Origin of the sequence: Legionella antarctica, assembly GCF_011764505.1 — a bacterium.
GTDB lineage: Bacteria > Pseudomonadota > Gammaproteobacteria > Legionellales > Legionellaceae > Legionella > Legionella antarctica.
Genome location: NZ_AP022839.1, coordinates 1,737,724 through 1,795,394 on the forward strand (window position 1 = coordinate 1,737,724; position 57,671 = coordinate 1,795,394).

Below are 57,671 nucleotides of genomic sequence, written 5' to 3' on the forward strand. Positions count from 1 at the left end.
ACACTAAAAGATGAAATAAAGCGGTTGGCGAGAGAGGAGGGGATTTTAGCTGATCCTATTTATTCAGCAAAATTATTTCATGAAGCAAGAAGACTCATAGAAATAGAAAAATTAAAGGGCAATGTCTTGATTATTCATTCTGGAGGGACTTTAACCATGCCCAGTTTCGAGTTTTGAACGTTCATCTTTGACGCTGCGCTTTGTTTGCTCAACCCATCCTCAAATCTGACCTTCAAGGTATCATCTATTCTCGGGGAATCAGTTTTATGAGAAAGATATTTGATATAAATCAATAAATTCAATTAATTAATCTTTTCCCCCTTGAATTTCTGGAAAATACCCTAATATGTTTCTTATAAATTTAAAAATGTTTAACAGGAGATTGGGTAATGGTTAATAAGCAACAAACTATGGGGTTTCAAACTGAAGTTAAGCAAATGCTTCATTTAGTAGTACATTCGCTTTACAGCAACAAAGAAATTTTTCTCAGAGAGTTAATCTCTAATGCTTCTGATGCTTTAGATAAATTACGTTTTTTAGCTTTATCAAAAGGAGAACTTTTCGAAAATGATTCAGATTTAAAAATTACTATTCAATCGAATGAGAAGCTGAAAACAATAACGATTAATGATAATGGCATCGGGATGAGTTGGGATGAAGCAGTAGAGAATTTAGGAACTATTGCTAAATCCGGAACTAAAGAATTTATGAGCCAATTAACAGGTGAAAGTGCAAAAGACTCCCAGCTTATTGGTCAGTTTGGAGTCGGGTTTTATTCTGCGTTTATTGTCGCTGATAAAGTAACAGTAAAAAGCCGTCGCGCTGGTTTAAAAGCGGAGGAAGGTATCGTCTGGGAGTCATCGGGTGATGGTGAGTTTACTATTGGTTCTGAAAAAAAGGCAACTCGTGGTACAGAAATTACTTTACATCTAAAGGCTGAGGATGATGAGTTTCTGAGTGATTGGCGAATTCGCAGCATTATTAGTAAATATTCAGATCATATATGCTGGCCAATAGTCATGAAAAAAACAGGAGAAGATGATAAAAAATCAGATGAGTTTGAAACAGTAAATAAAGCCACCGCTTTATGGACAATGCAAAAATCTGATATTAGCGATGAAGAGTATAAGTTACTCTATAAGCATATTTCTCACGATTATATGGATCCACTTACCTGGTCTCATAATCATGTCGAAGGAAAACATGAATATATTACTCTGCTCTACATCCCTTCTCATGCTCCCTATGATATGTGGCAGCAAGAAGTAAAGCACGGTTTAAAACTTTATGTGAAACGAGTATTTATAATGGATGATGCTACTCAATTCTTACCCAGATATTTACGCTTTGTAAAAGGGGTTGTAGATGCCAGTGATTTGCCATTAAACGTATCACGTGAAATTTTACAAGATAATAAACAAGTTGAAAGCATAAGATCTGCTTGTACCAAACGTATCTTGTCCATGCTTGAAAAAATGAGTACCAGTGATAAAGAAAATTATCAAAAGTTTTGGGATGAGTTTGGTTTGGTGTTAAAAGAAGGTCCAGTTGAAGATTTAACTAACAAAGAGACCATTGCTAAATTACTTCGTTTTGCTACGACTGTAAGTGGTTCAGAAAAGCAGGAAGTCACTTTGGATGAGTATGTGAGTCGCATGAAAGAAGGGCAGGATAAGATTTTTTATATTACTGCTTCCAGCTATAACGCGGCCAAGCATAGTCCTCATTTAGAAATCTTTAAGAAAAAAGGCATAGAAGTATTATTACTTAGCGATAAGATAGACGAATGGTTAGTAGGTTACATGAATGAATTTTCTGGTAAAAAATTACAATCCATTTCGAAAGGTAAGGTTGAGTTAGATGATGACTCTACTGACCAAATCAAAGAGCAAGAAAAGACTTTAGAGCCTTTAATCAAGCATATCAAAACTGTACTCGACGAGCGAGTTAAAGAGGTATTGGTCACAAGTCGTCTTACTGATTCTCCTGCCTGTATTATTGCAGATGAGCAAGATATGGGATTGGAAATGCAGAGAATTCTCCAGGCAGCAGGGCAACAAGTTCCAATAAGTAAACCTATATTTGAAATAAATCCTGATCATGCACTGATTAAACGCTTACATGATATTCAGGATGATACTCAGTTTGAGTTATGGGTTACTATGTTATTCGAACAGGCAGTTTTAGCCGAAGGTGGCCAGTTAGATAATCCAGCTGATTTCGTTAATCGAGTGAACAAACTATTGGTATCTTCTTAATTAGCTTTTTCTTGTGGTCGTTATATAATCGTGACCCGTATTAGCTCAGCCTAATACGGGTTTCAGGCACTAATATAAATATTACGTTTTTTGGTTAAAAATCAGCATGAATCCTCGTAACTCCCTCAATATACTTCATACTTCGAGTAAAATTTAAGCAATAAAATGTATCCTGTCAGAATCGCCGGGTAAGTGTCTGCCACTGAGTCCGGATTAATCCGAGCCGCGCGCGTCAGCAAGCGGAATTCTTTAAAAATATTCAAAATACCTATTGACACGGTTTTTCTGTAAAACTGATGTTTTTCCATATCAAACGTAAGTCATGCAATATGCATGCCCTAAGATCCCCAAGATCACAATGTAGCCCCTTTCACTAATAAAACATCTCCCTCCTGAGGTCAGATTTTTTCTTAGCCCTTAGTGGCGTTAAAACTCGAAAAATGCGTTCAAAAAAAGTCATGTTATGATTGCCGTATCAGCATTAGTAACGCAGTGGTAGATGATGAAACGCCAAGAAATCAAACAAGTTTTAGATGAGTTAACAAAAGATATCGATAGTCTTGCCGACAAAAAGGCCGTGACTATCATTAAGGTATTGGTTAATTTGGTCGAAATGCTTGCCGAAGAAAATGCTTTGCTCAGAGAGGAAAACCAAGTATTACGTGATGAGATAAACCGCCTTAAGGGTGAACAGGGCAAACCTAATATTCGCGGTCAATCCAAAGGTAGCAATGGCGATAATACAGGCAATTCCAATCATTCATCTGAAGGAGATCGCAATAAACGTGGTAAAGGGAACAATAAAAACACAGGCAAAGACAAAAAAAACGTACGTATTGATAGACGTGTTACGATTGCTCTGGACAAAGCAACGCTGCCAGATGACGCCAAGTTCAAGGGTTTTGAGATTCGAATCATCCAGGATCTAAAAATCATCACGGATAATGTTGAATTCAAGCTGGAAACGTATTACTCACCATCTTTGAAAAAAACCTTTATTGCGCCGATTCCTGGCGAATATAAGGGCAGTGAATTTGGTCCTGGGGTTAAAGCGCTGGTCATCACATTATACCGTGATGCAGGGATGACGGAGAGCGCCATTGAGCGCTTTTTAAAAACATGTGGTATTCAAATATCACATGGTAAAATTGCTTCCATGCTGACAGAAGGCAATGATATTTTTCATCAGGAAAAAGAAGATATTGTCGATGCCGGTAGCAACGCAGGCTTGTACCAGCAGATGGATGACACAGGCAGTCGTGTTAACGGCAAAAATCACTACACCCATGTTTTATGTAATGACTTTTTTACAGCATACTTCACTCGTCGTAAAAAAGATCGCTTGACCTTATTGGAGTTGCTGTGTCGAGACCAATTAAAGTTTATGTTTAATCAGGAGGCTTATGAGTTAATGGATGAGTTTGGTCTCGCAAAAAAATGGTTGGATCAAATTAAACCAATGCTGCATGCACAACCCCTCACACGTGAATCAATCGATAGTTTGATGGGAACACTTTTTCCAAATCCAAAAAAACACAGCACGAATCGACGCATAATTCTTGAGTCAGCAGCTCTTGCCTATTATCAGCACTCGAAATACTTCATCCATTATTTAATGACAGATGATGCGCCTCAGTTTAATAAATTGGCCCTACATCATGCGCTGTGCTGGATCCATGAAGGTCGTCATTATAAAAAACTCACTCCATTCTCAGATATGAATCAGAATATATTGGCTGTATTTCTTGAGCAATTATGGGATTTCTACCATGCATTATTGACTTACAAGACGGCTCCATCTCAATCAATGGCCCAACAACTATCAATGCAATTTGATACTTTGTTCGCAACCACGACAGGCTATGATGTTTTAGATCAACGCATTGCAAAGACACGTGCTAAAAAACAAGCGTTATTATTGGTGTTAGACCATCCATTTCTGCCATTGCACAACAATGCCTCTGAATTAGGGACACGGTTTCAAGCAAGGATACGCGACATCAATCTCCAAACGGTCTCCCAAAATGGCACCAAATCAAAGGATACGTTTGCCACGATTGTACAGACGGCCAGAAAACTGAAAGTTAACGTTTATCAGTATATTTACGATAGGGTGACTAAAAAATTTGAAATGCCATCATTGGCTGAATTAATCTTACTTAAAGTGCGGCAGGTTCCATGCACCACATAAGCATCTCGAGATAATTCCGCTTGCTGACGCGCGCGGCTCGGATTAGTCCGGGCTCAGTGGCAGACACTTACCCGGCGATTCTGACAGGATACATAAAATTACTTACTACAAGGACTAGTCAACGTCCCTAAAGTGTTTTTATTTAACAATTATCCCAAAGGGTACATATATGTCTTTACCCTCAACTCGTATTTGTGCAAATAACTTTATAAAACCTGCCTTTTTAAGTTTCATATGAAGTGCCAGTTCAGATCCTCCTCTATCTGATGGGTGGCTTGGCTCCTTTCCCATCGGATGTATGTGAATAACAGATGCGTAGTCGGTACTAAAACCAACAACGTGAGCAAATGCACCCATTACCGGCTCCAATTGGTTGAATGGTTTACCGTTCTTCCTTACGGTCATTGTGGCCATAATTTCTTGTCCTGCCCTGGGAACATCATTAAGTTTTAAAATAAATGTGTAGGGACCTATAATAGATTTTAAATTCATCGCATTATTAATGCTGATTTTCTTTTTAGATGAAACACCGATATCCGTTATTATAAATTGTTGCTCACCTGTTGTAATAGGAGTAATGTCGGCCCAGATTCGATATGCGCCTTTATATTTTGGCGTAAATTTAAATACAAACTCATGTGTTATATTATCTTCAACTGGATGAATGTGATGATAATCAGATAATGAAGGATCAATTATCAGTAGATGTATTTTTTTTGTATGAACTTCTTTTAACTCCTTCATGGTTATTGGCTGATTATTCCTATGAAGCAGTCGGAATCGCAGGGTTATAGTTTTTCCAGAAGTTAGCCTTATGGATGAAGGAATCACTGACAATACTGGTTTTGTCGCACCAGGTGCCTCGTGAAGCATTTTCTGTTGTGCATGGGACATAGAGCCAATCAACAAAAGATCAATAACTAAAAAAAATGAAAATAAATACGACATTGCAAAACTTCCTAAGTGAGAGGAAAAAAGTATTATCCTGATATAATTCAAGCCTAAAGAGTTTACCTGCACCATCTCCAAGACGGAGTTATCAGTAAGTTAAATTCCTTATTTTCCTCGCTAGCTGATAAAATAAATAAAGATTACATGAGTATCATCCAGAGTGCCATGGCGATCATCATTAAATTCTCTGTTAACGAAATAAAGCCGAGCGGTACGGAACTATCGCCACCAACACAGGCACATTTTAGTTCCCGTTTATCAATGTATACTGCTTTAAAGACTGAAACCGCACCTACTGTACCAATGAATAGGGCGACAGGAATTGAAATCCAATTAAGGGCTCCGGCAATCATTAGTATTCCAGCTAGTGCTTCAGCGAAGGGGTAAATATAGCTGTAGCGCACCCAGCGTTTCGCAAGGATATCGTAGTTGAGAAACATAGTGGAAAACAGTTCAAGGTTCTGTAGTTTTAAAAGTGCTAAAACGGACATACTAAATGAGATAAACCATCCTATCGCACGAACTGTAAAAACAGTACCCGTTAAAGCATAACTTACAGCAAAAGCCATTAAAGCAGTGATCACAAAGACAACAATAACAGGTTGATAACTTGTCGCATCAGGTTCACGAATTCTTTTTCCAAAATAACGACGTAAATCTTCATAACCCCCAATACGTTCACCATTAATAAAGGTTTGAGGTGTTGTTTTTACCTGATACTTCTCTTTAAATGAGTTGGTTTCCTCACGGCTCGTTAACCAAACATCCTCTATCACATATCCTTGTTGTTGTAATAAGTCTTTTGCTTTGAGACCAAAGGGACACACATGATGCTCCATTACCATTCGGTAAATCGTGGCTTTCTTAATGACATTGTGAGACATGATAAAGATTTCCTTTGATTTAGGTTTATACTTAATATAAGGTCAGTACTAGAGTACGGAGTCAAGTAAATGAGCAATAATACTATTGGGGAATTTGCCAAAATAGGTGGTGTAAGCATTGAAACAATTCGTTTTTACCAACGTCAGGGTCTTCTTAACATACCTAAATCTGTAAATGGTAATATAAGACGCTACAGTGAAGCTGATACTCACCGGTTGTGGTTTATCATTTCAGCAAAAAAAGCAGGCTTCACTCTTAAAGAAATAAAAGAACTGCTGGACATTAATGCTAGAAAAGATCGTGATCAGGTGAGGGTTCTTGCAAAAAAACGTATTGAACTACTCGATAAGAAAATTGCTGAATTGAGTTCTGCACGGAGTGCGTTATGCCGTTTACTCAATGAGTGTGAAAATACAACTACTGATGAGTGTCCCATTCTCACCGCATTTGATCAGAAATAATCGATTAAAAAATTGCCCACCCTTAATTCCAAACCAAAGTGCTTCACAGGCTCCCCTAATCAGTGAAGTTAGTCTCAAATATGCATGAAGATATTGTAGATAAAGGCTCTACTATCGAGCCTTTATTTTTTAAAGGGGGATCCCTTATTCATCAGTTAAACGAAAGTATTTGGTGCCAAAATATCTTTGTAATTTCTTTCTAATTGTTCCACGGCTAATACCTAACATTTTAGCTGCTTGCAATTGATTTCCTCGACGTTTTTCCATAACTGCTTGCAGTAAAGGAGGCTCAACCTCAGACAAAATCATGTCATAAAGATCATCAATTGATTTGGTTTTATTTTCAGCGAGAAAGCGGGTGACCAAACTGTATACTAAATCCTGTAAACCTTGTTCTTGTTTAATGGATTGAGTAGCTGCTTGTGTTTCAATGACATTCATCTTAACTTCCTTATTATTAATTAAACCATACAGTCCAATTGCTTACACTTACAAATGAAAGCAAGGTTAATTGTACATGAAGCTTATTTGATTTTCTAGATTTTCAAGCTAAAAACTTGCATTTATTTAGGACAATTCAGCCTCTACAAGGTCAAATAGGGAACAATCGGCCTTGTTGTTTGACAATGATTCTTTGAGATCAGAAAGTTGGTTGATCATTTTTTGCGGTTGATCCGGGTCTTGGTAAAATGTTGAAATATATTGAGATAATTCAATAGCATTACAATCATATTGCAAGAATTCAGGAACCATCATTTTATTGACTAGAAGATTACATAACCCTAAAAATTTGACTTTTATAAGAGTCATAGCGGCATGATAAGTAAGAAATGAGGACTTATAGATAATACACATTGGTTTTTGCAATAAAGCACATTCAAGCGAGGCTGTGCCGGATGCAACTATTACAAAATCTGCAACAGCCATACAATCAACTGCTTTACCTTGAATAAAGGAAATAGATAGGCTGTTGTTCGAAAAATAAGCTTTAATTTTAGGCGGATGGATGGTAGCTGCAATAGGAATTACAAAGTGTAGATCAGGAAACTGCTTATGAAGTAACTGGGCAGTTTCTTGAAGAATTGGCATGTGTTTTTCGATCTCATGAGAACGACTTCCTGGCAGCAAAGCGATTACTTTTTTTTGATAGGGTATTTGCAGCTCTTCTTTGGACGCCAACGATTTCATAATAAAAGACATTTTATCAACTAGTGGGTGGCCCACAAAACTTACAGGTACCCCGGCTATATCATACATATTTTTTTCAAACGGCAAAATTACCGCCATCCTATCAACGCATTCTTTTATTAAATGGATACGATTGGCTTTCCAGGCCCAGATTTGTGGGCTGATATAGTATAGAATTTTAAGGCCTAATTTTTTTTTAGCATATTTTGCAAGTCTCAGATTAAAACCAGGGTAGTCTACCAGGATAAGTAAATCAGGTTGCTGTGCTCTTAAATGCTCTTTGATAGCTGAGAATGCTCGTCGGAGTATTTTTAAAAATCGAACTACTTCGGTTAAGCCAGTCACTCCATATCGAGCCAAATCATAAACTAATTCAGCCCCGGCATCTTGCATATGCTTTCCACCAATACCACTAATTTCTATGTCAGGATAGGTTGATTTTAATTGTCTGATTAGAACCGCTGCGTGTATATCGCCTGATTCTTCACCAGCTATAATGACGACACGCTTAGCTTTCCGCATAGCGCTCCATGAGATTACTAGTAATCAATGCAGTAATTTTTTCTGCTGTTTCCAAAGCATCTTTACCCTCTTCGCCAGTAACCAGCGGAATAGTGTCATGTTCGATACACATTAGAAAGGCTTTTATTTCTTCCAACAACGCATCGCCCTGGTCGAACTCTTTTTGTTCACGGGTTATTTCAGGGATTCCAGGAAACATTTCTTCTTCACCTTTTTTGAAGACAGCAAGTTGTTTTTTATGGTAATCAATCGAAATATAGGAGCTATTTTGAAAAATTCGTGTTTTACGTTCCGTTTTAAAACTAATGCGGCTGGCTGTAACACAAGCGACACAGTGATTGGCAAAAGTTATTCGAGCATTGGCGATGTCAATTGCTTTGGTGAGTACAGGAGTGCCCTGAGCAACAATAGATGCGATAGGACTTTTAACCATATTCTGAATAATATCAATATCATGAATCATTAGATCAAGGATGACATTTACATCAGTTCCCCGAGGATTAAAAGGAGCCAGACGCTCAGATTCAATAAACAAAGGAGATTCTAAATGTTGCTCCAATGCCAGATGTGCTGCGTTGAAACGTTCAAGATGACCAACTTGCAATTTAGCATGATGTTTTTTAGCCAGCTGAATTAATTCTTCTGCTTGAATTAATGTTTCGGTAATCGGCTTTTCGATTAGAACATGTATACCTTGTTCCAGGCAGGATTTTGCAATCTGATAATGTTTGTTCGTAGTAGCTGCAATACTTACTGCATCTACTTTTCCAAATAAATCGCGATAATCCAGGTACGCTGGAACATTAAGTTCTCGTGAAATGACTTCACATAGTTCAGGATTAACGTCACATACTGCCACTAATTCAGCATTGGGGATGAGTTGGTATTTTTGGGCATGAAATCGACCTAAATAGCCGACACCAATTACTGCGCATCGAATTTTATTCATAGATTATCATTTGATAATAATTTGTACGCATGATCGCATTTCTTAGGTGATAAATCAATTTTAAATCTGTATTATCTCCAAAACTGATTTTAGAGCACCAAGAGGGATGATTATGAAAAATTTAGTTCTTATGGCAGGTGTAGACGAAGTGGGACGGGGTCCTTTAGCTGGTGCAGTTGTAACGGCTGCTGTTATTTTAAATATGCCGATAGCCGGTCTTGCTGATTCTAAAAAATTAACTGTAAAAAGTAGAAAATTGTTGTCATTGCAAATAAAAGAGCAGGCTTTGGCTTATTCATATGGCAGGGCAGAGGTAGAAGAAATCGATAGACTTAATATTCATCATGCAACACTACTGGCAATGAAGAGGGCTGTAGAAGATTTAATAATTAAACCAGATACTGTTAAGGTTGACGGATTGTATCTCCCTGAGCTGAGTATGCCTTGTGAAGCAATAGTTCAGGGAGATAGTCTGATCCCTGAAATAAGTGCTGCATCCATTCTTGCAAAAGTGCTAAGGGATGAAGAAATGGAAGAGCTTGACCAGATATACCCTGGGTACGGTTTTGCGAGTCATAAGGGTTATCCTACGGTGGCGCATAGGGAGGCGTTAATTCGATTGGGACCGTGTCCAATTCATAGGAGAAGTTATGCTCCAGTGGCTGCCTTAATGGTTTAATCTGTCATGCTTGTCTGATTGTTTGGAAAAAATTTTATTTAACAGTGTCTAATTCAAACTGTTAAATAAAATTCGATGTGAACTTATAGACATCAATATACCAAAGCTGGCTAAAAAAGTAACCATAGCGGTACCTCCGTAGCTGACTAGGGGAAGTGGGATCCCCACTACCGGAATAATCCCCATTACCATACCAATATTGACAAAGCCTGAGAGAAAGAATGACATGGCAAGACTCGCTGCCAGAAGTCTTGTAAAAGTTGTTTGCGCGTTACTGGCGATGTTTAAGCTCCTTAAGGAAATTAGAACAATGAGTGCAATCACAGCAAATCCGCCTGCAAAACCGAACTCCTCACCACTTACGGCAAAAATAAAATCAGTTGCGTGTTCGGGCAAGAAATTTAAATGTGATTGGCTTCCTTCTAACCATCCTTTTCCCATCAAGCCACCAGATCCTATAGCAATTTTAGATTGGATAATATGATAGCCCGATCCAAGAGGATCCTGCTCTGGATTAAGCAAAGTATAAACTCTTTGTTTTTGGTAATCATGCATCACATGCCAGACAACAGGGATAGCTGAACTTAGAATTATCATGATTAATAGAATTGTTTTAAAACGGATACCCGCTAAAAAAACCACGCATAATCCAGCAGCACTGACCATAATTGCAGTCCCCAAATCTGGTTGTTTTGCGATTAAGAGCGCGGGAATAAAGATGATCAATGCGGCCATGCAAATTGATTTTAAGCTGCTGGGATGAGCCTGGCGATCAAAATACCATGCAGCCATCATTGGAACAGCCAGCTTCATAATTTCAGAAGGTTGAAAACGAAATAATCCTAATTCCAGCCATCGTTGCGCTCCTTTACCGATTTTGCCCATTAACATTACTGCGATCAACAAAGCTAATCCAATACTGTAAATCCAGGGAGTCCAAATTTTATATTTATGGGGAGGTATAAAACCCAACACAAGCATAATCAGCGTCGCAAGAACAAGCCTCATTGATTGACGTAAAATCATTCCCATATTGGCGTTTGAAGCACTATATAAAATCAATAGACCAAAAGTAATCAATGTTAGTAATAATCCCAGTAATGGAAAATCCATGTGAAGGGCTTTGGCAGTGAAACGATAAACTGGTTTGGAATGTGTTCTATTCATGAGTCGCTTTAATCGGGTAGAGTTGATAATAAGTATCCAGAACTTTGCGCGCTACCGTTGATGCAATAGCATCATTTTCAACAACAACGGCTATAGCGATTTCTGGTTTTTTTACTGGAGTAAACGCAATAAATAATGAGTTATCACGAAGAGCCTCAGGTATGTTTTCATATTTAGTCTTTTCATACTGTCTCCCACTATGCACCTGAGCAGTTCCAGTTTTACCTGCAACAGGATAGGGTGGGTTGCGTCCAAATCTATAGCCAGTTCCTTCATTGCTTGTTAATACGCTTTGCATGGCTTCAGCAACTACATCCCAATTTGTCTCATCTTTCAGGTAAACAGGATATTCTTCAACGGGATTGTATTTCTCAATTTCTTCATTATCACTATTTACTGTTTTACTTAATAAATGCGGTCTAAACCTCTGCCCATGTTGGCCCAGAGAAGCTGTTGCATTAGCCATTTGCAGGGGGGTTGCTAACATAAAACCCTGACCAATTGAGGAGATTAGAGTATCTCCGGGATACCATGAGACACCTTTAAATTGTTTTTTCCATCGAACGCTAGGGATTATTCCATTCGCTTCCTCATGGAGATCTACATGAGTTAATTGCCCCAAACCAAATTTAACCAACATATCCTCAATGTTTGAAATACCCATTTTGTGACCTAATTGATAAAAATAGGTATCACAGGAAACTGTAATTGCACGTTTAAAATTAATTATTCCGTGTCCTGTTTTCTTCCAGTCTCTGAAAATATGACTAGCGGTTGGCAGTTTAAACTTACCTGGATCATAGATTTCTGTATCCGTAGTTATAAAACCTTTATCTAATCCTGCTAAACCAACAAATGGCTTGATAGTTGATGCAGGAGGATAAACTCCTCTCACAGCTCTGTTAAAGAGAGGTCTTTGCAAGGCATTAGATAAAATTTTATAATCTTTGGAACTCACACCTCCAACAAAAATATTGGGATCAAAGCTTGGAGAACTGACTATTGCTAAAATTTCACCGTTATGTGAGTTGATGACAACTACAGCCCCTCGTTTATCTTTAAGTGCCTTATATGCTGTTTCTTGAAGCCTGATATCGATACTTAAAAACAACTTTGCACCTGAATGCGGATTAACTTTATTTATTACTCTGAGAGTACGACCACTAACGTCGGTTTCTACCATTTGGTAGCCTACTTTGCCATGGAGACTATCCTCGTAGTATTTTTCTATACCCGATTTGCCAATAAAGTTGGTAGCACGATAATTGGTGGGATCAGCTGCTTTTAATTCCTGAAGGTTTATTCTGCCAACGTATCCCAGGGCATGGGCCGTCATTTCACCAAAAGGATAGTGACGCATTAGCCTTGCTTTAATATTTACACCCGGGAAGTGATATTGGTTGATTGCAAAGACAGCCACTTCTTCCTGACTTAATTTTAATTTGATGGGGATAGGAACAAAAGAGCGGTTCTGTGATTTAGCGTGATTAAAATTTTCTATATCATCGTCAGTAATTGAAGGAAGCAATGCCTGTAACTGGGCCAGGGTTTTTTTAATATCTTTTACATGCTCTGGAATTATTTCAAGAACATATACCGGAATATTCTCTGCCAGCAATACTCCATTACGATCGAGAATTACTCCTCTGGGAGGTGCTATGGGAATAATACTCATCTGATTTTTTAAAGAAAGGGTTTGGTACCGTTTAAATTCGGAAATTTGCAGGAATGCCAAACGTAGAATTAAAATCAGGGAGAGGATGATAAGAGTAGCAACTAGAAGATTGAGCCTAAAACGTTGATTTTGAGATTCCGCTCGATAATTTTTGAAAGATTGGTTTAGGCGCATCGCATGCAATAATCTTTAGAGGACATAACGAAAAAAAGAATAGTACCCTAAAATGATTTTTTTTACCAATTAATCTAATCCAGCGACCGATGACTCACTGGTTTTTATTTATGGTAAGGATGATTATTTATAATAGACCAAGCCCTGTACAAGGTTTCTAATAATATAATTCTTACTAGAGGATGAGGGAGGGTAAGTTTTGATAAAGACCAGCGTTCGTCACAAAGATTTAAAATTTCTGAGGATAGACCTTCCGGACCGCCAACTAAAAAACAAAAGTGACTGGAAATTTGTTGTAATTGACTCATTTTGAGAGCTAACGCTTCACTGCTAAATGATTTTCCCTCAATATCCAGAGCTATCAGTCGTGCACCATTTGGTAAACATTCTTTGATTAGAGATGATTCTTTTTCCAGAATGCGAACCAGATCAGATGATTTACTCCGGCGAATCAGAGGTATTTCTGTAATTTTTAATTGAATACCATCGTTAAACCGTTTGGCGTAATCATTTGAGCCTTTTACGACCCAGTCAGGCATTTTATTACCTAATGTAATTACGGTGATTTTCAGCATAAAACGGCCTAAACTTTGGGATGTTCTTCCCACAAGCCTTCAAGATTATAAAATTGTCTGCTTTCAGGTTGCATAATGTGAACTATAAAATCACCAAAGTCGATCAAAGCCCAATCACCACTATCCACACCATTAGAACCCATGGCTGGTAGTCCGGCTAATTTCATATCGTCCATCACTTTTTGAGCAATAGCTTTTACATGGCGAGATGCTCTCCCGGATGCAATAATCATATAGTCTGTAATCGTTGTTTGTTTGTGGACATCAAGAACTTTAATGTCTATGGCTTGAATGTCGTCAAGTGATTTTAATAACTTGTCTAGCATAGGGTTTTGATCAGGCATAATTAAAATAATCTTCCATCAAAAAGCGCCGAATGATATCAGCAATTAGTTTATATAAAAAGGGTTAATCATCATTCTTCAACGATATGAACTTTGGTTAACAAAAATTTAATCACTGCAAATAATACCAGGCATCCTAAAGTGGCAATAAAAAGAATACCTAATTGTTGAGTAAATGCGTTAGCGTAAAGAGTTTTTAAAACCAATAGATTTGTTTCTCCAAGAGGAACTGCTGTAAGGGCAGCAAGTTTTCCTGATAAAAATCCACCTATTCCTAGAGAAACAAAAAAGATCCCCATCATGGTGCTGACTTTATTTTTATCAGCAAGAATAGTGATCGCAGCCAAACCTACTGGCGATAAAAGCAGCTCAGCTAAAGAAATCATTAAATAGGCCGGGAAAATGAGTAAAGGGGGGATTAAATGTGCTTTATCTACAATAGTACTGACTAGCGCAATGATTCCATAGGCAATAGTGATAAATAGCATTGCAAGTAAGAATTTTTTTCCTGTGCTTAATCCTCGTTCTACTAACGTCAGTTGAGGGTATTTTCTTGAAAGAAAAAAACCTATAACCAACATGCCTACGCTTTGCACGGTAATGTAATAGGGTGGAGGGAATTGAATGCCCATAAAAGTTGGTTGCACAGCTCGGGAAATAAAGAGAGTCAGTGACATAAACATCTGAAAATAAAAAGACCAAAACATAACAGAGATGATACACAGCAAGCCAATTACAAGGGTTTGGCGTGATTGGCTGGCATTTTCATTATTTACGGAGTAGAGAATGTAGCTGGCTGAAAATAATACCACCATACCAAAAACCAAATTGGCCAGTTGAGGCGAATTAAGAATGTAAAAGGACAGGGACCAAAGTAGAGCCATTAACCCCAGAGCAAGAATGATTTTTGTATATTGGAACTCAAACGGATTGTAATCTTTTATTTTGTGTTTTATTACTCCATAGGTAAAGGTCAAAAACGCAATGATCATTCCCACTGCAGCACTGATAAATGAGGCTGTCCAACCAAAATATTCGCTCAACAGGCTTGGTAGGGTGGTACCTAAGATAATACCGGTAGTAATTCCCATGTAAAATATAGTAAAGCCACTTTCTCGACTCGACGAATTGGTAATGTACTCATTGCCTAATAATGAAGAGATATTAGGTTTTAGGAGCCCCGTTCCCACGGCAATACCAGCAAGTGAGGCAGTGAGCCTCAGATTATTATCCGCAAGAGAAAGAAGGCAATAGCTGATGAACAAAACAACTGCACCCAATAAAATGGCTCTTTTCTGACCGATTAGTTTATCTGCAATCCATCCACCTACTAAAGGTGAAAGGTATGTTAAAGCAGTAAATGAACCCACTAATGCATAGATTTGTTTGTCTGACCATTTAAAATATAATGCCAGATAAAGCGCTAATAAAGATTGAACAACGTAAAATCCATATCGCTCCCACATCTCTGTAGAAAAAAATACACTTAATGACTTAGGGTGTTTTTCCATAAAATAGACTTAAATAGAGGTTGCTGATTTTACTGCCAATCTTATCATAAACACAATAGGGTGACTATTCCTTCGACATACTACAGCATTGTCAATGGAACTTTAAAAATAACACTTGATCTCTTGAATCGCTCATTCCCGCAGAAAGTTCTCTGGTGTATGATGTTTTTTATTTTGAAAGCTATGGAGGCCATTTTAATGGATAAAGATAAGAATAATCACATCGTCAGAGCGAGTAGAGGAACTGAAAAACAAGCCAAGAGTTGGTTAACAGAGGCTGCATTGCGTATGCTGTGTAATAACCTGGATCCCGAGGTCGCAGAAGATCCTGGAGCACTCATTGTTTATGGTGGTTTAGGTAAAGCTGCTCGAAACTGGAGCTGTTTTAATAAAATTGTTCAGGTGCTTAAAGTCCTGGACAACGATCAGACTCTATTAATTCAGTCGGGTAAACCTGTAGGGGTATTCACAACCCATGAAGATGCGCCGCGTGTTTTAATTGCCAATTCTAATTTAGTGCCCCGATGGGCAAACTGGGAATATTTTAATGAATTGGATAAAAAAGGTCTGATGATGTATGGTCAGATGACTGCAGGAAGCTGGATTTATATAGGTTCACAAGGCATTGTCCAGGGTACTTATGAAACATTTATGGCAGCTGCTAAAAAGCATTATGATGGTGATTTATCCGGACGTTGGATTTTAACTGGTGGTTTAGGTGGAATGGGTGGAGCCCAAACTTTAGCTGGAACTATGGCTGGAGCAAGTGTCTTGGCGGTTGAATGTGACTTAAACCGCATAGAAAAACGTCTTAAAACTAAATATTTGGACAAATATACCAATAATCTTGATGAAGCTTTGTCCTGGATAAATGAATCTTGCCTGAAAAAAGAACCTATGTCTGTGGCGATTTTAGGAAATGCTGCAGAAATTTACCCTCAATTGATTCAACGAGGTGTTACTCCGGCTTTAGTCACCGATCAAACCAGTGCCCATGATCCTCTAAATGGATATCTCCCTATAGGATGGTCTTTGGAGCAAGCCAATGAAATGAGAAAAAAGTCTCCTGCTCTAGTAGTTGAAATGGCAAAAAAATCAATGGCAGTACAAGTACATGCCATGCTTGAATTTCAAAAGAGGGGTGTTCCTGTTTTTGATTATGGAAATAATATCAGGCAGATGGCATTCGAAGCTGGTGAGGAAAATGCTTTTGCCTTTGAGGGATTTGTACCGGCATATATTAGACCACTTTTTTGTGAGGGTATTGGGCCTTTTCGGTGGGTTGCCTTATCAGGGGACCCTGAAGATATTTATGCAACGGATGAGATGGTCAAAAAACTTATTCCAGATGACAAACATTTACACCAATGGCTCGATATGGCTCGGAATAAAATCGCTTTTCAAGGATTACCAGCGAGAATTTGTTGGGTGGGATTGAAAGATAGAGCGCGCCTGGCGTTGGCTTTTAATGAAATGGTTAAAGCTAAAAAGGTTAAAGCCCCTATTGTTATTGGTAGAGATCACTTGGATTCGGGTTCTGTAGCCAGCCCTAATCGAGAAACTGAAGGTATGCTGGATGGAAGCGATGCTGTTTCCGATTGGCCGCTTCTAAATGCCTTATTAAATTGCGCCAGCGGTGCTACCTGGGTAAGTATTCATCATGGTGGTGGCGTTGGAATGGGATTTTCCCAGCATGCGGGTGTAGTGATCGTTGCTGATGGCAGTGAAAAAGCCGCCCTTCGATTGAAAAGGGTCTTGCATAACGATCCGGCTACCGGAGTAATGCGTCATGCTGATGCGGGTTATACTCTTGCAAAACAGTGTGCGAGAGAACATTCGCTTTGGCTACCTATGGACTCTCAAGAGGAGCAGGTACATGTCTGAAGATTTTATTCTTGAACCAGGTCAATTAACCTTATCGTCTATTAAACAATCAGTGACTAGTCAGTTAAACATTACGCTTTCTGAAAAGGCATTTGAATTGATAGAAGCATCACATCAAACAGTTAAAAAAGTGCTGCAGGATAATAAAACCGTTTATGGTATCAACACGGGTTTTGGCTCTTTAGCAAATCAGACTATTTCCACAGAGCATTTAAAAGAACTCCAACGAAATATTGTTCTTTCTCATGCCTGCGGAACAGGTGAGCTGCTTTCTGATAAAGTTGTATCTCTTATTTTATTACTTAAAATCAATAATTTAGCTCAAGGTTATTCAGGTGTAAGACTGGAATTGATTAACGCTTTGTGCGCATTATATAACCATAGGGTCTATCCTTGTATTCCAGCGAAAGGTTCTGTAGGCGCATCAGGAGACCTGGTTCCTTTAGCGCATATGTCCTTGCCTTTACTCGGTGAGGGTGAAGTACGGCATCAAGGTAAAATTATTAGTGCTAAAGAAGGATTGGCGATTGCCGGGCTTGCTCCCTTAGAGCTTGAAGCCAAAGAAGGTTTAGCTCTTCTCAATGGGTTACAAGTCTCTACAGCAATTGCTCTAACCGCCTTATTCACGAGTGAAATCTTATTTGAAACTGGGGTTATATCAGGAGCATTGTCAGTAGATGCTGCTTGTGGTAGTGATGTTCCTTTTGACAACAGGATCCACCAGGTACGTGGTCATCGTGCTCAATGTGATGTGGCAAGGATGTACAGAGAGTTATTAAAAGGTAGCCAGATCAGGGAGTCTCATCGAACTTGTCTTCGAGTACAAGATCCTTACTCGTTACGCTGCCAACCCCAAATTATGGGTGCCGTATTGCACCAAATGCAATTTGTCAGTGATACACTCCAGGTAGAGGCAAATGCTATTTCTGATAATCCGTTGGTGTTCGCGGAGCAAGGTGAAATTTTATCAGGCGGTAATTTTCATGGTGAAATAATTGCAATGGCTGCAGATAATCTGGCATTAGCCATCGCAGAAATGGGAGCAAATGCTGAGCGACGTATTGCCTTATTAATTGATAAAAATTTTAGTGGACTTCCTGCTTTTCTGGTTAAAGAGAGCGGCTTGAATTCAGGCTTTATGATAGCTCATGTAACCGCTGCCTCTTGTGCTAGTGATAATAAAGCATTGGCTCATCCACATTCCGTTGATAGCCTGCCAACATCTGCAAATCAGGAAGATCATGTGTCCATGGCAACCAGTGCGGCCAGACGTTTACATGAAATGAATGACAATGTTGCGACCATTCTGGCTATTGAATTATTAGCAGCTTGTCAGGGGTTAGAGTTTCATAAGCCATTAAAAACCTCTCCTCTATTGCACGAAATTTACGATAAAGTTCGGACTAACGTTACATCATACGATCGTGATCGATATTTTGCGCCAGACATAGCAATTATAAAACAGAATATTCTGGCCGCTGAATTTTCCAGCCCCAATTTAATGGGATGACCTTGGTAGATAAGGAGAAATAAATGGATTTAAACACTGAATTTAAGGCCTTGCAAAAGGAACAGCAAATTAACTCATATCCCTCTTATGTTGAAAGAAAAAGATTGTTGCTTGCTCTTAAAAAAACACTGCAAAAGGATGCTTGTAGCTTAGCTGAGGCTATAAGTAAGGACTTTACCTACCGGGCAGCACAGGAAACTCTTTTTCTGGAGATTTTTCCAACCATAAAAGCGATCAATTTTTGTCTTAAGAAGTTAAAGCTCTGGATGAAGAAAAGATCACGGAATGTATCCTGGATGCTCGCTCCAGCCCGCGCATATTTACTCCCTCAACCATTAGGTATAGTGGGAATTATGGTTCCCTGGAATTATCCTGTTTATTTGGCCTTGGTTCCTGCAGTTTATGCTTTATCTGCCGGTAATAGGGTAATGATTAAAATGTCAGAATTATCACCTCATACCGCCAGGGCATTACAATCCATCATTCACTCTTGTTCACTTGAGCACTCAATTCAGGTTATTGATGGGGACGTAAATGTATCCAGACAGTTTGCCTCTCTTCCTTTTGGACATTTGTTTTTCACAGGCTCTACTTCTGTAGGAAAATCAGTCATGAGTACAGCAAGTAAACACCTTACTCCAATTACTTTAGAGTTGGGTGGTAAATCGCCAGCCCTTTTGACATCCTCTATGAAGATTAAATATTTCAAGCGTTTATTTATGGGTAAACTTTACAATGCAGGGCAAACTTGTATTGCTCCAGACTATCTATTAATTCCAAAGTGTTGGGAAGAAAAGGTAGCAGAAGAATTCAAAAAATTTATTCAAATTCATTACCCTGATTTGATGAGTAATGAGCATTATTCCAGCATTATTTCTGAAAAACACAAACAGCGTTTGTTAGCTTTAATCCAGGATGCACGAAATAAAGGAGCTGATGTCGTTGAGTTTGGCAAATTGGATCCAGCTAATAATAAATTGCCATTTTTTTTATTATTTGGAGTGACTCATGAGATGAAGGTGATGCAGGAAGAGATATTTGGGCCAATTTTACCAGTTATATGTTATGAATCAGTAAAAGAGGCTGTGGAGTATATTAATTCCTATCCTAATCCCCTGGCTTTATATTATTTTGGTGAAGATGATAAAGAGATAAGGTATATTCAAACTCAAACTCTTTCCGGTGCTTTAACTATTAATGATACCATTATGCACATTGCTGTTGATGATTTACCTTTTGGTGGGGTTGGTATGAGCGGCATGGGGGAATATCATGGTCAAGAAGGCTTTGATACTTTTTCAAAACTGAAACCAGTATTTGTACAAAGCCGATATTCAACAGTTTCATGGTTTTATCCTCCTTATGGAAGATTATTGAATATGTTATTAGCTATAGTTGGTGGTATTAAAATTAAGAAGAACAGGTAGTTTCTAGGGATCTTCTAAGTTAGCACTGTGACTGACTGTGGGAGTCTTTATTTTTGTTAAGGATAAGTCGGTTATAGACAAATTGATAAAATATGTGATTATTATGCTGTTTAACGTTAAACTTTTGTAGAATTATATGAGTGTTGAAATTTATACTGATGGTGCGTGTAAGGGTAATCCCGGTCCTGGAGGATGGGGAGTATTGCTGCGTTATAATGGTAAGGAAAAAACCATGCACGGCGGTGAGCCTCATACCACTAATAATCGCATGGAGTTAATGGCCGCGATTAAAGGTCTTGAATCATTAAGTCGTCCTTGTGACGTTGATCTATATACCGATTCCCAGTACTTAAAAAAAGGGATGATGGAATGGTTACGTGGATGGAAAAATAATGGCTGGCGTAACGCTAAAAAGGAACCAGTTAAAAATGTAGATCTTTGGAAAATTCTGGATCATTTGGCTTCCATTCATCAAATTAAATGGCATTGGGTTAAAGGTCATTCGGGTCATGTGGAAAATGATTTGGTTGATGCTTTAGCAAATCAAGGTATAGAAGAATTAATATAAGTTGAGCTAAAGATGATTCGACAAATTATTTTAGATACAGAAACTACAGGTATAGGCCCTGAGCAAGGACATAGAGTAATTGAAATTGGTTGCGTTGAGTTAATTGATAGAAAATTAACTGGGAAGCATTACCATGTTTACCTTAATCCACAACGTCTGGTAGACGAAGGTGCCTTTCGTGTTCATGGAATCAGTTCTGATTTTTTACAAGACAAACCTTTATTTGAAGATATAGTTTCCGAGTTTTTACAATTCGTCGGTGGTGCCGAGCTAATTATTCATAACGCGCCGTTTGATGTGGGATTTCTTAATTCTGAGCTCAAACATGCAAAGTGGAAGAAAAAATTAGAAGAGTATTGTGATATCTTTGATACCTTAACCCTTGCGCGTGAAAAGCACCCAGGACAACGAAATAGCCTGGATGCTTTATGTAAACGCTATGATGTAGACAATTCTAACCGCCAGCTTCATGGTGCTTTACTTGATGCGGAAATCCTGGCTTTTGTCTATTTGGCTATGACTGGGGGACAATCCAGCTTCTTTTCTGAGGTGGAATCTGCTTCCAGTAATTTAAAAATCAAAACCCATGAAGTTAATGCACTATGCCTGGCTAATCCAGTTGTATTAAAGGCAAGTGAAGAGGAGTTGACTCAGCACCTGGAGTTTGTCCAATTTCTTGCGAAAAAGTCAGGAATAAATCACTGGGAAGAACCCGTTACTGAACAGGTCTAGTGATACTAAAGGTTTGACCCGGCACGCTTACACATCGGCCCGTAGGGATTTGGTATTTATTTGATCTATTTTTTCTACACTCTGTTATTTTTTGAGGTTTGCCAGACAACGGAAAGCGGGTTTAATTTAATATCGGAGATTTATTCATTGTATTATATACCGATAACATTGCTTAACCTGTTCAATTTTATACAAACAATCATTTAATGGTCCATCGGTAGTGTCAAACTACCGATGAGATTAATGGATTACCTCGATATAGTGTTCCGCTGGATTAACTCTTTTGAACTAAATATTTTTCAGCGAAATCCCTGCCAATACATTCACCTAATGTTCTACCCCAAGTACCAGCAGTTTCACTGTTTATCTTGTCTGGAATGCTAGAGTATATCTGATCCTGGCATTTCTTCGCACTATCAGGAATTAAAGACACACATTTCTCATAGGTCATTTGAATTTCATCAAAGCGTTTTTTTAAATCAGCGTCTTGTATAAAGCCTTTACAAATTAGATCGGGCAACATTGGAGTCATAGTATTTAACCAATTGTCCTTAGGCATCTCAGTTTGAGTGGTGGTGCCGGAAGTTTCAGCATTTGAAATAAACGGTACAAAGGCACTACTTAGTGCAATTGCTGTTGCTATAAGAAATTTCCTTGACATGATGAATTATCCTTATTTTTGTTATCTATTAAATAGTAGAACAATAAATTGCAAATTGCCTTCAAATGATTAATTTGTATGGTGATTTTTATGAAATTTTCAGTCTCAAAAAGGTAGTTTCCAATGCATCAATAAAGTACAGATTGTTTGATTTGTTCAAAATTTAAACTAAAATCAGAGTGAGAAGGAATAAACTAGGAATAATTATGGAAAAGTCCAATTTGTACTTAATGCTCTTATCTCGCATTTCAGTAATATTATTTTCTGTTATGTTCTTTAGCACAGGTTATGCTGCCGGAAATACATTTATCTTTAATCCAAACACGCTTTCCTGGAAAGCAATTAATGCAAATGGGAAGGTCGTGAGGACAGGCAGAGGTTCCGGAGGAAGGCATTATTGTCCCGATGTTCGTCGAGGATGCAAAACACCTTCAGGGGTTTTCAGAATTATTAGTAAGGGCGGTTCAGGCTGTCGTTCCAGCCGTTATCCCCTGGGAAGAGGCGGAGCTCCGATGCCTTATTGTATGTTTTTTAGCAAATACTATGCAATTCATGGCTCTTATGATTTACCTCGCCATAATGCAAGTCATGGCTGTGTACGGGTATCTCCCGGTGATGCTAAATGGCTAAGCCATAATTTTATGCGAATAGGAACCAAAGTTATTATCAAATCTTATTAATTAAACCATTGCAGTACTTCCGTCGGTAAAACACACTATGAAAGGATTTTATAGTGTGTTTTATTTACAAATCATCCTCATCATCCATACTAAATGATGAACCACATCCACAGGTGGTTTTTGCATTAGGATTACGAATGACAAATTGTTCGCCTTGTATCCCCTTGATATAATCAATTTCTGCATCTTGTAAATATTGATAGCTTATTGAGTCAATAAGCAGTTTTACTGTTGCTTTATTATCAGTACAAAGTTGTTCAACAATCGTGTCATCATCGTTGACTTCTTCATCAAAACTAAAACCGTACTGAAAACCAGAACAGCCGCCGCCAGTTACTGACACACGTAGATTAAGATTCAAATTATCTTCTTCTCTAATCAGCTCTGCTACCTTATCGGCAGCACTGACAGAAAAAGAGATATTGGTGGTAGATGGAGATATATCAATAGCAGCCATAATCAACTCCGGTTTATAATAGTACAAGTGTTAGCTTTACACACATTCTATTTTAATTATATACTTTTCGAGGCTAAAAACCTTATTTTTGTCCGCTGAAGTATAACAAATTATCTAATGATTTGTTCTATAGTTGCACCACCCAGACATTGGTTTTTATCATAAAAAACCACATATTGCCCTGGAGTTATAGCCCTTTGTGGGCTTGAAAACATCACATAATGTTGATCTTTATCTATTGGAGAGATCATGCATGCCTGTTCTGTCTGTCTATATCTTGTTTTAGCATAACAGGTTAGAGGTAAGTTATCGTTACAATCGGCCAGCCAATGTATCGGCCTGCAGATGAGACCTTGAGCATAGAGCATTGGATGGTGACTACCCTGAGCGATATACAGAGTATTGGATGACACCTCTTTATCTACCACATACCAAGGCTCATCAGTTGAATGTTGTAAACCACCAATACCTAAACCTTGGCGTTGACCCAGCGTGTAAAACATTAAGCCATCATGTCTTCCCAGTATCTCTCCATTCATATTTTTGATCTCACCAGGTTTGGCAAGAATAAATTCTTTTAAAAAGGACTTAAATCTCTTTTCACCGATAAAACAGATGCCTGTAGAATCTTTTTTTGCGTGTGTAACCAAACCAAGTTCTTTAGCAAATTCTCTAACCTGTGACTTATTATAATCTCCGATTGGAAATAAAGTTCTTGCCAGTGCTGCTGTCTCTACAGCATGAAGAAAGTATGTTTGATCTTTGTCCCTGTCTTTTGCCTTATACAAATAGCCAATATCTCCAGCAATTTTATTTTTAGCATAATGTCCTGTGGCTATATAGTCTGCGCCAAGTGTTAAAGCATGCTTTAAAAAAGCATTGAATTTGATTTCTTTATTGCATAATACATCTGGATTAGGAGTCCTTCCCCTTTCATACTCACTTAAAAAATGAGCGAACACTCGTTCCCAGTATTGCTCTGAAAAATTGACACTGTGAAGAGGTATTCTTAATTGATTACATACAGCCTGGGCATCAGCCAAATCCTGGGCTGCAGGACAAAATCCGTCTGCATCATCTTGTTCCCAGTTTTTCATAAACAAGCCCTCAACCTGGTAACCTTGTTCTTTTAATAACCAGGCTGCAACTGATGAGTCAACTCCACCAGACATACCAACAATAACTTTAGTTTTCATAAGTAATGATACCGATGTAAAAAAATGCAAAAAGTAACTGCAGATTGTGCATTATCTCATAGAATTAGAAAAAGGAGGAGTGCTGCTTTTATTGATGATTCAGAATCCAGGTTTGGGAGCTCGATAAACTGGGCAATAAAACCCAGTAATCAACATTGTTTGGTAAAGTAGATTCAATCTGTTGCTTAACAAGAACTCCGCAATCCTGTTTAAAAGAATACTTACCAAACATTATTATGACGGGATGACGGCATAACGTCGCATTATGTTCTCTGCCCTTAAACCACCAGCTCCTATGCCGCCCGGGACACCTACATTGGTTAATGATCCGTTACCCGTATCAAATACTGGAGCAATCGCTGCATTTACTCCCCATGCTGTGGCAGATGCAGCTATAGGGGCGGCTGGTACCCCGGAACCAGATACAATCAGTGCTAAATTTGCATAAGGAGTTGTAGGGGGTAGATAAGTGATGGCAGCAGTAGCAGTGAGGGAAGGAACCGTCGTTGTATTAACTGAATCATATACAATAGTTGAGATAGTTCCAATCGTAGTTTTAAGGGGGGTTACTTCTACCGAAGAAATTCCCGTACAAACAGTAGCACTATGAATTGCCGAAGAAGACCATTTTACAACAGCTGTTCCATTATAAATAACGGTCGATATGGTTGAACATGGACCGGTAGAATCAGATACAACAACTGAAATACTGGATGCTGATGTTCCAATATTACCTGTTGTAGAGGCATTTCCTAAACTGTTGATTATAACTAACTGTCCACTTGTAACGGGGACTGCAAAAGGGGTTCCCCATAGCCCCATTAAAGCAATTGTGAGGGTTGAACGCAGAAAAAGATGTTTACTGGTATTATTGTTCGTGTTTTTGTTTATTAATTCCATAGTTAAAGTTCCTTTTTATATTATGAATTAAAATAATATCATACATTCAGTAAATACCACTTGTTCGCAAAGGGTGACAACATTTCATAATGTCAGAATACTCAAATGCGACTGATATTAACTAGGGTCTGTTGACATTTCACCTGCCGTCTACGTGCCGCGGCTTGTCCCTGTCTCTTGATCACATTTTATCCATGTAGATGCTTTGAGCGATTAGAAATCCTTCTATTCGCTCATTCAATTTAAACCAACCGTTCCAAATAGTTGACCATGCCGCTTTACCAGTTCTCTTGGAGTTGGTCCATCCACCAAGTTTGTCAATTGCTTTGAATGCCCAGTATGCATCAGGAGTTTGAGATGGAAACTCCGTTTTCTCCACCGTTTTCCATAAAACCCTCCATTCAACCTCGCTCAATAACTCATCACAAGGAACACAAACATGTTCCGCATCCAGGAGTTGAGAGTCTGGCTCAAAATACTCTTTGAGTTGAAGTAATCTAATGGCTAAAAAAGATAGAATGACTATCATTTTTTCTAAATTATCAGCAGATTGCATTCGTAAAAGTTCTACGTTTGTTCCGGATTTCCATGCTTTATGAAAGTCCTCGATACGCCACCTGAGTTCATAATATCGGATCACTTTCCTTGCTTGTTCAAAAGAGAAAATAGCTTCTGTCGTTATTAATATCCACTCCAAAATAGCTTCTGTTTGAGGATGTGTTTCAGTGGCATATACTACATTCACTGAGACGGGCTTTAATGGTTCTTCTCCATTTCTGCGCTCGGGCGGTTGCAGACTTACTTTGACTGCCTTTATCATTAATTCAACTTGACGTTTTGGTCGATTCGCTTTTTGGGCTACATCAATCGAGTAATTCCCTAAAACAGGCTGCTCTGATAAATAAGTGAATAGCATCCCTGAGAGGCCATTAAGCCTGCGATTATGACAAGCCCTAACCACAAAACGTTGATGATGTTCCGTTTTATATTGAATATATTCATAAACATCAGCATCCCTATCACATACCGATATAGTGTCGGCCATTTTTTCTGAAAGTCGCTGTTCCAGTTCATGGGTATTTTGCTCCCATTTATAACTTTCTTTATCTTTATAGGGGCGTTTATTTCTTTGGGTACTTTTCCATAGGCAGTTGAATTACGACACCAGCGGTTTTGAGCTATCAAACCAATCGTCTTTTCTGTTGCGGCATCCATTAATATCGTTGAATGGACTTGATATCCTTTCGCTTTAGCATGTGGATTGTTACTGGTATAACCAAGTTGTTTACTTAATTCATGGCTATAGACCAGACTTGTCGCATCTTCTATTGCTAACAATAGCTCATGTGATTTAGCTAATTGCCCAGTCACATCATAACCCCCTGATGCAATTTGACTCGCTTTAACTCGATGATTACGTAAGATACGATAGCCACCCTCAACTAACGCTTCATCTCCTAAACTACTTTGCGAAAGACTACTGCCACTCCAACTCGATAATTGATTCCCTATTTGAACTAGACGTTTTGTCAATCGTTTATCGCCTAGCTCAATACCACCAAATAATGCCTCTGACCATACACTAGAATCGCTTAATGACGAATTCATAAAACTCACCTTATTTAAAAATAATAAGGTGAATTTGATCATTATTTCTTCTTACATACAAGATGTGTAGAAGATTCAGGGACAAGCCGCGGCACGTAGGCGGCAGGTGAATTGTCAACAGACCCTAATCAATTTGATAATTATTATAAATTCTTGGATAATGCCGTATTTTTGGATGTCTGAAGTATGCTTCACTTACCAGAACTCGTTAAGCAGGGTCAACACACAAAGCTACTTACCGTAAAGGATCGCTTACCTTTTTTTCTTATAGCACCATGCGAAATAACTGTAAGCTATCATGTAGAAGCTAAAGATGATTGCTATCTAATATATCTCAAAGTGTCAGGTAGTCTCACCAGCCTTTGCCAGAGATGCATGCAGGATTTCCCCACCTCCTATGAAAATCATACAGTTATTGCTGTTTGTCGCACTGATGAAAGGGCTGAACAGATGTTAGGGCTATACGAATGTATCGTTTCAACAAACTGGCTGGTAGATCTTGAAGAGCTGATTGTCGATGAGTTGCATCTATATGCTCCTCAGTTTCACCCTGATATTAACGATTGTGATAGTGAAGTAAATCAATTTTTAACAGAAAAAAATGATTCTTATTGATATTTTGTGCAATTAACACTTGGATTGGTGTTAAAATATCGGTAATATTCCCGCTTTATGAATGCAAATTGTTTAGGAGTAATACAATGGCTGTACAACAAAATAAAAAATCAAGATCACGACGTGATATGCGTCGTTCACATGACAAGCTAAGTATGCCAACACTTTCTGTGGATGCAACTACTGGTGAAACACATCGTCGTCATCATATGACAGAAGATGGTTACTATCGTGGTAAAAAAATCCTCGATACTGATACTGCTTACGAACAAGAGTAATTTTCTTGAAAAACATCACCATTGCTGTTGATGCAATGGGTGGGGATCATGGATTAAGTGTTGTGATTCCTGCCTGTGTTCGTTCAGCTAAAAAAAATCCAAATTTAAACATCATACTGGTCGGAGTACACGACAAGGTGAGTGCTTCCTTGAAGAAGCATGGAGTCTTGTCTTCGAAACAATTATCTATTGTTCATGCGTCTGAAGTAGTCAATATGGATGAGTTGCCCTCACATGCATTACGCAATAAAAAAGACTCTTCAATGCGCGTGGCTATTAATCTGGTCAAAGAAGGCAGGGCCCAGGCATGTGTTAGTGCCGGTAATACCGGTGCTTTGATGGCAACTGCTCGCTATGTTTTAAAAACATTACCAGGAATAGACAGACCTGCCATAGTCTCTGAATTACCCACAATGAAAGGCAAAACCTGGGTCATTGATTTAGGAGCAAATGTTGATTCATGCGCTGAGCACTTATTTCAGTTTGCAGTAATGGGTTCAGCATTAATTCAGGCTATTGAAAATAAACCGAAACCTAAAATTGCCTTATTAAATATTGGTGTAGAGGAAATTAAAGGAAATGATCAGGTTAAGCGGACTGCCCATATGCTTGCAGAGTGCTCTGTAATGAATTATGTAGGTTATGTTGAAGGCGATCATTTTTATTCTGGTGATGTTGATTTAGTCGTTTGCGACGGTTTTGTGGGAAACGTTGCTTTAAAAGCTAGTGAGGGTATCGCAAAGCTGTTATTAAGTGTGCTCAAAGAGTCATTTAAGAGAAACTGGTTTACAAAAATTTCCGGACTAATAGCCTTGCCTGCACTAAATCATTTAAAAAAACGTTTGGATCCCTCTCGATATAACGGTGCCAGTATGTTGGGTTTAAACGGTATTGTTATAAAAAGCCATGGGGGAGCCGATGAGTTTGGTTTTGCATTTGCTATTGAACAAGCTATTCTTGAAGTAGAGAATAATGTTGTAGATTTAGTACGCGATCAGATAAACGATTTTATAAATCAGGGATTGTTATTATGACAAATGCTGTTATAAGTGGCACTGGGAGTTATTCCCCTGAGAAGCAAATTAGTAATGCTGAGCTGGAAAAAACTCTTGATACAGATGATGAGTGGATATTATCCAGGACAGGTATTAGTAGTCGCAGCATAGCTCAAGCTCATGAAACAACCTCATTTATGGCTTCCCGAGCAGCACATGAAGCACTGGTTTGTTCAGGTCTTAATGCTGAGGAAATTGATCTAATATTGGTAGCGACCTGTACTCCTGATAATTTTTTTCCAAGTGTGGCGTGTCATGTGCAACATACCTTGAAAATTGAAAGATCTATTCCTGCGTTTGACATAAGTGCTGCGTGTAGTGGCTTTGTCTATGCAATGGATATTGCCAAGCAATATATTGAAACAGGTGCTGCAAAAAATATAATGGTGATTGGTAGCGAAAGCATGTCCAAAGCTTTAGATTGGTCTGATCGTTCTACATGTATTTTATTTGGTGATGGCGCCGGAGCTGTTGTACTAAGCGCAAGCGATAGAAAAGGCATCATGGGTAGTGCAATACATTCATCATATGATGCCGATAAATTACTAACTCTTCGCAATGGAACCTTCGATGATGAGCGTGCAACTATAACTATGCGTGGAAATGAAGTTTTTAAAATAGCCGTCAAAATAATGGGCGATATCGTTGACGAGGTTTTAGAAATTAGTAAACTAAATAAATCCGATATCAATTGGTTAATTCCTCATCAAGCAAACATACGTATTATTCAGGCTATAGCAAGGAAATTATCACTTCCTATGTCACAAGTCATTGTTACAATTGGTAACCAAGGTAATACTTCAGCTGCATCTATTCCTTTAGCACTTGATTATTCTATTAAAAACAATCACATAAAAAGAGATGAATTGTTATTGATTGAATCATTTGGTGGGGGAATGACTTGGGGCGCCATGGTTATTCGTTACTAATAATTAATTTAAATTTTAAAGGGTTTTTCTGATATGGTAAAAACAGCATTTGTATTTCCTGGACAAGGATCACAATCTGTAGGTATGTTGTCTGATTTTATACCACAATACTCAATTGTTACTGATCTTTTTGCAGAAGCTTCTGATGCTGTAGGCTATGATCTTTGGCAATTAGTTCAGAATGGACCGTTAGAAAAGCTTAATCAAACAGAAATTACTCAAGTTGCTATGCTGACTGCAGATGTAGCTACATACAAGTTACTCTTGCAACAGGGTGTAACTTCGCCACTCATTATGGCAGGTCATAGTTTAGGGGAATACGCAGCTTTAGTATGTGCGGATTCTTTGTCTTTAACAGATGCAGCTCGTTTAGTAGCCCAAAGAGGTAAGATAATGCAACAGGCAATACCTTTAGGCCTGGGCGCGATGGCAGCTGTTGTGGGTTTAGCCGATGAACAAGTTAAAAGTCTTTGTGAGCAGGCAAGTCAGGAAAACCAGCACGTTACACCTGCAAATTATAATGCTATTGGGCAGGTTGTAGTAGCGGGTCATACACCTGCAGTTGAACGACTGATTGCATTGGCTGATAATGCTGGTGCTCGACTAGCAAAAAAAATCCCTGTCAGTGTGCCTTGTCATTGTCCTTTATTGTCTGAAGCCGCGGAGTTATTCGCTGATAGTCTTGCGAAAACAAAATTTAAAAATCCTTCTATTGATGTTGTGAGTAATGTGGATTTAAGTATTTACCATTCAGCTCAGAATATAAGAGATAAACTTAAAGAGCAGCTTTATAGTCCTGTGCGTTGGGTTGAAACCATCCAAATGTTTAAAAATCACCAGATAGAGCTTATTCTGGAATGTGGTCCAGGTAAAGTATTGAGCGGATTGACTAAAAGAATAGATCGAAGTTTAAATGCGGTTAGTGTTTATGACACAATTAGTCTGGATCAGGTCATAGAACAGTTACTTATTCCAGCATGAGAGGAACTTGAATGATAAATTTAGAGGGCAAAGTTGCATTAGTTACAGGAGCAAGCCGTGGCATAGGACAGGCTATCGCTCTTCAAATGGCAAGAATGGGTGCCTTTGTTTATGGAACTGCAACTACAGAGCAGGGTGCTGATTCAATTAATTCTTATTTTGAAACAGAAAAACTTGCAGGTAAAGGGATTGTACTTGATGTAACCAAAGCAGAACAGGTGGATGGACTAATGTCCTTCTTTTCTGATAATAATCAATATCCATCAATACTTGTTAACAACGCCGGAGTAACAGCCGATAATCTGTTATTACGCATGGATGATGAGGAATGGTACAAAGTAATTGAAACAAATTTGAATTCTATATATCGAATGTCCAAGGCGTGTTTAAAGCCCATGTTTAAAGCACGCTGGGGACGCATAATTTCTGTAGGTTCCGTTGTTGGTTCAAGTGGAAACTCAGGGCAGGTTAACTATACGGCTGCCAAAGCAGGGGTTGTTGGATTTTCCAAGTCTTTAGCCCAGGAAATTGGTAGCAGAGGGATTACTGTTAATGTGGTTTCCCCTGGCTTTATTGATACGGATATGACTACTGCATTGCCAGATATGGTTAAAGAAGAGATGCTAAAAAGAATTTCTCTGCGTAAATTAGGACAAGCAGAGGATGTCGCTGATGCTGTAGTTTTTTTAGCATCAAACAGTGCTAAATATATTACAGGTGAAACAATTCATGTCAACGGCGGTATGTATATGAGTTAAATGCACTTGCGTTATCTGTATAATTGAATAAACTACCCGTCAGTATTAAAATTATTTCTATCAACCGAAAGAGGAAAATTAAGTTATGAGTACAGTTGAAGATCGTGTTCGCAAAATTGTTGTTGAACAATTGGGCGTTAAAGAAGAAGAATTAAAGAACGATGCGTCATTTGTTGACGATTTGGGTGCTGATTCTCTTGACACTGTGGAATTGGTAATGGCTCTTGAAGAGGAATTTGAAACAGAAATTCCTGATGAGAAAGCTGAAAAGATAACAACGATTCAAGAAGCAATTGACTATATTGAATCTAATATGAATAAAGAAGAAGCTTAATATTTTTGAGGAGCTTTCATTGAACAAGCGGCGCGTGGTTGTTACCGGCATGGGGATGCTTACCCCGGTCGGCCTTAATGTAAAAGAAACCTGGAAGAATATATTGGCTGGTATTAGCGGTGTTGCATTGGTTGATGATTTTGATACCAGTGACTACACGACTAGAATTAGCGCCAAGGTCAAAAACTTTAACATTGAGAACCATGTTCCAGCCAAAGATGCTCGAAAAATGGACATATTTACTCAATATGGTATTGCAGCTGCTGATGAGGCGATGCTTGATTCAGGTTTAATCATGAATGAAGCATTGTCTCGTCGAACTGGTGTGGCTGTTGGTGCGGGTATAGGTGGTATCCAAACTATAACCAATAACCAAGACAGACTGGTTGCTGGTGGTCCACGTAAAGTTTCTCCTTTTTTTATACCAGCAGGAATAATTAACATGGTTGCTGGACAAATTTCCATCAAACATCATCTTAAAGGTCCCAATATTTCAGTTGTTACAGCATGCACCAGTGGTACTCATAATATCGGTCTTGCCGGTCGTATTATTGCCTATGGTGATGCAGATGTGATGATTTGCGGTGGTGCTGAAATGACTACAACCCCCTTATGCCTGGCTGGTTTTTCAGCTGTAAGATCTCTCTCCAAGCGAAATGATGAGCCTGAAAAAGCGTCAAGACCCTGGGATAAAGACAGAGATGGCTTTGTTATGGGCGAAGGTGCTGGTATTCTTGTTTTAGAAGAGTATGAACATGCGAAAGCTCGCGGTGCTAATATTTACGCAGAGCTGGTTGGTTTTGGAATGTCTGGAGATGCCTATCATATCACTTCACCTGATGAAGATGCTGACGGTGCTTCGCGTGCTATGGAAGCAGCGATAAATGATGCAGGAATAGATGCAGTCCAGGTAGATTACATAAATGCACATGGTACTTCAACTTACCTCAATGACATGAATGAAACAAAGGCCATCAAGCGTGTTTTCAAAGATCATGCATACAATTTAGCGGTTAGTTCTACAAAATCAATGACTGGGCATTTACTGGGTGCGGCAGGTTCTGTAGAAGCGATTTTTAGTATTTTGGCAATCAAAGATCAAGTGGCTCCGCCAACAATTAATCTGGACAATCCTGATGAGGGATGTGATTTGAACTATGTGGCGCATAAACCTCAAAAAAGAACAATTAATTATGTTTTAAGTAATTCACTGGGATTTGGTGGAACAAACGGCAGCTTGATATTTAAGCGGATTTAAATGGTAAATCCTAGACATAAACAACTGATAATTTATATTCTTGCAGTTTTTTTCATGTCTTTTTTAATAATTTCCTTGAATATATATAGCTTAGTGGTAACGCCTCTTATCTCCAGAAACAACACTGCAGTGATAATTGGAGTCGAGCCCTCGATATCGGCATCGAAATTCGCTTATCTTTTGAAAGAAAAGCATCTAATTTATTCTCCCAGATTTTTTTTACTAATAATCCGTATGCAAGGCTTATCTCATCAATTAAAAGCAGGTGTGTATCAGATCAATCCTGGTGAAACCGCCATGCAACTTCTTCACCGTGTAGTTACTGGTGATGTAGTAACTCAAAACTTCACAGTGATTGAAGGAACGACCCAACAAAAAATAGCTCAGGATCTGATGCAAGCTCAATATTTACATTATCATCCTGACGATTGGCTTATTATTAAAGGAAATCATCCAAATGTTGAGGGATTATTGTTGGCAGATACCTACCAATATCGAGGAGGCAGCAGCAGTCGAAATCTTTTAGAGCAGGCAAATAAAAATTTAATCAATTATTTAAATAATGCCTGGGTTCATAGAGCATCTGATTTACCTTATCACACTGCATACGAATTGCTTATTGCCGCGTCAATCATTGAAAAAGAAACTGCTATACCTCAGGAAAAGAAGATCATTTCCGGTGTCATGGTCAATAGGTTAAAGAAAAAGATGCCCTTGCAGATGGATCCTACTGTAATATATGGATTAGGTAATGCATATAAAGGAAAATTATCCCATAATGACATGCAGGTTGATTCTCCTTATAATTCTTATCGTTATAGAGGTTTACCCCCTACACCTATTGCTATGGTTGGAAAAGAGGCTATAGATGCTGCCTCTCATCCGCAATTATCAAATTTTTTATATTTTGTTGCGAAAGGAGATGGCTCTCATCAATTTTCAGAAACCTATGAGCAGCAAAGACAAGCTATTGAGCAATCTAGACACAAGGACTTTTAATGTCAGCTGGAAAACTAATAGTAATTGAAGGCTTGGAAGGTGCTGGAAAATCTACAGCAGTGAACAGTGTAATTGATCTGTTATCTGAATTAAATATTAAGACGATTACTACTCGAGAACCTGGCGGAACAGTTATAGGTGAGACTCTAAGAACAATTATTAAAAACCCCGAATACAGTGATGTTCTTGATAATAGAAGTGAATTATTACTGCTTTATGCCGCAAGAATTCAATTAATTGAGCAAGTGATTAAACCTGCTTTGCAGCAGGGTTATTGGGTAATCGCTGATAGATTTGAATTATCTACTATGGCATATCAAGGTGGTGGTCGAGGGTTAGACTCTAATATAATTAAAAAAATATCAGCTTTTTGTCTAAATGGATTTAAACCTGCTCTAACTTTGTATTTAGAGATCAGTCCAGAGTTGGGTATGGAGCGAGCAAAACTAAGAGGAGCATTTGATAGAATAGAGCAGCAATCTATAGATTTTTTTTATCGAGTGCATAAAACTTATATCCAATATGTTAAAGAAGATCCTGATATTGTAAGCATTGATGCCGGACGCTCATTGCAGGAAGTAAGGCTCGCAGTTCAAGAGGCAGTAGGTCAATTCATAGAGCAACAATCATGATAAATCATCAAGCTCAGTGGCAACAAATTCAATCCGCTTTGCATGAACAGCGTGTTGCTCAATCCATGTTATTTGTTGGCCCTTTACATTGCGCTATAGCTGATTTTGTTATTAATATTATGCAATTATATCTTTGTAAAAAATCTAATGGGCCCTGTTTAAATTGTATTGATTGTCAGATGATAAATCGTATGGAGCACCCTGATGTAGAGTGGGTTAAGCCTGAAAAAATTGGTGGTCCCATTAAAATTAACCAAATAAGGGAATTGCAAAATACTGCATACTTAACCCCACAAAGAGCAGATTACAAATTAATCGTTATTGAGGCGGCTGATCGAATGAATACCTCATCAGCAAATTCATTATTGAAAATTCTGGAAGAGCCGGCAAAACACACGATTTTTATTTTAATAGCTCAACAGTTAAGTACAATATTACCAACTGTCTTAAGTCGTTGTCAGATTGTGTCGTTTTCTTCCTCTGCAGATTCATATCGTAATAATCTGTTAAAACTTGGGGATCAATATCCTCAGGAATCAGATCGGTTTTTGATTATAAATCAGGCTGATTCAATTTTGGATGGACTAATATCCATGCTTGAAAAGCGAGTACATCCGTGTATTTTAGCTTCTCAATGGAGCCAATTTGAACTGAGTACTTTGTTATGGTTTTTATATCTGGTCTTTTCACAATTACAGTACATGCATTTTACCAGACTTAATAGTGTGGGACCTGCAACCAATCAATTAGTTGAATTATTATCCTTATTAAACCCAATCTTGATTTTTAGGCAAATTGATAAAATCAATACACTATTAAGAAAAATAAGCCATAATATAAATGTAAATCATACTTTGGTGCTGGAGGATTTATTATTTTCTTTAGCAGTTGATTTTTAGTTATTACATGGAGAGAAAATGACTGAAAGTGCACAATTAGTAAACTGTACCTTTCCCAGTGAAGCACTTTTATATAACGCTTATATGCCTTTTGTGAAAGGTGGCGGTCTTTTTTTTAGAACAAAATACGTTTACCCCCTGGGTAAAGAATTACAATTGTCACTTAAAATAATTAGTGAAATTGAACCTTATCTTATTGATGTTAAAGTAGTATGGGTTACTCCTAAGGGTGCACAAGGAAATAAACCTCCAGGAATAGGGGTTCAATTTATCGGTGAAAATAGCCGATATTTATGTAATAAGATAGAAACTCACTTGGCGGGTATGCTTAAGTCTACCCAGCCAACTGATACTATTTAGTCAATTTAAACGCTAATGCAGATTTAGAGTATATTTCTGCTGATTATAAAGCTCTATTATACACAAGTAGGCTGTTTATAGTTCACCTTTAAGGCTTGACGTGAGGCGAGTTGTTTTGCAACATGTGGTTTCTCGTAAAAAAATAACTGTGTTGTGTTCGAGATGATATGACTTGATCCAGCGACAAGTCGCGTGAATATCAAAGGACTAAGTGCCAACGGACCTGAAACATATCTGATTTTTCTTTTTTGAGGTTTCAAATGCTAGTTGATTCACATTGCCATTTAAATTTTTTAGATTTAGCTGAGTTTAATAACGACATGTCGCAAGTTTTAGCCAGAGCGAATGATAATGGGGTTCATCATTTTCTTTGTGTCTGTGTTGAGTTGAGTGACTATCCTCAATTGGAGCATCTAGCCGCTCATCATACCAGTATTAGCATTTCTGTTGGTGTTCATCCCAACACTGAAATGGATTATCCGGTTACAGCTAAAATGCTTTGTGATTTTGCTGCAAATCCAGCATGTATTGCTTTGGGTGAAACTGGATTGGATTATTACAGGACCCATACGGAAGAGGCCCGGGAAATACAGCGGTCAAGGTTTAGAGAGCATATAAAAGCCGCTTTAATTACTTCAAAGCCATTAATTATACATACCCGCCAGGCTGCAGAAGATACCTTGTTACTGATGGCAGAAGAAAATGCCCAACAAATTGGTGGGGTGATGCATTGCTTTGCTGAGGATTTAGATATTGCTCGAAGAGCTATTGACTTGAATTTTTATATTTCTTTTTCTGGAATAGTGACCTTTAAAAATGCTACCGCACTGCAAGATGTAGCGAGACAAATTCCTTTAGACAGAATATTAATTGAAACAGATTCACCTTACTTGGCTCCTGTTCCTCATCGAGGCAAACAAAATCATCCTGCATTGGTTAAGCATGTTGCAGAAGCGATAGCGGATTTGCGGGGCATGGATTATGAAGAAATTGCAGAAATAACTACTAATAACTTCCACACTTGCTTTAATCTTCAAAAAATTGAGGAATAATCAGTACTTCAAGATTTAAATACACTTCATCTTAGGAGAATCAGAGCAACAAGATTAACAATAAAAGAGCATCACTGCTTTGCCTGTACTCGTAAGATTTAGTACTATAAGAGTCTTATTCATCCTTTAGAGTAATCTATGCCTTTGTATATAGGTTTAATGTCTGGAACCAGCATGGATGGTATTGATGCTGCTCTTGTACAAATACCTGCTAACACGTTGAAATACGGTATTACTGTAAAATACAGTGATGAATTAAAAAAAAATATCAGTGATTTGATTAATAATGATAATTTCAATCTTGCTTTGGTTTGTCAATTAAATACCCTTATTGGAAGAGAGTTTGCTGGTGCTGTGAATAATTTGTTGCGTGAAGCGAATACATCTCCTGATGATATAATGGCTATCGGAAGTCATGGGCAAACTTTATGTCACGATACAAGTGTCAGTATTCCTTACACATTACAGCTAGGTTGTGGGCATACTATTTCCTCACTAACAGGCATTACCGTTGTCGCAGATTTTAGAACAAGGGATTTAGTGAATGGAGGTCAAGGTGCGCCGTTTGCACCCCTGTATCACCAAGAGTTGTTTAATAAAAAGGATACTAATGTGGCTGTAGTTAACATTGGCGGTATCGCTAATGTTAGTTTTATTACATCAGGACAACGGACACAAGGATGGGATACCGGACCAGGGAATTGTTTGATGGATGCCTGGATTACTGAACACTTGGGAAAAACTTTTGATAACAATGGGTTATGGGCCAGGGAGGGCGAAATAATAACTCCTTTACTCGATCAATTATTGTCAGATCCTTTTTTTGAATTGATTCCCCCAAAAAGTATTGGTAAAGAGTATTTTTCATTATTTTGGCTGAAATCCTATTTAAAGAAAGAATATAAACCTGCCGATGTGCAAGCTACTTTATTAGCTTTAACTGCACATTCTGTTGCTCTAACAATTTTAAGAAAAAATACGGTAAAACAATTATATTTATGTGGCGGTGGAACTCATAACCTCTATTTATGTAATTCCATGGCTGATTTATTGCCGGGGATTGGCGTACAAAGTATTGCAGAAATTGGAGTAAGCCCCGATTATCTGGAAGCTATGATGTTTGCCTGGTTGGCTGCTCAGACAATAAATCAAGTTCCGGTTAATTTAACAGCAATTACAGGCGCCAGAAGCCCTGCAGTTTTAGGTGCGATTTATCCTATAAGGAAATCGTATTGACAAACCAAATGAGCGTAGGCTTTAATGAGCCATCTCCAAATAGAGTGATCCTAAATTGAGCGTATCTAACACAAAAAACACAAAAAAAATAAGTGAGAATAATCTGACTAAGGCTTATCTTATATTTTTCTTAGCAGCCTCCTTTTATTTATATGAGTTTATATTGCAAGTTGCACCGAGTGTTATGGCCGAATCAATGATGAGAACCTTTAAGATCACTGGAGAAGGTTTTGGTTTCATTTCTGCTTTTTATTTTTATGCTTACGCACCTGCTCAGTTACCTGCAGGAGTTTTGTATGACCGCTATGGCCCACGTAAATTGATGACCTGTGCCATTATATTGTGCGCTCTGGGCTCTGCTTTTTTCGCCTCTACAGACAGTGTATTTACAGCCTCTATTGGAAGATTTATGATCGGAATAGGCTCTGCATTTTCTTTCATAGGTGTCTTGGTTCTGATTTCTCGTTGGTTTCCCCCTAATCATTTCGCCATTCTTGCTGGAGTAGCTCAATTAATGAGTTCAGTAGGGGCTATGTTTGGTGAGGTTCCCTTAGCTTCCCTCATTGCTCATGTAGGGTGGCGTAACGCGAGTTTTATTTTATCTGCAGTGGGCTTTATTTTAGCTGGTTTTTTTTGGCTCTATATTCGTGATTACCCAAATCAACAAAATCAAACCGCACCCAATAATTACCTTAAGGATGAATGGAAAAGACTTATCACCGTATGTAAACATTCCCATACCTGGGTTACAGGTGGATATGCTTTCGCTATATGGACTCCCATTGCCGTATTTGCAGCTCTTTGGGGTGTTCCTTATCTTCAAGAAAAGTTTCAAATAAGTGTAGTAGCTGCCTCAGGTTTATGCAGCATGATTTGGCTTGGTATAGGAATCGGTAGTCCATTATTGGGCTGGTTTAGTGACAGGATAGAGAGTCGTCGTATTGCCTTGATTATAAGTTCAATTTTAGGTTTGGTAGCTACGCTGATTTTGCTGTACTCATCACAACTGTCTTATGGCTGGACATATCTCATTTTATTTTTATTAGGATTAGGAGCGGGGGGGCAGACACTTAGTTTTGCCGTAGTTAAAGACAATAACTCTTCTGATTTTGTTGGAACAGCTTCCGGCTTCAATAATCTTTCAGTTTTGATTGGTGGGGCAATTTTTCAACCGCTAGTGGGTTATATATTACAGCATACAGACTCACCGCATTTGGTTAACGGTATTTATGTCTACAGCATAACAAGCTATCAGACAGCATTATTGGTCATGCCTATGTGCTTTCTGGGAAGTTTATTAATTGCTGCGTTTTTGCTTAAAGAATCTCATCCAGGTCGACGTACTTATTAAAAACAGACTGTTTTACTAAAGATCTGTAGAACTAAACAGGGATTTCCTTTATGGCTTCCTTTTCAGTTATAAAAGTCAGCCCAATAAAGAGCAGAAAAACAGCGCCGACCGCATTACAGAAAATTCCAAAATGCAGGTTATTGTGGTCCTGATAAAAAGCACTGGCTATTTCTATGCCCAAGGCACCGATAATCATCACGCTCAAACTCACTAATGCAGATGCGGTACCCTTGCTTACTGAAGTGATGTACAGACAAAACCTGTTTAATGGAGCATTAATAATGCTGAGTGCAAAAAAATAGATGATAATGCCTGGTAGTAAATACTGATAATGGTTACCATATAAATAGGGTAGAAGGGCAATCATCAGGATTCCTATCGTCATAATAATGCAACCCAAAAATATAATCTGCTTAATTTTATATTTGTACGTTAATCGATGTAAAAACCAATTACCCATAATGGTTGCTCCAAATATTGGAAGCTGCCACAGGCCATACTGAATAACAGTTAATTTAGCTTCAGTTATCAGTATTATAGGAGCCAGGGCAATCCAGGCGATACAAGGAATGCCGATAACACCCGCAGCCAATGTACTCAGGCAAAAGGTTAAATTTGTAAAAAGTTCCTTGTAATTTTTATATATTGACTTTGCAGAGAATGGGACTTTAGGAAGTAGTAGCCCATCCTTTTTTATATGTCCTATAGGCTCAGGCATGTAACGCCATAACCCCCAAAGGGCAATCAGGGCAAAGAAAGCAATCATGATAAATATAAAGCGCCACGAGGTATAGAGAATAATAATGGCGCCAAAAAGCGGGCCTAGTAATGGTGCTAAAATAGCAGCATTGGCCATAATTGCTATGATTCGTATAGCATTCATTTCATCAAATATCTCTTGAATGGTTGCATATCCGATAACTCCAATGAAACATAATCCCATTCCTTGGAAAAATCGTGCAATTAGAAATTGATGCATGGAGTGAGAGCAAGCAATCATTAAGGTAAAAATAAAAAAGAGGCAAGCCCCTAATAACATTGACGGCCTTCTACCATAACTGTCGGAGATAGGCCCAAGAATCAACTGCAGGCTGGCACCACCGAGAATATAAACAGTAAGGGAGGTGGCTACAGTCGATTCGGGTGCATTAAAAGATTTAACTACATTAATCATGCCGGGCATAATCATATCGTTAGCGATATAGGTTAAAAATTCATATAAAACCAGGAAGCAAGCAAAAATCAGGGCCTGTCTGCGCGATATAGGAATAAGTGGATCAGACATAACATTAGCCTTGATAGCTCAAAATCGAAAAATACACTGGCATATTATATACCATTTTTTGCCATAAATACGATAGAAAAAATCAGCAAATTGAATAACTGATGCGCAAATGGAAGAATAACTGCAAATGTAACAGCCAAGACTTGGTGTAATAAATTTTCCACGTGCCATAAGATCGAGTAACATGATTAATTTTATAGGTATCCGCTGCGAACTAATATAAAACGAGTTTCGAGCTGAAGCACGTTATCAATATCACGTGGAGAAAGGTGCTAGGTGAGACTTATTTTAAAAAAACCATAGTTCTCCTTACCAGTGAGGAATACTAAAAAGCCTTTAGCAATATAGAAGAAGAGAAAGCAAAGGTAACATTTACAGGTCATAGACCTTTTTAATGATTAAGCCATGCGGGTTAAAAATTCGTTAAGATGTGTTTTTTCTTGTTCAGCATGCAAATAAGTTTTTAAGCGCTGTACCGCAGCATCGTATTCATCCATATTAATAATTCCACGGGTCAACTCAAAGCGTAAATACACGCAATATGTGTTAAGTACATCAGTTTCACAATAATCACGTATGTTTTTGATTTGACCTGCAGTATATTGCTCCCAAACTTTTGAACCACTCATTCCCATTTTCCCTGGGAAACCTAACATACTGGAAATATCATCCAGTGGTGCAAACGCTTTGTTTTGATAACCAGCAATTAAATCCATTAAGTCCATATGGCGATAATGAAATCGGCTTAAATAGTTATTCCAACGAAAGGTTTGTTGATTTTCACCTGCTTCCCAGTATGTTGATGCAGTTACTGAATGTAATAATGATCGGTAATGCAAGACAGGCAAATCAAAACCACTACCGTTCCAACTGATCAACGTAGGGGTGTGCTTTTCGATGCCTGCAAAAAAACGTGTAATTAATTCTTTCTCATTAGAGTCCTCGTCTCCAAGGGACCAGACTTTTATTTGTGATCCATGACTCATAACCACAGAAATAGCACAAATTTTTTGTAAATAATGAGGCAGAAAATCATTGCCCACTTTAGCTCTTCTCAAAGCAAACATAGCTAACGCTGTTTCTTCATCAGACAAACCATCCAGATCAAACAATTTACGACCAGACTCAACGTCCGGGATAGTTTCTATATCAAATACAAGTATTGTCATGAGGATTATTCACCTAAAATACACTCAGTAAATTCTAGCATGGCGGGTATGGCAAGCAAAAGCAAATGTCATAGATTGTAAAGGGTAATTTTGTTACTATTGAATTTTTAGGCTTATTGAGTTGCTTTAGCTGCTCCACAATTTAATATAATCATCATGAACTTTAAATTATTTGCCTTGTTTCTACCCTTTTTTTTTCTCACGGCTTGTGTGAGTCGTCCCCCTACAGACGTCAACAACATATGTACCATATTTAAGCAGTATCCGAAGTGGTATCGAGATGCGAAAGATGTAGAAAAACGCTGGAAAGTACCTGTTGCTGTCCAAATGTCTATTATCCATCAAGAATCTAAATTTGATGCCAGAGCAAAACCCCCACGTACCAAACTATTGAGAATTATTCCATGGAAAAGACCTTCGACCGCATATGGCTACACTCAGGCGTTGCATTCCACATGGAAACAGTATAGACGAACTAATGGCTGGTTCTGGTCGTCCCGCGATGATTTTGGAGATGGTGTTGATTTTATTGGCTGGTATGCAAATGAGGCGAATAAAAAAGCCAGAATTTCCAGGACAGATGCTTACTCTCTTTATTTGGCATATCATGAAGGAATAGGCGGTTACCAGCGTAAAACATACTTAGTAAAACCCTGGTTGATTTCTGTAGCTCGAAAGGTTAAAGCAAAATCACAATTATACGCCGTGCAATTAAATTCATGTAAAAATCAGGTGAATTCACATTCGTGGTTTTAACGAGCAGTGAGATGAGATCATTATATAAAATAATAACTAAAAAATTTATAAATTTAAGAAGTAGTAGTATACTTGAAAGACTAAATTTAGGATTATCAAAGAGGAGTTTTTGATGCGATTAATGCTTTTAGGCGGACCGGGCGCGGGGAAAGGAACCCAAGCCTCGCGTTTAATTGAACGTTATAAAATTCCGCAAATCTCTACAGGAGATATGTTGCGGGCCGCTATTGCCCAAGGTTCACCATTAGGCTTAAGTGCTAAAAAAATTATGGAATCAGGAGGCTTGGTTTCTGATGACATCATCATTGGTTTAGTTAAAGAACGCTTGAAAAAAGACGATTGCAAAAATGGATTTCTTTTTGATGGGTTTCCCAGAACCTTAATTCAGGCTGAGGCACTCAAGCAAGAGGGAATTTATTTAGATCACGTAATTGAAATAAAAGTTGCTGATGACGAGATCATTCAACGAATAAGTGGTCGTCGGATTCACCAGCCTTCAGGGCGTGTTTACCATATTGTAAATCACCCACCAAAAACTCCGGGTTGTGATGATGTCACAGGAGATTCTCTGATTCAGCGTGAAGACGATAAAGAAGAAACGGTGCGAAAAAGACTGGATGTATATCATAGCCAAACGGCACCGTTGATAAAATATTACAAACAATGGGCGCAAGAAGGCTCTAAAGGGGCTCCACAGTTTCATAGTGTGGTCGGAATGGGGGATGTGGATGAGATTTTTGATAATATAGTAACAGTACTTGATGCAAGGGTAGAAACATGCCAAGCCAAACTATAACTAGCGATGCATTTGAATCGTTTATCAATGAAAATGAAATAGTATTTATTGATTATTGGGCTGAGTGGTGTGCCCCATGTAAGCAGTTTGCAACGGTTTACGAAAAAGTCTCAGATCAATTTCCCATGATAAGATTTGTTAAAGTAAATATAGAAATGCAACAGGAGTTGGCTGATTTGTTTGAGATACGCTCCATACCGCATCTCATGGTCTTTAAAGAGGGAATAGTCATTTACTCTGATGCTGGCAGCATGCCAGAATCAACGTTAAAAGAACTGGCGCAACAAGCGTTAGACGCTGATGTTAGTGATATTCGGGCTCAGATTGAGCAGGAGAAGGATTAATACTTGCCAGGTAGTCTTCCAGCTCTTTTTTACCCCTGTTATCTATAGTGAGCCCAAGTTTGGTTCGCCGGTGTAATACATCTTCAGAGTACTTGGCCCATTCTTCAGAAATCAGGTAGTTTAATTCTACTTGATATAGGGATGAGCCATAGTGTTTTCCCATGGATTCAATACAAGTACATGTTGACAAAAATAATTCCGTATTAGTACCATAACTATAGAGATAGCGATTAAGTAATTCATGATTCATCCAATGATATTTTTTTCGTGCATAAGTTAAATATTGATCAAAATTCATCGTTCCAAAAGTGGCTCCTGGGAGAGGGATGTATTTTGTTTGTGACTCATGCATGTTTGGAAATAGAGGGGCAAGTTGATTAACTGTTTCTTCTGCTAATTGCCGGTATGTTGTAATTTTTCCACCAAAAATAGTCACAATGGGAGCCGGAGTCGAACTAAATTCATAAATATAATCACGGCTTAGGGCTTTTAATTCGGTTCCTTCACTGGCTAACAAAGGTCTTACTCCACTCCATGAATAGACGATATCGTTGGAATTAAATTTAATTTTAAAATATGAATTGACTAATGAGATCAAGTAATCCGTTTCTTTTTTACTAATATGTATTCCATCCTTAAGTGCTCCTTTAAATAGTGTATCAGTTGTGCCTATCATGCTAAATCCATGATAAGGTATAACAAAAATCACCCGTTTATCATCGTTTTGTAAAAAATAAGCATGTTTGCCTTCATAAAGTTTAGGGACGATAATATGGCTTCCCTTGACCAACGTAATTTGATGTATAACGGGTATGTGAGTCAATTTTGCTATAGACTCCACCCAAGGTCCTGCTGCATTAATTATGGATCGTGCAAAAAGCCTATAAACAGTGCCATTTTTTGGCTGAATGGTTAATTGCCATAAATTATTCACCACTTCAGCCTTGGTTACTGTTGAGTTCGGATGAATAACTGCTCCATGATTCTTTGCTTGAATGGCATTAATAATGGTTAAACGAGCATCATCTGTGGCTGCATCATAAAATAAAAAGCCTCTTTTTAGCTTATCAGTTAAAGGGGTAAAATAATTATTTTTTCTGTTTCTCCTGACCGTTTTACATTTGGGTAAACGATTTTTACGGCTTAAATGATCGTAAAAGAATAAACCTAAACGTAATAGCCAGGAAGGGCGCATATGTTTTTGATAGGGTAAAATAAACGATTGGGGATGGACCAGGTGAGGAGCAATAGTTAATAAGGTTTGTCTTTCTTCAAGTGCTTTTTTCACCAAAGCAAATTCATAATTTTCCAGGTACCTTAATCCACCATGAATGAGCTTGGTGCTGCTTGAGGAGGTTTTTGAGGCTAAATCATCCTGTTCGAGGAGTACTACAGATAAGCCCCTCAAGGCCGCATCAGCAGCACATCCACAACCATTGATCCCGCCGCCAATAACTGCAACATCAAAAACCTGATCCATGTTTTGGTCTCCGAAAAAAAAGTGTAGAATAAATATAATAATAAAGGATACACGCAATAGAATCACTCTATTTAATCAGACTTGGAATTGGATCTATTGATAATTGTTTCAGATTGGCGTCTTAGATATCGGCAAAACTTTCATCCGCCGTCTCGAGCTGCTGTCAGGTCTACTTTTTATAGTTATCAAGGAATTGTGACTAATGAATTATCTACTCGCTATCGATCAAGGAACCAGCAGCACTCGAGCCATGATATATAATCTTCAAGGCGACTTAATTACAAGCAGTCAATATCCCCTTACTCAATATTATCCAAAATTGGGATGGGTTGAACACGATCCTGAAGAAATATGGAAAAAAACCTTAACCGCCATAAGAGATGTTGTAACTCAAGTAGAGAGAGCACGGATTTTATCTTGCGGTATTACTAATCAAAGAGAAACCACCGTTATCTGGAATAAAAAAACGGGTGAATGTTTAGCCCCCGCCATCGTATGGCAAGATAGACGTACTGAAGAATATTGCCATTCTCTGTATGAATATATTCCTATAATTCGGGAAAAAACGGGTTTAATTCTCGATCCTTATTTTTCAGCAAGTAAACTAAATTGGTTATTAAATAACAATATTCAAGCGCAGCAGCTTGCATCAAGAGGTGAGCTGGCTTTCGGGACTATTGATAGTTTTTTAGTTTGGCGAATGACAAAAGGTAAGACACATGCAACAGATGTGACTAATGCATCAAGAACCATGTTATTTAATATCAGACAGGAACAATGGGATAAAGATTTACTTAAGCTGTTTAAGATCCCTGCATCAATATTACCCGAGGTTAATGCCAGCGACAGCCATTTTGGTTTTATAGATAAAGACTGGTTGGGGTTAGAACTTCCTATTACAGGGGTTGCAGGTGACCAGCAAGCGGCTTTGGTGGGGCAGGGTTGTTTTAATGATGGCATGATTAAAGCAACTTTTGGTACAGGTGGTTTCTTATTACTTAATACGGGCGCTACTCCGGTGATATCAAAGCATAAGCTTCTAACGACAATCGCATACAAGATAAAAGGTACTATTGCTTATGGACTAGAGGGAAGTATTTATCATGCGGGTACCACAGTAAAATGGCTGCGTGATGAGATGAAATTGATCTCAAGCTCCAGTGAAACTGAAATTCTGGCACAAAGTCTTGAGACTAATGAAGGGGTTTATTTGGTATCAGCATTTACAGGCTTGGGAGCCCCCCATTGGTTATCAACATCTGGAGCTTCAGTTTTTGGATTGTCACGTTCAGCGAATAGAGCTCATTTTGCCAGAGCAGCGTTAGAGGGAGTATGTTATCAAACCCGAGAAATCCTTACTTGTATGAGAGAAGACAGCAATTTGGATTTATCTATATTAAGGGTGGATGGCGGCATGGCGGCGAATCAATGGTTTCTACAGTTTTTAGCGGATCAATGTCAGCTTCTTGTTCAAAAACCCAAGGATATAGAAACCACTGCAAGAGGCGCTGCTATTTTAGCAGCTTTAGGATACGGCGTTTTTGATTCAATTGCTGCATTGACTAATGTCTGGGATACAGAGCAAACCTTTAAACCCAGCAAAAAACTAGAGCAAGTCGAGGATGAATATAAAGGTTGGAAGAAGGCTTTAAGCTGTCTAACACATAAATAGACAAGGTGCACAAAATGCACCTTGTCTATTTATTATAACGACTAAATTACATCTCGATTTTTTTCGCCAGTGTAAAGTTGGCGTGGTCTGCCTATTCTTGATTTGCTGGCTACCATTTCCATCCAGTGACTCATCCACCCAACTGTCCGCGCTAAAGCAAACACAACAGTAAACATGTTCGTTGGTATTCCGATTGCACTTAAGGTAAGACCTGAATAAAAATCAACATTAGGGTAGAGTTTTTTCTGAATGAAATACTCATCTTCCAGGGCGATGCGTTCCAGCTCCATGGCCAGCTTGAATAAAGGTTCATCTTTAGCACCAACAACTTCCAAAACATCATAACAGGTTTTACGCATGACCTTCGCTCTTGGATCATAACTTTTATAAACTCGATGTCCAAAACCCATTAATCGGAATGGGTCATTTTTATCTTTAGCACGGTTGATATAATGTTCTATGCGACTTACATCACCTATTTCTTTTAACATATTCAAACACGCTTCATTTGCGCCACCATGAGCAGGCCCCCATAATGCGCCAATACCTGCTGATATACAGGCGAATGGGTTAGCTCCGGTTGAACCTGCGAGGCGGACTGTAGATGTAGAGGCATTTTGCTCATGATCCGCGTGAAGTGTAAATATAGTATCCATCGCTTTAACTAATATTGGATCTGGTGTTATATCTTCAGAAGGAACTCCAAACATCATATGGAGGAAATTTTCAGCATAAGTCATTTTATTTTGTGGATACATATACGGTAAGCCAATAGAGTATTTATAACTCATAGCAGCTAAAGTCGGCATTTTTGCAACCAGACGAATTGCCGAAATAAAACGATCGTTCGCATTATTTAAATCCATCGAATCATGGTAAAAAGCAGATAAAGCACCAACAATGCCTACCATAATAGCCATTGGATGTGCATCGCGGCGAAATCCGTTGAGAAATTGATACATTTGTTGATGTACCATGGTATGATTGTTGATCAGTCCAACAAATTGTTTCTTTTCTTCTGCATTGGGTAATTCACCATTAAGCAACAGGTAACTCACATCAAGAAAATCTTTTTTCTCAGCTAATTGCTCTATAGGATAACCCCTATATAACAATACACCTTTGTCTCCATCGATATAAGTAATTTTAGATTCACAGGAAGCTGTTGATAAAAAACCTTGATCAAAAGTAAAGACGCCATGCGCACCAAGTTGGGTAATATCAATCACATCATTACCTAAAGTAGGAGTGTAGATTGGTAAATCAAGCAATTCTTGCCCTTCAATGCTAAGTTTAGCTGTCTTTTTGCTCATTGTGTCTCCTGATTGTTTCGTACTATAAGTATTCATAATAGCGTGATTGCGCAGAACTATATAAAATTGGTTACTTATAGTCAATTTAAACGTTAACTAACTCTTTAATTACCAGTGTCAATCACCGGTACTCAAATTGAATCCCGAGAAATCTATATTTCAAAGAATTACCTATTATGGTTTAGAATTTTAGTGATTAACAGGAAAATATCAAAACTCCAGAAGATTTATTATGAATTTATTACTGGACTCTAGCCATTTTTTAAACTTGCTCTGAGATAACTTAATTAACATCCTAAGTGACGCATCGGCCAGGTTGACACCCCATCTCTTCAAGCAATAATATTGCCCTTGAATGTTCAGAGATTGTCCAACCAGTGTATTACATGATACAATATGCGCCGACTAAATCACTTGAGAACTATTTAACATGGCAGAGTCTAAAATAGAAAAGCAAGAACCTAGTTCTGATTTTGAATCGTTATATGAAAAGGCTGTAAAAAAGATAAACGAAACTAATTTTCCAATCACCATCCTCTCAGCTAAGTTTAAAAAGAAATTTTTGAATTTTTATAACTTACCTGCTAATGAGCAACTTGAATTGATAAGCGACTTATCAACGATTCAAGGTTTGCCACAAGAGATGGCTGATGCGATTAAACAATTCCCTTATTTTCATACAATTCCTACAGATACTCTTAATGAAATTGGCAGCTATCTCAAGAAGAAAGGGCCACATAAAGATAAGGATATAAGTGCGTTTGTAGCCACACACAAAAAACCACATACCCTGTTCCAACCGGATAGGCTGGGCGATTTAACATATCAGTTATTGCTGAATGTAGTGACTGGAAAACAGGATAAGGCAGAAAAAATTGTGGACATGCATCCTAAGTTGCAGTTGGCACGTGGCACAGTAACTGATTATTCGAGTAGAATCTTCAAGGACATCACCGCATACGAATATGCTTATTGGGTAAAGGACACCCACATGCGCTGGATGCTGGAACGACATATGAGCGAAGCAACAAAAGCGGCAATGCTCAAGCGCTGTGAGGATATCGAGAAGAATGGGTTGACGTATGTACAACATGGTGTTGAGGTTAAGGGCTCAAAGCATTTTGACTTTGCACCACTCAAAACAGCATTAAAAAATTATATTGATGGGTATGATAATTGGTATAACACGAACAACTGGACGGCTATGGAGGCAGCCTGGATGCAAGTGGGTAAAGCACAGCGCGATGTTCCAGTCCATGTGGCTAATGAATATTGCCGAGAAGATCGTTCGTTTGACCCTAAGCCTACGTTTAAGGAAGATAAATTGCCGCGGGGGACAACATTCTACAATTATAGAACGGATAAAAAAGAGTCCTGGTTTCCGTTGGTTATTTCTGATTCTGATGGTCTTGGAGTTAATATGGCAGTAAGTCGGGCGCGCGGCGGCAATCTGCATGCGGTTGGCGGCTCGCGCGTGTGGTGGCGGGTCTGCCCTACTAGCCTGCGCGTTGTTGATTGGGTCGCCATAGACCAGCTTGATCGAGTAAGAACCGATGATCTCACGCAGTCGCGTGAAAACCTATTGGTGAATCAGCCCGTCGGCATATGCTGCGGGGCTAAAATCCCAACACACATTTAAAAAAAATTCCAGTAGTTCCTGGTACTGCCAACATTAGAATATGGTCGGAGATTAAAGGGACAAAGGGTTATTGGGGAGGCGGTATGCGCGAGAAATTTTTATTGGTGGACAGTTATAACAAAGTTCATAAATCTTAACTTTGAATTAGAGAGTTATTGATTAATTTTAATAATCGTTCATTAAAAGTGGATTCTTTGACCATAGTTGTCGATGCTGACATTTTAACCTAACATCGTGAATGGGACTTTTTCATACAATTATAATCAATTAGTACAATGAGTTCGAATAAAATAAATGACTTTATCAGAGAAGCCTGTACTTTCCCATAGATTATTGTGACCTTTTTGTTCAAAAGAAAACATTTGTTTCGGTTCTATTGCCGTATTAAAGATAGCTAATCCATCTGAATAAGGTACAACTCGGTCTTGCTTTCCATGTAAAACAAGCAGGGGGGCATTAATCGCTGTAATGCGACTTAAAGAATCAAATTTATCCCATGGTTTGATGAATAGCCATGGATAATGATAACGAGATAAATTCACTAAAGAAGTAAAAGGTGACTGAAGGACTACAGCGCAAACCTGGTGATGATTTGCAAGTTCTGTTGCTACTCCTGTACCTAACGACTCACCATACAATATTGTTTGCTGTGGTTTAATGCCTTGCTTCTCTAAGTACCTCAGGGCTGTATGTCCATCCTCATAGAAAGCTGACTCACTGGGACTTCCTTTATTACCACCATATCCGCGATATTCCAATAACAATAACCCCAGGCCTGCATCAATAAATTGACGAGCCAAGGGCATACGATATCCAATATGACCTGCATTTCCATGTAAATAAAGAATTGTTGGTAGCTGGTTAATTGCAGGTTTATACCAGGATTTTAATGTTACATCGTCTTCTGTTTGCAATGACACTACGGTTATATCGTTCGCTTGGTATTTGTTTAAGCTGGGGTGATGTACGTCAGGGAAATATATTAAATGCCGCTGAAACACATACATGAGGATGAGGACAATGCTAAAAATAACGAAGGCGCTTATCACTAAGTGTTTTAACATAATTTTATGCCTTATCCCTAGAGGCTAATATTCTAAAGAAATCAGATCCATCAGTACCTTTTGTTTATGAATGGACTTATTTACTCTCAAAGATTGTTCCTGTAGGCCCAGCAACTTTTCCACCATCAGAAAATGCAGTGTGCCCTACAGCCGTCAAAATTGATGGCAAGAAAAGCAGAGCTGCAGCGATTAATACTAAAGAAATTGGCGTGCCGATTGGTATTTGGGTTGGGTTATCTTTGTGTTGTTTAAACTTCATAATGGCCGAAATGAAGAAGGCAAGCCCTCCCAAATAGGAGCCCGCAGTAATTAACCGAGCCAAGGCAGTAAAGCTGTTTGTGACACTATCTGCTAATGAGCCTATCCCTGACGATACATCCATCATTCCTGCATCGGCTGTATTGGAAAAAATCAGGAAGCAACTGATCAACCCAACGTTACATATTTGGGAAAAAAACATTAACAAACCTTTATCCTGGTATGTATTTTTAATGGTTTGCATCATGTGACAGGTTTTTTTGAAAAGGACTCTAAATTGAGAAAAAATACGGGTTTTCATGGTTTCGTAGTCTCGCGATTAAACTTCAACCCAAGGTGAAACGCGCCTAGAGCAATCAAAAATACAGCATTATAAAACAACAGAAGATGAGTATTAAATTTAGGATTAAACAGGTGATTAAAGAAAGGAATGTAGTTTGTGGAGAAAAAGATAGTGGAGAAGGTGACTGCTACATAAGCAAAATAAAATCCCCAAATTTTTGTAAGCAGCAGCCCAATAATACTCAGAGTATTTAATATAAAGAATAATGCTATAAGGAAATGCGCCCAGCTATAGTCATGCACTTGCTCCATTAAAAAATTGGACATTTCAATGTTATTGACCAGTGTATAGCCGATCAGTAATCCCAAAATTATGCTGCCAAGTCTAAGGGCTATCATTTTTGTACTTTTAAAATGCAGAAATATATTTTATATCATGGCATTTTTTTTCAAAAAAGTAAATTTTCCTGAAGACTTATATATCCTAAATGTCAGCCTCATGGTAACAATCGAACTCAATTATGATAGTATTGAATAAGATTAATTAAAGCACTTGTCAATTATTGGCTCTGAAGCCATTAGTCCATTTTAAGAGAAGCAATAGTATGAACTACGAACAACTCTTATTCATTGCGCTTTTACTAACCGCGCTTGTTTTTTTTGTTTCTGGATATATTCGCTATGATCTTGTTGCTGCCCTAACCCTGTTACTTGCAATTATCTTTGGCCTGGTACCGATAAAGGAAAGTTTTATTGGCTTTAGTCATAGTGCGGTGATCACAGTAGGAACTCTTTTTATCATTAGTCGTGCTGTGGAAAATACCGGTATTCTTGATGAGATAGCTTATTATCTTCGCTTAAGGCGTAAAAATATCCCCAAACAAATCTTGGTATTGAGTTCTGCGGTGGCGTCGCTTTCAGCTTTTATTAATAATGTGGCCGCTGTTGCACTTATGATACCTGTTACACTGAAAATCGCACGAATTAAGAATATTCCTCGCCGAGCGCTGCTCATGCCTTTATCATTTAGCTCTCTTCTTGGAGGCTTAATTACTCTGATAGGTACCTCACCAAACATTATTGTTTCTGATTTTCGTAAGAACAGATTGGGCAGTTCTTTTCACTTCCTTGATTTTGCCCCAGTAGGTATCGGCGTTGCCATAGTTGGAGTTGCCTTTATTGCCTGGGCAGGGTGGCGCTTAATCTCTTTAAAAACAGACAAGGATAATAAACCTTTTTTAGAAACGTTCACTTTTGAGTTTCGCATAAAATCTAATTCGTCTTTAGTAAACAAAAAAATGGCACATCTGCTCAACGAATATCAGGATAGAGCAGAATTACTTGTTGTTTTGAGAGGCGGTGAGGTACTCCGCAAAAATTTGAAATATCTGACAGTTAAAACAGATGATCTTTTGATCCTGGAAACAGACAAATGGACATCAGGAGAACTAACCAGTCAATACGGATTAGTTAGAGGACCTCAACATCAAAAAATGGAATCTATGGATTATTTTTTAACCGAAATTATTCTTTTACCGCAATCGTTTTTAGAGACGAAGCCTATTAAAGACTTAAATCTGATAGAAACCTATGGCATTGAAATTATTGCTATTTCAAGAAGAAATGCAACGTTTACCAAAAGCCTTGGAGATATTACGCCACAAACAGGCGATGTTTTATTGGTTAAATCAAATAGTAAGCTTATCCAGGAAAGACTATATGCTTTAAACTGTATAGCTGCCGGTGAAAACCGCATTCGTCCTTTCTCAAAACAAGCAACCATCAAAGTATTCGCTATATTTTTTCTTGCAGTTGCTGCAGTAATTTCAGGCTTTGTTCGCACAGACATAGCATTTTTCACAGCCTCAATTGCAATGATATTGACTGGATGTTTAAGCTTGGATGGGGCTTATCGAAGTATTAATCTACCTATTCTGGTTTTAATTGCTACTCTAATCCCGGTAGGTCAGGCTATGGAAACAACGGGGACAGCCAAACTAATCGCTCAAGGTTTTTATTATTACGGTCATGCATTGCCGATTAGTATGAATTTATTTATTTTGATTGTTATATGCATGCTGTTTGCAAACTTTATAAACACCGCTGCTGTGGCATTAATTTTTTCTCCCATTGCTTTAATGATTGCTTCTGACTGGAGTGCTTCACCCGATCCTTTTCTGATGGCGGTAGCTGTAGGATCTTCTTGTACGTTTATTACTCCAGTAGGGCATCAGGCAAATACCCTGGTCCTTGGGCCTGGAAATTACCAATTCTCCGATTATTGGCGTATTGGATTACCTTTAACATTGATACTGTCAGTCACTGCAACTTTGTTAATTCGTCTGTTTTGGTCGTTCTAGAACCTGAGCGGTACTGACTTAATTATATGGTGTCCTGCTAGCGCTTAGGAAAACCTGATATAAGTGGTGTGTAAACTGAAACATTCTTCATAATAAATTATCTATCTGGTACTTTAAAAGTCATGGGGTGAATATAATAAAAATAAGCACCGTGCTCCATGTGATTTTAGTTTCCTGCTTGTTGTTTTCATCATCACTATAATTCAACACGATTTTTTGCGTGTTAACCCTAAGGGAGAGCTGTTTAATAAGCGTTCGACTGCCCTCTAAGGCTCTGATAGACAACTTTCAGGAGGTTTGAGAGACTTAAGATGATGCATTTACACCTGTCTGTATGGTATCCTCTTACCAATAATTTATCTTAATCATTGAAAAAGGATACGTCCAAATCATGGTTTATTTAGCCAAAGAAGTCTTGCCAGTTAACATCGAAGATGAGTTAAAGCAATCCTATTTAGATTACGCAATGAGTGTAATCGTAGGTAGGGCACTACCTGATGTTCGCGATGGATTAAAGCCAGTACACAGGCGCGTGCTTTTTGCGATGAGTGAATTGGGTAATGATTGGAATAAACCTTATAAAAAATCTGCGCGTGTGGTAGGGGATGTAATTGGTAAATACCATCCTCATGGTGATACAGCAGTATACGATACTATAGTCCGTATGGCTCAACCTTTTTCCTTACGCTATCTTTTGGTTGATGGTCAGGGGAACTTTGGTTCTGTCGATGGAGATGCCCCTGCAGCAATGAGATATACTGAAGTAAGAATGTCTAAAGTGGCGCATGCTTTATTAGCCGATTTAGAAAAAGAAACTGTAGATTTTACTCCTAACTATGATGAAACTGAATTTGCTCCGATTGTTCTACCCTCCAGAGTGCCTAATTTATTAGTTAATGGATCTTCAGGCATAGCCGTAGGTATGGCAACCAATATTCCGCCGCATAACCTCACTGAAGTCATTAATGCATGTATTGCTCTTGTAGATGAGCCTGAGACCAGTCTTGATGATCTTATGGAAATTATTCCAGGTCCCGATTTTCCTACAGCCGCTATTATTAACGGCAGGGCTGGGATTATTCAAGGTTACCGCACTGGAAAAGGGCGGGTAGTGATTCGTGCCAGAACTGAAATAGAAACCGATGCTCACTCTGGTCGTCAGGCTATTATTATTCATGAATTGCCCTATCAGGTTAATAAAGCGCGTTTGGTTGAGCGTATCGCAGAATTGGTTCGGGATAAGAAAATTGAAGGTATTTCCGGGCTTAGAGATGAGTCTGATAAACAAGGTATGCGAGTGGTCATCGAATTAAAACGCAACGAAGTTGCCGATGTTATTTTAAATAATTTGTATGCCCACACTCAAATGCAAAATGTATTTGGGATTAATATGGTTGCGCTGGTTGATGGTCAGCCTCGCACTTTGAATTTGAAACAAATTCTGGAGTACTTCATTAAGCATAGACGTGAAGTAGTGACCAGACGAACTATATTTGAATTGAAAAAAGCCAGAGCGCGTGCTCACTTGTTAGAGGGCTTGGGAATTGCTCTTGCCAATATTGACGAGATGATTGCTCTGATTAAACAATCCCCAACACCTCAGGATGCAAAAGAAGCATTATTAGCCAAATCATGGCAACCTGGTTTGGTTAAGGCAATGTTAGAGCAAGCGGGCAGCAATGCGTCCCGGCCAGATGATTTAACTCCCGAATTTGGTATGGGGACTGACGGATACCGATTATCTGTGGCTCAAGCCCAGGCAATCCTGGAGTTGAGACTTCATCGCTTAACTGCCTTGGAACAAGATAAGATCATTAAGGAATTTGAGGAGTTGTTGCTCATTATAAAAGAGCTGTTAGATATACTTGCCTCTCCCGAAAGACTCATGCAAGTTATTCGTGAAGAGTTATTAGAGATAAAAACCCAATTTGGCGATGAGCGACGTACTGAAATAACTGCATCACAAGAAGATCTTACAATCGAGGATTTAATCACGGAAGAAGATGTTGTCGTTACACTGTCTCATCAGGGGTATGTTAAATATCAACCAATTACAGCTTACCAGGCACAACGGCGGGGTGGAAAAGGTAAATCAGCAACTCATGTTAAAGATGAGGATTTTGTTGAACGCTTAGTTATTGCCAGTACACATGATACCTTACTTTGTTTCTCAAATCATGGAAAGCTATATTGGTTAAAAGCGTACCAACTTCCTTTAGCTAGCCGTATTTCGCGCGGTAGACCAATTATCAACATACTTCCTCTTGCTGAGGGCGAGGAAATTAATGCCATGCTTCCAGTGCGTGAATATAAAGAAGATTTTTATGTATTCATGGCTACTAAGAAAGGAACGGTTAAAAAAGTATCATTAAACGCCTTTAGCAGGCCGCGTTCAAATGGAATTATTGCAGTAGATCTGGATGAGGATGATAGTTTGGTCGGCGTTGATATTACCGATGGAAAAAGAGACATTATGTTGTTTACTGATGCCGGAAAAGTGATTCGTTTTGATGAAAGTAAAGTACGACCTATGGGACGGACAGCTCGGGGCGTGCGAGGAATCAGAATAGAAGAAAATCAGGCGGTTAAATCATTAGTCGTAGTTCATCCTAACGGCACCATTCTTACTGCTACTGAAAATGGATACGGTAAACGTACTGAGATAGATGAGTATCGTGTTTCAGGACGAGGCGGCCAAGGGGTAATTTCCATTCAGGTAACAGAACGTAATGGTAAAGTGGTTAGATCGTTACAAGTCACTGATAGTGATGAAGCGATGTTAATTACTGATAAGGGCACTTTAGTTCGATTCAAAGTTAGTGAGTTATCTATTATTGGCAGAAACACTCAAGGAGTTCGCCTGATCAACGTCAGCCCTGGCGAGCATGTTGTTGGAATGCAGAAAATTGAGGATTTGGGTGATGAATCGGAGGAGTCAGATGATTCTGTAGATTCAGAAGGGAGTTTATCAGAAAGGGAAACGAGTAATGACGAAAACAAGGATCTATAATTTCGGTGCAGGTCCTGCAATGCTTCCTGAGCCTATTCTTAAAGAGGCTCAGGAAGAGCTTCTCAATTGGCAAGATATGGGTGTGTCAATTCTCGAGCTTGGCCATCGAACCCCAGAGTTTTCTGGGCTTTTAAAGCATGCAGAGCAATCTCTCAGAGCATTATTAACCATTCCCGAAAACTATCATGTTTTATTTTTAGGTGGTGCTGCTCGAACACAGTTCGCTATGATTCCCATGAATTTTTTATCCCCTCAGGAAGAAGCAGGGTATATCATTACTGGTATTTGGTCCCAGATGGCATTTCAGGAGGCACAACACCTTAAAAAAGCCTATTGTTTAGTAAATGAAGATA

Annotated in this window: 55 protein-coding genes and 1 pseudogene (2 of these 56 only partly in view); 34 read left to right on the forward strand and 22 right to left on the reverse strand. The window is 38.5% G+C overall.

Annotation, left to right across the window (positions count from 1 at the left end; translation table 11 throughout):
* The 3 genes from HRS36_RS08340 to HRS36_RS08350 all read left to right on the forward strand — a co-directional run.
* Positions 1-177: the end of a pyridoxal-phosphate dependent enzyme gene (locus tag HRS36_RS08340; RefSeq protein WP_173236945.1), read on the forward strand. Its footprint begins 723 nt before the window's first position; 177 of the gene's 900 nt are visible here — the last part of the coding sequence; the start codon falls outside the window, past its left edge; the stop codon is at positions 175-177.
* A 212-nt stretch (positions 178-389) separates the two neighbouring features.
* Positions 390-2,258: a molecular chaperone HtpG gene (gene htpG, locus HRS36_RS08345; protein ID WP_173236946.1), complete on the forward strand. Its 1,869-nt coding sequence runs from the start codon at positions 390-392 to the stop codon at positions 2,256-2,258.
* A gap of 499 nt (positions 2,259-2,757) precedes the next feature.
* The gene (locus tag HRS36_RS08350) at positions 2,758-4,449 is read left to right on the forward strand and encodes an IS66 family transposase (RefSeq protein WP_173235423.1); all 1,692 of its coding nucleotides are present in this window, start codon (positions 2,758-2,760) and stop codon (positions 4,447-4,449) included.
* Between the two features lie 138 nt (positions 4,450-4,587).
* Here HRS36_RS08350 and HRS36_RS08355 read toward each other — a convergent pair whose 3' ends face one another.
* Together HRS36_RS08355 and HRS36_RS08360 are read right to left on the reverse strand one after the other, a co-directional pair.
* The gene (locus tag HRS36_RS08355; protein WP_173236947.1) at positions 4,588-5,397 is read right to left on the reverse strand and encodes a hypothetical protein; all 810 of its coding nucleotides are present in this window, start codon (positions 5,395-5,397) and stop codon (positions 4,588-4,590) included.
* A gap of 143 nt (positions 5,398-5,540) precedes the next feature.
* The gene (locus HRS36_RS08360; RefSeq protein ID WP_173236948.1) at positions 5,541-6,284 is read right to left on the reverse strand and encodes a MauE/DoxX family redox-associated membrane protein; all 744 of its coding nucleotides are present in this window, start codon (positions 6,282-6,284) and stop codon (positions 5,541-5,543) included.
* Positions 6,285-6,353: 69 nt separating this feature from the next.
* On the opposite strand from HRS36_RS08360, the gene HRS36_RS08365 reads away from it, so the two are divergent.
* On the forward strand, positions 6,354-6,746 hold the full coding sequence (locus HRS36_RS08365; RefSeq protein WP_173236949.1) for a MerR family transcriptional regulator: 393 nt from the start codon (positions 6,354-6,356) through the stop codon (positions 6,744-6,746).
* A 144-nt stretch (positions 6,747-6,890) separates the two neighbouring features.
* Here HRS36_RS08365 and HRS36_RS08370 read toward each other — a convergent pair whose 3' ends face one another.
* The 3 genes from HRS36_RS08370 to HRS36_RS08380 all read right to left on the reverse strand — a co-directional run bounded on the left by HRS36_RS08370 (position 6,891) and on the right by HRS36_RS08380 (position 9,405).
* Complete coding sequence (locus HRS36_RS08370; protein ID WP_173236950.1) at positions 6,891-7,187, reverse strand: helix-turn-helix domain-containing protein; 297 nt, start codon at positions 7,185-7,187, stop codon at positions 6,891-6,893.
* 126 nt (positions 7,188-7,313) lie between these two features.
* The gene (gene lpxB, locus HRS36_RS08375) at positions 7,314-8,456 is read right to left on the reverse strand and encodes a lipid-A-disaccharide synthase (protein ID WP_173236951.1); all 1,143 of its coding nucleotides are present in this window, start codon (positions 8,454-8,456) and stop codon (positions 7,314-7,316) included.
* Positions 8,443-9,405, reverse strand: coding sequence for a Gfo/Idh/MocA family protein (locus HRS36_RS08380; protein ID WP_173236952.1), 963 nt, complete (start codon positions 9,403-9,405; stop codon positions 8,443-8,445). Before HRS36_RS08380 ends, lpxB begins: the two co-directional genes overlap by 14 nt.
* Before the next feature lie 112 nt (positions 9,406-9,517).
* Here HRS36_RS08380 and rnhB point away from each other — a divergent pair, with 112 nt between their 5' ends.
* The gene (gene rnhB / locus HRS36_RS08385; protein ID WP_173236953.1) at positions 9,518-10,084 is read left to right on the forward strand and encodes a ribonuclease HII; all 567 of its coding nucleotides are present in this window, start codon (positions 9,518-9,520) and stop codon (positions 10,082-10,084) included.
* A gap of 48 nt (positions 10,085-10,132) precedes the next feature.
* On the opposite strand, the gene rodA is transcribed toward rnhB, so the two are convergent.
* The 5 genes from rodA to HRS36_RS08410 form a co-directional block, all read right to left on the reverse strand.
* Complete coding sequence (rodA, locus tag HRS36_RS08390; RefSeq protein ID WP_173236954.1) at positions 10,133-11,251, reverse strand: rod shape-determining protein RodA; 1,119 nt, start codon at positions 11,249-11,251, stop codon at positions 10,133-10,135.
* A complete protein-coding gene (gene mrdA, locus HRS36_RS08395; protein ID WP_173236955.1) occupies positions 11,244-13,100 on the reverse strand; it encodes a penicillin-binding protein 2 in 1,857 nt (618 codons plus the stop codon). The genes rodA and mrdA overlap by 8 nt, the downstream gene beginning before the upstream one ends.
* A 104-nt stretch (positions 13,101-13,204) precedes the next feature.
* The gene (gene rlmH, locus HRS36_RS08400) at positions 13,205-13,675 is read right to left on the reverse strand and encodes a 23S rRNA (pseudouridine(1915)-N(3))-methyltransferase RlmH (RefSeq protein ID WP_173236956.1); all 471 of its coding nucleotides are present in this window, start codon (positions 13,673-13,675) and stop codon (positions 13,205-13,207) included.
* Positions 13,676-13,683: 8 nt separating this feature from the next.
* On the reverse strand, positions 13,684-14,019 hold the full coding sequence (gene rsfS / locus HRS36_RS08405; RefSeq protein WP_173236957.1) for a ribosome silencing factor: 336 nt from the start codon (positions 14,017-14,019) through the stop codon (positions 13,684-13,686).
* A 71-nt stretch (positions 14,020-14,090) separates the two neighbouring features.
* Positions 14,091-15,530 carry a peptide MFS transporter gene (locus tag HRS36_RS08410; protein ID WP_173236958.1) on the reverse strand — a complete coding sequence of 480 codons (1,440 nt, stop codon included), beginning with the start codon at positions 15,528-15,530 and terminating at the stop codon, positions 14,091-14,093.
* 198 nt (positions 15,531-15,728) lie between these two features.
* Here HRS36_RS08410 and hutU point away from each other — a divergent pair, with 198 nt between their 5' ends.
* The 5 genes from hutU to dnaQ all read left to right on the forward strand — a co-directional run bounded on the left by hutU (position 15,729) and on the right by dnaQ (position 21,651).
* Complete coding sequence (hutU, locus tag HRS36_RS08415; RefSeq protein WP_173236959.1) at positions 15,729-17,414, forward strand: urocanate hydratase; 1,686 nt, start codon at positions 15,729-15,731, stop codon at positions 17,412-17,414.
* The gene (hutH, locus tag HRS36_RS08420; protein WP_173236960.1) at positions 17,407-18,924 is read left to right on the forward strand and encodes a histidine ammonia-lyase; all 1,518 of its coding nucleotides are present in this window, start codon (positions 17,407-17,409) and stop codon (positions 18,922-18,924) included. The genes hutU and hutH overlap by 8 nt, the downstream gene beginning before the upstream one ends.
* Before the next feature lie 23 nt (positions 18,925-18,947).
* Positions 18,948-20,351, forward strand: coding sequence for a coniferyl aldehyde dehydrogenase (locus tag HRS36_RS08425; protein ID WP_173236961.1), 1,404 nt, complete (start codon positions 18,948-18,950; stop codon positions 20,349-20,351).
* Positions 20,352-20,487: 136 nt separating this feature from the next.
* Entirely contained in the window at positions 20,488-20,919 is a 432-nt protein-coding gene (gene rnhA, locus HRS36_RS08430; RefSeq protein WP_173236962.1) for a ribonuclease HI, read from the forward strand.
* Positions 20,920-20,934: 15 nt separating this feature from the next.
* On the forward strand, positions 20,935-21,651 hold the full coding sequence (gene dnaQ / locus HRS36_RS08435) for a DNA polymerase III subunit epsilon (RefSeq protein WP_173238494.1): 717 nt from the start codon (positions 20,935-20,937) through the stop codon (positions 21,649-21,651).
* A 274-nt stretch (positions 21,652-21,925) separates the two neighbouring features.
* Here dnaQ and HRS36_RS08440 read toward each other — a convergent pair whose 3' ends face one another.
* Entirely contained in the window at positions 21,926-22,312 is a 387-nt protein-coding gene (locus HRS36_RS08440; protein WP_173236963.1) for a hypothetical protein, read from the reverse strand.
* A gap of 206 nt (positions 22,313-22,518) precedes the next feature.
* Here HRS36_RS08440 and HRS36_RS08445 point away from each other — a divergent pair, with 206 nt between their 5' ends.
* The gene (locus HRS36_RS08445) at positions 22,519-22,992 is read left to right on the forward strand and encodes a L,D-transpeptidase (protein WP_173236964.1); all 474 of its coding nucleotides are present in this window, start codon (positions 22,519-22,521) and stop codon (positions 22,990-22,992) included.
* Between the two features lie 64 nt (positions 22,993-23,056).
* Here HRS36_RS08445 and erpA read toward each other — a convergent pair whose 3' ends face one another.
* The 4 genes and pseudogenes from erpA to HRS36_RS08465 form a co-directional block, all read right to left on the reverse strand.
* Positions 23,057-23,449 (reverse strand): iron-sulfur cluster insertion protein ErpA, encoded by a 393-nt coding sequence (gene erpA, locus HRS36_RS08450; RefSeq protein ID WP_173236965.1) that lies wholly within the window; start codon positions 23,447-23,449, stop codon positions 23,057-23,059.
* Positions 23,450-23,559: 110 nt separating this feature from the next.
* Positions 23,560-24,645, reverse strand: coding sequence for a tRNA 2-thiouridine(34) synthase MnmA (gene mnmA / locus HRS36_RS08455; protein WP_173236966.1), 1,086 nt, complete (start codon positions 24,643-24,645; stop codon positions 23,560-23,562).
* A gap of 234 nt (positions 24,646-24,879) precedes the next feature.
* Positions 24,880-25,545: a hypothetical protein gene (locus HRS36_RS08460; RefSeq protein ID WP_173236967.1), complete on the reverse strand. Its 666-nt coding sequence runs from the start codon at positions 25,543-25,545 to the stop codon at positions 24,880-24,882.
* A gap of 181 nt (positions 25,546-25,726) precedes the next feature.
* A pseudogene (locus HRS36_RS08465) lies at positions 25,727-27,153 on the reverse strand (IS4 family transposase).
* 186 nt (positions 27,154-27,339) lie between these two features.
* Between HRS36_RS08465 and HRS36_RS08470 the strand changes: the two are divergent.
* From HRS36_RS08470 to HRS36_RS08540, 15 genes are all read left to right on the forward strand, one after another.
* A complete protein-coding gene (locus HRS36_RS08470) occupies positions 27,340-27,768 on the forward strand; it encodes a YceD family protein (RefSeq protein ID WP_173236968.1) in 429 nt (142 codons plus the stop codon).
* An 86-nt stretch (positions 27,769-27,854) separates the two neighbouring features.
* Positions 27,855-28,046, forward strand: a complete 192-nt coding sequence (gene rpmF, locus HRS36_RS08475; protein WP_173236969.1) for a 50S ribosomal protein L32 — start codon at positions 27,855-27,857, stop codon at positions 28,044-28,046.
* A 5-nt stretch (positions 28,047-28,051) separates the two neighbouring features.
* A complete protein-coding gene (gene plsX / locus HRS36_RS08480; RefSeq protein ID WP_173236970.1) occupies positions 28,052-29,080 on the forward strand; it encodes a phosphate acyltransferase PlsX in 1,029 nt (342 codons plus the stop codon).
* Positions 29,077-30,030: a beta-ketoacyl-ACP synthase III gene (locus tag HRS36_RS08485; RefSeq protein ID WP_173236971.1), complete on the forward strand. Its 954-nt coding sequence runs from the start codon at positions 29,077-29,079 to the stop codon at positions 30,028-30,030. Before plsX ends, HRS36_RS08485 begins: the two co-directional genes overlap by 4 nt.
* A 33-nt stretch (positions 30,031-30,063) precedes the next feature.
* A complete protein-coding gene (fabD, locus tag HRS36_RS08490; RefSeq protein WP_173236972.1) occupies positions 30,064-31,011 on the forward strand; it encodes an ACP S-malonyltransferase in 948 nt (315 codons plus the stop codon).
* A gap of 11 nt (positions 31,012-31,022) precedes the next feature.
* Positions 31,023-31,769: a 3-oxoacyl-ACP reductase FabG gene (gene fabG / locus HRS36_RS08495; RefSeq protein WP_173236973.1), complete on the forward strand. Its 747-nt coding sequence runs from the start codon at positions 31,023-31,025 to the stop codon at positions 31,767-31,769.
* Positions 31,770-31,854: 85 nt separating this feature from the next.
* Positions 31,855-32,103: an acyl carrier protein gene (gene acpP, locus HRS36_RS08500; protein ID WP_045095368.1), complete on the forward strand. Its 249-nt coding sequence runs from the start codon at positions 31,855-31,857 to the stop codon at positions 32,101-32,103.
* 19 nt (positions 32,104-32,122) lie between these two features.
* Positions 32,123-33,361: a beta-ketoacyl-ACP synthase II gene (gene fabF / locus HRS36_RS08505; RefSeq protein WP_173236974.1), complete on the forward strand. Its 1,239-nt coding sequence runs from the start codon at positions 32,123-32,125 to the stop codon at positions 33,359-33,361.
* Positions 33,362-34,360 (forward strand): endolytic transglycosylase MltG, encoded by a 999-nt coding sequence (gene mltG, locus HRS36_RS08510; protein ID WP_173236975.1) that lies wholly within the window; start codon positions 33,362-33,364, stop codon positions 34,358-34,360. It begins immediately after the preceding gene.
* Complete coding sequence (tmk, locus tag HRS36_RS08515) at positions 34,360-34,992, forward strand: dTMP kinase (RefSeq protein WP_173236976.1); 633 nt, start codon at positions 34,360-34,362, stop codon at positions 34,990-34,992. The genes mltG and tmk overlap by 1 nt, the downstream gene beginning before the upstream one ends.
* Entirely contained in the window at positions 34,989-35,891 is a 903-nt protein-coding gene (locus HRS36_RS08520; protein ID WP_173236977.1) for a DNA polymerase III subunit delta', read from the forward strand. Before tmk ends, HRS36_RS08520 begins: the two co-directional genes overlap by 4 nt.
* Before the next feature lie 18 nt (positions 35,892-35,909).
* On the forward strand, positions 35,910-36,251 hold the full coding sequence (locus HRS36_RS08525; protein WP_173236978.1) for a PilZ domain-containing protein: 342 nt from the start codon (positions 35,910-35,912) through the stop codon (positions 36,249-36,251).
* Between the two features lie 260 nt (positions 36,252-36,511).
* Positions 36,512-37,303: a TatD family hydrolase gene (locus HRS36_RS08530; protein ID WP_173236979.1), complete on the forward strand. Its 792-nt coding sequence runs from the start codon at positions 36,512-36,514 to the stop codon at positions 37,301-37,303.
* Positions 37,304-37,441: 138 nt separating this feature from the next.
* Positions 37,442-38,539 carry an anhydro-N-acetylmuramic acid kinase gene (locus HRS36_RS08535; protein WP_173236980.1) on the forward strand — a complete coding sequence of 366 codons (1,098 nt, stop codon included), beginning with the start codon at positions 37,442-37,444 and terminating at the stop codon, positions 38,537-38,539.
* An 88-nt stretch (positions 38,540-38,627) separates the two neighbouring features.
* Positions 38,628-39,890, forward strand: a complete 1,263-nt coding sequence (locus tag HRS36_RS08540) for an MFS transporter (RefSeq protein WP_338033748.1) — start codon at positions 38,628-38,630, stop codon at positions 39,888-39,890.
* Positions 39,891-39,921: 31 nt separating this feature from the next.
* Here HRS36_RS08540 and HRS36_RS08545 read toward each other — a convergent pair whose 3' ends face one another.
* Positions 39,922-41,175: an MFS transporter gene (locus HRS36_RS08545; RefSeq protein WP_173236982.1), complete on the reverse strand. Its 1,254-nt coding sequence runs from the start codon at positions 41,173-41,175 to the stop codon at positions 39,922-39,924.
* Between the two features lie 398 nt (positions 41,176-41,573).
* The gene (locus HRS36_RS08550) at positions 41,574-42,344 is read right to left on the reverse strand and encodes a 3'-5' exonuclease (RefSeq protein WP_173236983.1); all 771 of its coding nucleotides are present in this window, start codon (positions 42,342-42,344) and stop codon (positions 41,574-41,576) included.
* A 156-nt stretch (positions 42,345-42,500) separates the two neighbouring features.
* Between HRS36_RS08550 and HRS36_RS08555 the strand changes: the two genes are divergently transcribed.
* From HRS36_RS08555 to HRS36_RS08565, 3 genes are all read left to right on the forward strand, one after another.
* A complete protein-coding gene (locus tag HRS36_RS08555; protein ID WP_173236984.1) occupies positions 42,501-43,100 on the forward strand; it encodes a transglycosylase SLT domain-containing protein in 600 nt (199 codons plus the stop codon).
* Between the two features lie 112 nt (positions 43,101-43,212).
* Positions 43,213-43,896, forward strand: coding sequence for an adenylate kinase (gene adk, locus HRS36_RS08560; RefSeq protein WP_173238495.1), 684 nt, complete (start codon positions 43,213-43,215; stop codon positions 43,894-43,896).
* Positions 43,878-44,240: a thioredoxin family protein gene (locus tag HRS36_RS08565; RefSeq protein ID WP_173236985.1), complete on the forward strand. Its 363-nt coding sequence runs from the start codon at positions 43,878-43,880 to the stop codon at positions 44,238-44,240. Before adk ends, HRS36_RS08565 begins: the two co-directional genes overlap by 19 nt.
* On the opposite strand, the gene glpD is transcribed toward HRS36_RS08565, so the two are convergent.
* Entirely contained in the window at positions 44,200-45,720 is a 1,521-nt protein-coding gene (gene glpD / locus HRS36_RS08570; RefSeq protein ID WP_173236986.1) for a glycerol-3-phosphate dehydrogenase, read from the reverse strand. The genes HRS36_RS08565 and glpD overlap by 41 nt on opposite strands.
* 202 nt (positions 45,721-45,922) lie before the next feature.
* Here glpD and glpK point away from each other — a divergent pair, with 202 nt between their 5' ends.
* The gene (gene glpK / locus HRS36_RS08575; RefSeq protein ID WP_173236987.1) at positions 45,923-47,392 is read left to right on the forward strand and encodes a glycerol kinase GlpK; all 1,470 of its coding nucleotides are present in this window, start codon (positions 45,923-45,925) and stop codon (positions 47,390-47,392) included.
* 41 nt (positions 47,393-47,433) lie between these two features.
* Here the strand turns inward: glpK and gltA are convergent, their stop codons facing one another.
* Positions 47,434-48,705, reverse strand: coding sequence for a citrate synthase (gene gltA / locus HRS36_RS08580; protein WP_173236988.1), 1,272 nt, complete (start codon positions 48,703-48,705; stop codon positions 47,434-47,436).
* Between the two features lie 430 nt (positions 48,706-49,135).
* Here gltA and HRS36_RS08585 point away from each other — a divergent pair, with 430 nt between their 5' ends.
* A complete protein-coding gene (locus tag HRS36_RS08585; protein ID WP_173236989.1) occupies positions 49,136-50,344 on the forward strand; it encodes a hypothetical protein in 1,209 nt (402 codons plus the stop codon).
* A gap of 263 nt (positions 50,345-50,607) precedes the next feature.
* Here HRS36_RS08585 and HRS36_RS08590 read toward each other — a convergent pair whose 3' ends face one another.
* The 3 genes from HRS36_RS08590 to HRS36_RS08600 all read right to left on the reverse strand — a co-directional run bounded on the left by HRS36_RS08590 (position 50,608) and on the right by HRS36_RS08600 (position 52,347).
* Positions 50,608-51,408 (reverse strand): alpha/beta hydrolase, encoded by an 801-nt coding sequence (locus tag HRS36_RS08590; protein WP_173236990.1) that lies wholly within the window; start codon positions 51,406-51,408, stop codon positions 50,608-50,610.
* Positions 51,409-51,484: 76 nt separating this feature from the next.
* The gene (locus HRS36_RS08595) at positions 51,485-51,868 is read right to left on the reverse strand and encodes a type IV secretion protein IcmD (protein WP_275941002.1); all 384 of its coding nucleotides are present in this window, start codon (positions 51,866-51,868) and stop codon (positions 51,485-51,487) included.
* A gap of 95 nt (positions 51,869-51,963) precedes the next feature.
* Positions 51,964-52,347, reverse strand: a complete 384-nt coding sequence (locus tag HRS36_RS08600) for a hypothetical protein (RefSeq protein ID WP_173236992.1) — start codon at positions 52,345-52,347, stop codon at positions 51,964-51,966.
* Between the two features lie 206 nt (positions 52,348-52,553).
* On the opposite strand from HRS36_RS08600, the gene HRS36_RS08605 reads away from it, so the two are divergent.
* The 3 genes from HRS36_RS08605 to serC form a co-directional block, all read left to right on the forward strand.
* A complete protein-coding gene (locus HRS36_RS08605) occupies positions 52,554-54,308 on the forward strand; it encodes an SLC13 family permease (protein ID WP_173236993.1) in 1,755 nt (584 codons plus the stop codon).
* 391 nt (positions 54,309-54,699) lie between these two features.
* Positions 54,700-57,318: a DNA gyrase subunit A gene (gene gyrA, locus HRS36_RS08610; protein WP_173236994.1), complete on the forward strand. Its 2,619-nt coding sequence runs from the start codon at positions 54,700-54,702 to the stop codon at positions 57,316-57,318.
* Positions 57,296-57,671, forward strand: the beginning of a protein-coding gene (serC, locus tag HRS36_RS08615; RefSeq protein ID WP_173236995.1) for a 3-phosphoserine/phosphohydroxythreonine transaminase. The gene runs 716 nt beyond the window's last position; the window shows 376 of its 1,092 coding nt (coding positions 1-376); its start codon is at positions 57,296-57,298; its stop codon lies off the right edge, out of view. Before gyrA ends, serC begins: the two co-directional genes overlap by 23 nt.

Excerpts from the sequence above, each read along its gene's own strand:
- HRS36_RS08410 (WP_173236958.1), bottom strand. The coding sequence starts at position 15,530 with ATGGAAAAACACCCTAAGTCATTAAGTGTATTTTTTTCTACAGAGATG.
- HRS36_RS08440 (WP_173236963.1), bottom strand. The coding sequence starts at position 22,312 with ATGTCAAGGAAATTTCTTATAGCAACAGCAATTGCACTAAGTAGTGCC.
- mrdA (WP_173236955.1), bottom strand. The coding sequence starts at position 13,100 with ATGCGCCTAAACCAATCTTTCAAAAATTATCGAGCGGAATCTCAAAAT.
- HRS36_RS08460 (WP_173236967.1), bottom strand. The coding sequence starts at position 25,545 with ATGGAATTAATAAACAAAAACACGAACAATAATACCAGTAAACATCTT.
- glpK (WP_173236987.1), top strand. The coding sequence starts at position 45,923 with ATGAATTATCTACTCGCTATCGATCAAGGAACCAGCAGCACTCGAGCC.
- HRS36_RS08365 (WP_173236949.1), top strand. The coding sequence starts at position 6,354 with ATGAGCAATAATACTATTGGGGAATTTGCCAAAATAGGTGGTGTAAGC.
- hutU (WP_173236959.1), top strand. The coding sequence starts at position 15,729 with ATGGATAAAGATAAGAATAATCACATCGTCAGAGCGAGTAGAGGAACT.
- mnmA (WP_173236966.1), bottom strand. The coding sequence starts at position 24,645 with ATGAAAACTAAAGTTATTGTTGGTATGTCTGGTGGAGTTGACTCATCA.
- HRS36_RS08445 (WP_173236964.1), top strand. The coding sequence starts at position 22,519 with ATGGAAAAGTCCAATTTGTACTTAATGCTCTTATCTCGCATTTCAGTA.
- rodA (WP_173236954.1), bottom strand. The coding sequence starts at position 11,251 with ATGAATAGAACACATTCCAAACCAGTTTATCGTTTCACTGCCAAAGCC.
- HRS36_RS08525 (WP_173236978.1), top strand. The coding sequence starts at position 35,910 with ATGACTGAAAGTGCACAATTAGTAAACTGTACCTTTCCCAGTGAAGCA.
- HRS36_RS08350 (WP_173235423.1), top strand. The coding sequence starts at position 2,758 with ATGATGAAACGCCAAGAAATCAAACAAGTTTTAGATGAGTTAACAAAA.
- erpA (WP_173236965.1), bottom strand. The coding sequence starts at position 23,449 with ATGGCTGCTATTGATATATCTCCATCTACCACCAATATCTCTTTTTCT.
- gyrA (WP_173236994.1), top strand. The coding sequence starts at position 54,700 with ATGGTTTATTTAGCCAAAGAAGTCTTGCCAGTTAACATCGAAGATGAG.
- rpmF (WP_173236969.1), top strand. The coding sequence starts at position 27,855 with ATGGCTGTACAACAAAATAAAAAATCAAGATCACGACGTGATATGCGT.
- acpP (WP_045095368.1), top strand. The coding sequence starts at position 31,855 with ATGAGTACAGTTGAAGATCGTGTTCGCAAAATTGTTGTTGAACAATTG.
- gltA (WP_173236988.1), bottom strand. The coding sequence starts at position 48,705 with ATGAGCAAAAAGACAGCTAAACTTAGCATTGAAGGGCAAGAATTGCTT.
- HRS36_RS08600 (WP_173236992.1), bottom strand. The coding sequence starts at position 52,347 with ATGATAGCCCTTAGACTTGGCAGCATAATTTTGGGATTACTGATCGGC.
- adk (WP_173238495.1), top strand. The coding sequence starts at position 43,213 with ATGCGATTAATGCTTTTAGGCGGACCGGGCGCGGGGAAAGGAACCCAA.
- rnhA (WP_173236962.1), top strand. The coding sequence starts at position 20,488 with ATGAGTGTTGAAATTTATACTGATGGTGCGTGTAAGGGTAATCCCGGT.
- HRS36_RS08425 (WP_173236961.1), top strand. The coding sequence starts at position 18,948 with ATGGATTTAAACACTGAATTTAAGGCCTTGCAAAAGGAACAGCAAATT.
- lpxB (WP_173236951.1), bottom strand. The coding sequence starts at position 8,456 with ATGCGGAAAGCTAAGCGTGTCGTCATTATAGCTGGTGAAGAATCAGGC.
- HRS36_RS08370 (WP_173236950.1), bottom strand. The coding sequence starts at position 7,187 with ATGAATGTCATTGAAACACAAGCAGCTACTCAATCCATTAAACAAGAA.
- HRS36_RS08355 (WP_173236947.1), bottom strand. The coding sequence starts at position 5,397 with ATGTCGTATTTATTTTCATTTTTTTTAGTTATTGATCTTTTGTTGATT.
- HRS36_RS08565 (WP_173236985.1), top strand. The coding sequence starts at position 43,878 with ATGCCAAGCCAAACTATAACTAGCGATGCATTTGAATCGTTTATCAAT.
- HRS36_RS08605 (WP_173236993.1), top strand. The coding sequence starts at position 52,554 with ATGAACTACGAACAACTCTTATTCATTGCGCTTTTACTAACCGCGCTT.
- fabD (WP_173236972.1), top strand. The coding sequence starts at position 30,064 with ATGGTAAAAACAGCATTTGTATTTCCTGGACAAGGATCACAATCTGTA.
- glpD (WP_173236986.1), bottom strand. The coding sequence starts at position 45,720 with ATGGATCAGGTTTTTGATGTTGCAGTTATTGGCGGCGGGATCAATGGT.
- HRS36_RS08520 (WP_173236977.1), top strand. The coding sequence starts at position 34,989 with ATGATAAATCATCAAGCTCAGTGGCAACAAATTCAATCCGCTTTGCAT.
- HRS36_RS08590 (WP_173236990.1), bottom strand. The coding sequence starts at position 51,408 with ATGTTAAAACACTTAGTGATAAGCGCCTTCGTTATTTTTAGCATTGTC.
- HRS36_RS08535 (WP_173236980.1), top strand. The coding sequence starts at position 37,442 with ATGCCTTTGTATATAGGTTTAATGTCTGGAACCAGCATGGATGGTATT.
- rlmH (WP_173236956.1), bottom strand. The coding sequence starts at position 13,675 with ATGCTGAAAATCACCGTAATTACATTAGGTAATAAAATGCCTGACTGG.
- HRS36_RS08550 (WP_173236983.1), bottom strand. The coding sequence starts at position 42,344 with ATGACAATACTTGTATTTGATATAGAAACTATCCCGGACGTTGAGTCT.
- mltG (WP_173236975.1), top strand. The coding sequence starts at position 33,362 with ATGGTAAATCCTAGACATAAACAACTGATAATTTATATTCTTGCAGTT.
- HRS36_RS08530 (WP_173236979.1), top strand. The coding sequence starts at position 36,512 with ATGCTAGTTGATTCACATTGCCATTTAAATTTTTTAGATTTAGCTGAG.
- HRS36_RS08485 (WP_173236971.1), top strand. The coding sequence starts at position 29,077 with ATGACAAATGCTGTTATAAGTGGCACTGGGAGTTATTCCCCTGAGAAG.
- tmk (WP_173236976.1), top strand. The coding sequence starts at position 34,360 with ATGTCAGCTGGAAAACTAATAGTAATTGAAGGCTTGGAAGGTGCTGGA.
- HRS36_RS08380 (WP_173236952.1), bottom strand. The coding sequence starts at position 9,405 with ATGAATAAAATTCGATGCGCAGTAATTGGTGTCGGCTATTTAGGTCGA.
- HRS36_RS08555 (WP_173236984.1), top strand. The coding sequence starts at position 42,501 with ATGAACTTTAAATTATTTGCCTTGTTTCTACCCTTTTTTTTTCTCACG.
- HRS36_RS08360 (WP_173236948.1), bottom strand. The coding sequence starts at position 6,284 with ATGTCTCACAATGTCATTAAGAAAGCCACGATTTACCGAATGGTAATG.
- HRS36_RS08585 (WP_173236989.1), top strand. The coding sequence starts at position 49,136 with ATGGCAGAGTCTAAAATAGAAAAGCAAGAACCTAGTTCTGATTTTGAA.
- HRS36_RS08595 (WP_275941002.1), bottom strand. The coding sequence starts at position 51,868 with ATGTTTTTTTCCCAAATATGTAACGTTGGGTTGATCAGTTGCTTCCTG.
- hutH (WP_173236960.1), top strand. The coding sequence starts at position 17,407 with ATGTCTGAAGATTTTATTCTTGAACCAGGTCAATTAACCTTATCGTCT.
- HRS36_RS08470 (WP_173236968.1), top strand. The coding sequence starts at position 27,340 with ATGCTTCACTTACCAGAACTCGTTAAGCAGGGTCAACACACAAAGCTA.
- htpG (WP_173236946.1), top strand. The coding sequence starts at position 390 with ATGGTTAATAAGCAACAAACTATGGGGTTTCAAACTGAAGTTAAGCAA.
- fabG (WP_173236973.1), top strand. The coding sequence starts at position 31,023 with ATGATAAATTTAGAGGGCAAAGTTGCATTAGTTACAGGAGCAAGCCGT.
- rsfS (WP_173236957.1), bottom strand. The coding sequence starts at position 14,019 with ATGCCTGATCAAAACCCTATGCTAGACAAGTTATTAAAATCACTTGAC.
- rnhB (WP_173236953.1), top strand. The coding sequence starts at position 9,518 with ATGAAAAATTTAGTTCTTATGGCAGGTGTAGACGAAGTGGGACGGGGT.
- HRS36_RS08545 (WP_173236982.1), bottom strand. The coding sequence starts at position 41,175 with ATGTCTGATCCACTTATTCCTATATCGCGCAGACAGGCCCTGATTTTT.